This is a genomic window from Bacillus sp. es.036, assembly GCF_002563635.1.
Taxonomy (GTDB): domain Bacteria; phylum Bacillota; class Bacilli; order Bacillales; family Guptibacillaceae; genus Guptibacillus.
The window spans coordinates 3,568,787-3,626,457 of record NZ_PDIZ01000001.1; the positions used below are offsets into that span (position 1 = coordinate 3,568,787).

A 57,671-nucleotide genomic window follows, 5' to 3' on the forward strand; every position below is an offset into this window, starting at 1 on the left:
GATTAATCGATGCATCTGTTTGAATAACATCTGCATTCCAATCAATCGTCCCGTTTTGATCTGTATCTACTGGAAAGGATCGCTCCGGATTACTGATTATCCCCTGCGTTACCGTTCCTTCTAAGAAGCCTAAAGGGTTACCGATCGCAATAGCTGGCTCACCTGGCTTTAACGTATCAGAATCGCCGAACTCTGCAACCATTGTAACCGCCTCAGAAGGGATTTTAAGCACCGCCAGGTCCATTAGAGGGTCAGTGCCTATAAGCTCTGCTGAAACGCGCTTCTCGGCGTTTAAACTCACCTCAAGCTGACCCGCACCTTCTACCACGTGATTATTCGTTACAACAAAAGCATCTTTACCCTCTTTTTTGTATATAACACCTGATCCCGCTCCAGCTTCTCCGTAATCTTCTGCCCAAAAATCGGTTTTCTGCAGATTAATAACACCTACTACCGCTTCCCCTACATTCTGTACCGCTGACGTAATATCATTTGTTACATCAATGCTAAGGTTCTTCGTAATCGGTTGCTGTTCAACTTGTGATTCCGCTTCTTCTTCTTGAGGAGGAGCGATATCAGGTAGCACCCCTACGTCTGATAGAGCAGGAACCGTAAATAGAATGAGCAGTGCACCGAGGATCGCACCAACTAATCCCGCCATAAATGCTCCGCCGCGGTTCCCTTTCTGCCGCATTGGTCGGTTGTTTTCATCGCCATCATAATAGCCCAAAGTATTCACCAATCCTTTCAATTAAAAAAGGAGACCTTTAAGACCAATTTCGTTCACCAAAACTCTTCTCTACGAATTTATAATTTTGTTAGAACGGTAGGGGAAGCAGGATCTGTATCATATAACGCAACCTGCTCTCCTACTGCAAAACCATTTTGTTCAAGAGTTTGTTGGACAGAAAGTCTTGCCAGGTCTTTCATGTTATTATCTTTACTTAAATGGGCTAAATAAATACGCTTTGTTTGATCACCAATAATGTCCGATAAGGCTACCGCAGCATCTTCATTTGAAACGTGTCCCATATCGCCTAGAATACGTCTCTTCACGTTCCATGGATAGCGCCCCATCATTAACATGTTAATGTCATGATTTGACTCAAACACAAGCATATCTGAATTACGAATCGTTCCTTTAATCCGATCACTTACGTATCCAAGATCAGTTGCGATACTCAACTTCTTGCCTTCGTGATGAAAGGCATAAAACATTGGCTCAGCTGCATCATGCGACACACCAAATGATTCAACATCCAGATCATCGAAAGTTTTGATTGTATCCATATCAAAATGAAACTTTTGCTCCACGGGTATTTCACCAATTAATCCTGACATTGCATCCCACGTTTTTGCATTGGCATAAATGGGAAGCTTGTAGCGTCTAGCAAAAATACCAAGTCCTTTAATATGATCACTATGCTCGTGCGTCACAAGCAACCCATCCAGATCCTTTGGATCGAGATGGGCTTTCGCGAAAAGTTCTTCAAGTTTTTTTCCACTTAATCCGGCATCGACTAGAAGCTTGTGCTTCTCTGTACCAACATAAATGGCATTACCTGTGCTTCCACTTGCAAGCACACTAAATTCAAGAGACATACAACGTTCCTCTCCTACTCATCGCTTGTAACCGTCTTCGGCTTTGAAGGATCAGGCTGATCGCTCGATTCCTTCTCCTCCTGTTCACTTTCAATACTTTCTTCCGTATCACTAAACACTGTTTTTTCAATCGCATTAACGTAATAATTTTTTTCTGGATCATCGTTCTTTTTATTCGAAACAACAACTTGCCACGTTGGAACAAAAACAAATGTATCTCGCTCATCTTCGTTTGCGACAGTTGTATAATAACCAATCGACATATTTTCAACTTCATCATTTAAACCAATATCTTGTTGGTTTAGTAAAAGCCCAATCGTTTCAGAAGCAGGATCAATTTTACGTTCTTTGCCTATTTTCTGAAGGCTTAAATAGGTTTGTGTATAAGAAACAACTTTATCGTCCTCAAGTGTTACAATCAACATGCCTGATTCTTGACTATATATCGGGCGATCCTCAAACGTTTCTACGAAATACTTAATGTTTGGGTTGTTTTCAGCAGGACCGTAATATTGATACTTGCCACCTTCGTAAACATACGTTTCTAGAAAGATCGAAAAAGCAGAAGGCTCTTTTGGATCACTTATAGGAAAAGGCTTCTTAAGCGTTGAAACTAGTTTTTCTCCATCAAGTGTAATATCCTGACTCGTTCCTTCTTCTAGCGTTTTCTCTTCTTCCTCTGTAAATTCATGAACATCTCCGCTAATAAAAGACATTTTCTCTGATTGCACAGGAAGGTTGTTTTCATAAGTTACGTTTAGATTTTTTAGCTGATCTTCAATCGTAACCTGTTTCTGTTGTTCAATTTCACTTAATTCCGTTTGCTTTTTAAATAAATCACTTGCCAGAAAGATATTAAACACTAGGAAGGTTAAGATTAATATCGTTTTCGTTCTATTCCAATCCAACTTCTTCCCCTCCCAGTGCATTGCTAGTAGATTGCAGCGGTGTCCAGGTACCATTCAATTTCACAAACCATTGGGGTATGAGCGAAAAGTCATATGGCTGATTTGCTGAACGATCAATTGTATAACCAACTGTCATGTTTTGTATCTCACTTGTTTTAAAGCTTCCTTCTTCAAGTAGGGCTTCAACATCTTCATAACCTGGCAGCTGACGTTCACTAATTTCCTTTGTGTATTGAATAATTTTCAACATCCGCTTGTACGTACTAACGTCATTATTTTCTAATGTCACGTTAACCTCATCTAAATCTTCTGTAGAAGAACTATAAACGGGATAACCTTCTGTATAAAGACGGAAAGTGATTTGATCTGTATTTTCCTGAGAAGATGTAACCCATTCGCTCAGTACATACTTATCATCATTTAAATCAGTTACACGAAAGCCAAAATGCTTGTTAATAAAGCCATACGCATCAAGAATAGGTGATTCATTTGCGTCAAATTGACTTGACGTTGATGGTGGATTTTTAAAGACCATGTATTCATTGTCGTAATTAAACGTTAAATCTCGGCTTCCATCTGTATAAAGATCTGAAATGTTATTAAAGGTGTTCTTTTCAACCGTATCTTGTTCAGGGAAAAGCGCTTCTTTAAAATCTTCTTCATTTGCTAGTTCGTCTGTACTTCCTCCAAATGAAGCAATCGACTGACCTTGAATCGGTAAATAAAAAACGGGAGATTTATCAGAAACTTGAAGTTCTTTAGCTCGAGCCATCTCCATTTCTTCTGCTTCATTACTAGTAATATCGAAGGAAGAGAAGACATTTGCATACCATTCTTTCATTTTACTAGAAGCCTCAATCGTGGCACGCATGCCAACTTGACTCGATGTGTTGAGAAGAATGATCTCATTGTTTTTACCAGACGCAATCGAAGGAATAATAATACGATCAAACGTCGAAAGAGGAATATCGTCTTTTGATATGCTCACTAATTTTTTTAACACATCATTTGAAAGCAATGTAGGGAAAATAAGCTCAACGCTATCCCCTCTTCCCTCTAAATCTTCCATATCATTTTCCACCGTAAAAGATTTAATTTTAATTCCAGAAATAAATTCATTGTAAAATTCATTAATGGCGTTGAAATTAAAGGAAGTAAAGTGCTGATTATCAATATGATAAACGAGCTGATTTGGCTTTACTACATCACTAATATTCACTTCCTGAATACCAACAGGACTCGCTTCTGTTGGCGCTGCTTCTTTCTCATACTCAGGTTCGAACGTCCAGATCTGCCAGGTGAGAAATAAACTTGTTAGAACAAGGACGTTCAATAAGATTGTTTTAAAATTCTCAAACTGCTTCTTTGTCATTCTCACTTGTCCTCAACCTCCCTTATTCGTTTATAAGGGAGAGTAAAGTAGATCGTTGTTCCTTGTCCCCACTTACTCTCTGCCCAGATGTCCCCATGGTGTGCATGGATCATTTCCTTGGCAATAGCCAAACCAAGCCCAGTTCCCCCGATCTGCCTAGAACGGGCTTTATCGACGCGGTAGAACCGATCAAAAATTTTCGAAAGATTATTCTTTGGAATACCTACACCTTCATCACTAATGCTAATCCGAATCTTCTTACCAATCGTCCAGCATCGCGCCGTGATCGTACCGCCGTCAGGTGAATACTTAATCGCATTGGATAGGATGTTATCCAACACTTGTGTCATTTTATCTTGATCGACTTTTGTATAAATTGCGACGCGAGGAAGCTGTCTGACGATGTTAATATTATCTCGCTTTGACATTTCAAATCGGTCAAGGACATGATCAAACATTTCGACAAAATCAACTTCCGTGAACTCTAGACGATATTCCTTTTTATCCATTTTAGATAGTTGCAGAAGATCATTCACTAATCGAATCATTCGTTCCGTTTCATTTTGCGTCACACTTAAAAAGCGAGGTGCAATTTCAGGATCCTGGAGCGCCCCTTCTTGAAGAGCTTCGAGATAACTTCTCATCGTAGTAAGTGGCGTGCGTAGCTCATGTGACACATTGACAACGAACTCACGTCGCTCCTGTTCAAGCTGCTCTTGTTCAGTAATATCATGGAGAACCGCAATCAACCCGTTAATAGGGCCATCTTCTTTATGGATAATTGAAAAATTAACACGTAAGATAAACGTTTGATGGTCATCACTTAAATCAAGTATCATTGAATCTGGTCCGTTATAGACATCATCCCACGTTTTCTCTTCTGAAAACTGGAGAATTTTATTCAACGATGTTCCAAGGACCGTTTCACGTGAAACGCTCATCATTTCTTCTGCACGATCATTCATTAAAATAATCATACCTTCTCGATCTGTAGCAATAACGCCATCTGTCATATAAGCAAGAACAGATGTAAGCTTCCGACGCTCACCCTCCGTTATGGCATTAGCCTCTTGAAGTCTACGTGTTAAATCATTGAAAGCCAGAGCAAGTTGTCCGATCTCATCTTCGCCATATACTTTTACTTTTCGGGTAAAATCTCCACGTGCCATGACAAGCGCTTGTCTTCGCATATCCGAAATTGGCCTTGTAATTGTACGAGAAATAATAATGCCAAGTAGCCCAGTTAACACTAACGCGATGAGAGCGGATTGAGCCAATAAGCTATTCACTTCATCTGCCTGTTCAAAGACTTGATTCATATTTGCTTGAATATAGACTGCGCCGACAGTTGTATTGGTTTCGCCCTTTATAGGATAACTATAAGCAAAAAAACGTTCTCCTTCACTGTCGATCAAAATGTTTTCCTTTGAGACGCCATTTAAAGCACTAGTCACATAATCGTTCGTTGCGCGTGTTCCTTCAAGACCGTCATCATTAAGCGTCCCGACTACCTGCCCTAATGAATTAACAACGAGAATTTGGCGAATTTCATTTTGCCTAAAATTTCTTATCAAGCTAGTGATCGTATTTTCTTCTTCATCACTCTTACTATTCACCTGATCAGACACATTATCAGCCAGGAGCTCAGCACGGTCTCGAATTGAACTCATATAGTTCTGCTGAAACTGATCTTCTAATTTGTCATTAAAATAAACAGAGATAAACTGAATCGCAACTAAAATGAGGAGAACATATACAATTGCAAACTTAAAATGGATGGACTTAAAAAAACCGACCTTTCCCATCTAAAGTTTACTGCTCCTGTTCCGGTTCACGCATATAGTACCCCACACCACGTCTTGTAATAATCCATGTCGGGTGGCTTGGATTATCTTCTACTTTCTCACGCAAACGACGTACCGTTACGTCTACTGTTCTTACATCACCAAAATAATCATAACCCCATACGGTCTGTAATAAGTGTTCACGCGTCATCACTTGTCCGATATGCTTCGATAAATAATGCAGCAGTTCAAACTCTCGGTGCGTCAGTTCAATCGATTCCTCGCGCTTTGTGACAAGATAAGCATCTGGATGAATCGTTAGCGCCCCTACTTTAATAAGAGAATTTGGAGAAGACTCTTTCTCAGGCTCCTGCTGACGACGACGCAAATTCGCCTTCACTCGAGCAATCAGTTCTCTTGTGCTAAAAGGCTTCGTCACATAGTCATCCGCGCCTAGTTCAAGTCCTAACACCTTATCAATTTCGGAATCCTTTGCTGTTAGCATAATAATCGGCATTTCATATTTTTTACGAACTTCTCGGCAAACTTCCATGCCGTCACGCTGAGGCAACATAATATCCAAAAGAATCATATCAGGATTCTCTTCCTCAACTTTAGCAATGGCCTCATCACCATCGTAAGCGCAAACAACTGTAAAGCCTTCCTTCTCAAGGTTAAATTGCAGAATATCCGCAATTGGTTTTTCATCATCTACAACAAGAATTTTCTTGTCCATTATGAACGCTCCTTCTTTGATATGACACTATCAATTTACCGTTGATATGAAACATGCATACTTTCGTCTATTTTATCATATTATGTAGGTTTTATTACGATCTTCCCTACAGCTCTTCCCTTAACTTCTTTCAGAGAAACGCTTCGCCTTTTATAGATCGCTCAAAAACACTAGCTTACCTATAAAAAAGAAACCTCCAGCTCTCACTGAAGGCTCATCTTTTTATTTTTTTAAGTAATTCATTGGATTTTCTAACTCACCATTTTTATAAACTTCAAAATGAAGATGGATTCCGGTCGATTTCCCCGTTGTCCCCATTACACCAATTTTATCACCTTTTTGAACCGTATCACCTTTTGAGACAGAGATTGATGCTAAATGAGAATAGGTTGTCTTCATTCCGTTATTATGACTAACCGTTACCTGATTTCCATAACCACTTCTCGTACCTGCGGCTGTAACCTTTCCATTATCAACGGTTCGAATGGTTTTATCTGTAACACCAGCAATATCGATTCCTTTATGATAAGAACCCCAGCGTTCTCCCTGTTTACTAGTAATTGTACCTCCGACAGCTGGCCACCCAAATGTACCGGTTCCTTTAGAGGAAATTTCTTTCGTTCCAATCACTATTTCTTTAGAAATAGGTTCTTTCGTTACATCCTCTTTCACAACATCTTTGTCGACTACCTGTCCATTCTCATATTCCTTGGAATATGTAACAAGCTTCTTTCCTTTTTCTCCATCTTGCTTTACTTTCTCTTCACCTTTAAGAAGTTTACTACTTTTTTGCTTAATCACTTCAAAATCGATTTCTTCTGATTTTTCGACTTCGATCGTTTCCAAAACAGTCGCAAACTCTTTTTCCTGAAGAACCTTCAGTTGATCACCTTTCTTAATTTCATCATTATTCGAAAGATTATTTCGATCCATCAGTTCTTCTTTCTTCATTTTAAACTCTTCCGCAATTTCGTTAAGAGATTGATTTTTTTCTACTTTGTATTCCGTCTCTTCCTTATAGCCATTAGCCAAGAGCGAAACACCTTTTTCTTTAGACACAATGTCATTCGGATGAATTTCTACCTTTTCAATTTCAAAAGGACTAGAGAAGTCTACCGCTTCAACAGGATGAAACCCTTCATCTGAATCTTCCATGCTTTTAACCGTCTTCTCAATTTGTTTTACTTTTTCTTCAGAAAGAAAAGATTTAGCATAGCTCCAAAGAGCATCCATGGCTTCTTTTTCACTCGAAAAGCTTCCAACCTGTTCGTCATTAAACGAAAGGGAGTAGCCTTCACCAATAAACGTGATTTCCTCTTCTAGTTGTTCAAGAGCTTCCTTGTTATCATAAGGCGGTTTAAAAAGTCGTTCGGTTACGACTTCAACATCATTCTCAACTGAAAGCTCAATACCATCGATATCTTTTTCATCCTTCAGTTCTTCTATGTTTTTGTCTAATACCGCTCGACTATCAACCGTTCCGATATTTTCTCCATCTATATAAACATGATAAACGGGTTTCATTAAATTATGAACAGACGCTCCGACTGGTTCGATCCAAAGAAGCGAACTGAAACTTGTAACAATAATGGAAAGTTGTAAGAAACGACGTACATTCATTCTTTTCATGCGACTTCCTCCTGCAATAGCTGAAACTATCTTTTTTACTCACGTTTCGCACTTTATCATAATTAGGAAGTCACATGGGTACAAGTACTCAACTTGTAATCAAAATGTAGTCTTTTCGTCACGATCGTGGCAAGTGATGGTAAGAATCTGGAAGGTTCTTCATGAGTTACCACCCGAATTGATCAAGAGAGCACACTACAAAATTTCCTCAACAAAAAACGCATACCCCTCAAAGAGAGATATGCGATATATGTACGTTGTTAATTGAGAACTATGGTGGCTCCGGACGGAATCGAACCGCCGACACGTGGATTTTCAGTCCACTGCTCTACCGACTGAGCTACAGAGCCATTTAAATGATGTCTAGTAACGTTTACTATTTCCATTTAATAGATTAAATGGCGGTCTCGACGGGAATCGAACCCGCGATCTCCTGCGTGACAGGCAGGCATGTTAACCGCTACACCACGAGACCAAGTTATGATTGTGTTTAGCTCACTTATGTTAGAAAGAAGTTATATCTAGCTGTGAGTTTAGGATGTCCCAAAAACGTAGAAGTAAATTCGACGTAGTCAGAATTTAGTATTGGTTGCGGGGGCAGGATTTGAACCTGCGACCTTTGGGTTATGAGCCCAACGAGCTACCGAACTGCTCCACCCCGCGACGGTATGAGTGTAAATATGCTGCACATGCTTCATTATGCTGTGCACTGTTTCTTCCTCTATATGGATCAATTCCATCTAAAGAAAGAAAATGGTGAGCCATGAAGGACTCGAACCTTCGACCCTCTGATTAAAAGTCAGATGCTCTACCAACTGAGCTAATGGCTCGTCATAAATATCTTGTAACGACGACAAGATTTATCATATCATTGGAATTCATAAAAAGCAAGCGATCTTCGAAAGAAAATAAAAAAACAGTCATGGAGTAAGTTGATTTCATCTTACTTTACCCCTTTGCCTGTTTATTTAATCGCTCTTTCATCATTTCACGGATTTCTTGTTTGCGACGATGACGTTTAATCGCAAAACGATTAACCTCTTGGAAAATCAAAGATGACTCCTTTTCCGTTTTGAGATAAAATTTCACACCGAAGAAGTTACTTGCTCTCGTATTAGGGTCATTAGGGTCGTTAGGTTTCCCCCATACAACTTCACCTCTAATTCGGAATGGTTCATCGTTTAATTTGATGGAGAACTCCATATCCGTATGCATTGGTACTTCCAGATCTACTGAAAAACCAATACCTTCGAGTCCAATATCATGGATATAAATTTTATGATTAAATTCTGGAGTGACAGGTGATTCTTTTTCAATAACTCTCATTCTTGCGGCAAATGGAACGTCAAGTTGCTGACGAAAAACCTGCCTTTTATTACGACTCATATGCACACCTCATCAAAGCTCACCGATTTTAATAGTTTAAGTTTACCATAAAATTTGTTTTTCTGCAGAATTTTCCAACATCTAAACCCTATTAAAAAAAGCTGACAGTTTTAAGCTGTCAGCTCTGTTCATTAAGCAAAAACGCCACGAATCATATTTGTTTGATTGCGATCAGGTCCAACGGAGAAGATCGACAATGGAATGCCAGTAAGTTGTGATACGCGCTCAATATAATGACGTGCATTAGGAGGTAGCTCTCCTAAGTTTTTAACACCCGTAATATCTTCTGTCCAGCCAGGCATTTCTTCATAAACTGGCTCGCATTCAGCCAATACTTTAAGGCTGGCAGGAAATTCTTCAATAATTTCGCCTTTGTACTTATAAGCTGTACAAATTTTAAGCGTATCAATTCCAGTTAATACGTCAATTGAGTTCAGAGAAAGGTCCGTAATGCCACTCACGCGACGCGCATGACGAACAACAACGCTATCGAACCAACCAACACGACGAGGACGTCCCGTTGTTGTTCCATATTCATTTCCTACTTCACGAATTTGATCGCCAACTTCGTCATGAAGCTCAGTAGGGAAAGGGCCATCTCCAACTCTTGTTGTATAGGCTTTTGAAACACCTACAACATGATTGATTTTGCTCGGTCCTACTCCAGATCCAATCGTAACGCCACCAGCAATTGGGTTAGATGATGTAACAAACGGATAAGTACCCTGATCAATATCGAGCATAACGCCCTGAGCGCCTTCGAAAAGAACACGACGTCCTTCATCAATTGCATCATTAAGAACGACTGAAGTATCTACAACATATTTTGCGATCTGTTGACCATACTCATAGTATTCTTCTAGAATATCCTCTTTTTTGAAACCTTCTACTTCATACATTTTTTCAAGAAGGCGGTTTTTATCTGTAAGGTTACGTTCTAATTTTTCTTCAAAAACTTCACGATCAAGTAAATCACAAATACGGATACCAACTCTTGCTGCTTTATCCATATATGCTGGACCGATTCCTTTTTTCGTCGTTCCTATTTTATTAGCACCTTTGTATTCTTCCTCAACGACATCAAGTTTTAAGTGATAAGGAAGAATAACATGTGCGCGATTGCTTATACGCAAATTATCTGTATTGATATTACGTTCATGTAAGTATGAGAGTTCTTCTAGAACGGCTTTTGGATCTACAACCATTCCATTTCCAATAACACAAATCTTATCATCATAAAAAATTCCTGATGGAATCAAGTGAAGTTTGTACTTCGTATCATTAAATACAATGGTATGTCCAGCATTGTTTCCACCCTGATAGCGAGCGACAACCTCTGCATTTTCCGAAAGGTAATCCGTAATCTTTCCTTTACCTTCATCGCCCCACTGTGTACCTACCACAACTACTGATGGCATTTGAGCACCTCCAGATGCTTCCTAGAATTATTTGTCAGAAGCATACTACTTTTTTAAAAAACCCAGGCTAAGTGTATCAATTTGATCCTGATAAGTCAACAAACCCGAACAATTATATAAACAAAACTAAATACGTTCGTTATTCAGTTTTACTTCCCATTATCATAAACCAATCACGCCCCCTATTATTATGCACAAGATTGGTCATCGAATAAAAGGTCGCCGCGCTAACACAATCTTCCAATAAATAAAAAAGCCTCAAAAATGAGGCTTTTTTAAGCACCTGGTGGCATGTCACCTTCATCGTGACGCCTCTCCAGATTAACGAACTTATTATATTCTTTCACAAATGCTAGCTCGACTGTTCCAACAGGACCATTTCGCTGCTTTGCAATAATAATTTCAATGATGTTTTTATTCTCTGATTCCTTATCATAATAATCATCTCGATAAAGGAAGGCAACGATATCCGCATCCTGCTCAATACTTCCAGATTCACGAATATCCGACATCATCGGTCTTTTATCCTGTCTCGATTCAACGCCACGTGAAAGCTGTGACAGCGAAATGAGAGGGACTTCAAGCTCACGTGCAATACCTTTTAGAGATCGCGATATTTCAGAAACTTCCTGCTGTCTGTTTTCACCAGACCCATTTCCACGTATCAGCTGCATATAGTCAATCAGAATCATACCCAGACCTTTTTCTTGCTTCAATCGCCTGCATTTGGCACGAATGTCACCAACACGAATACCTGGTGTATCATCGATATAGATTCCCGCATTCGAAAGACTTCCCATTGCCATCGTGAGCTTTTGCCAGTCATCACCTGTTAACCCACCTGTACGAAGACGCTGAGCATCTATATTACCTTCCGCACAAAGCATACGCATCACAAGCTGTTCCGCACCCATCTCAAGGCTAAAGATCGCGACATTCTCATCGGTTTTCGTTGCAACGTTTTGAGCAATGTTAAGCGCGAATGCTGTTTTACCTACAGAAGGACGTGCAGCTACAATGATTAAATCGTTTCGCTGGAAACCTGCCGTCATACGATCAAGCTCAGAGAACCCTGTAGGGATCCCTGTGATGTCTTCTGTATTGTTCTGAAGGGTTTCAATATTATCATAAGCAGTGACAAGAACATCTTTAATCGAGATAAAGGCTCCTGTATTCTTACGCTGAGAAACTTCCATAATTGACTTCTCAGCTTCCGAAAGAAGGTTTTCAATTTCATTCTCTTTCGCATATCCATCAGATGCTATATCTGTTGCTGCGCGAATTAATCTTCTTAAGATCGACTTCTCTTCAACAATTTTTGAATAATACTCAACGTTTGCAGCAGTTGGAACTGAATTAGCTAGATCACTTAAATAAGAGACTCCGCCAATTTCCTCAAGAATCTTAAGATCCTGAAGCTCCGAAGTTACCGTGACAAGATCGACAGGCTCTCCTTTTTCAGAGAGATCGATCATCACAGAGAAAATCTTCTGATGTGCCGCTCGGTAAAAATCTTCCGGCTGCAGTACCTCTGTTGCTGTTGTGAGTGCATCGATTTCCAAGAAAACAGCACCGATTACCGCTTGTTCAGCTTCAATATTTTGAGGTGGCGTACGATCAGCAAATAAATCACTCATGTTGTTTTCCCCCTGAGCAGTTCGCTATTTTCCACCCGTAATCACCTACTATTGCTCTACCACATGTACTTTAACAGTTGCTGTTACATCATGGTGCAATTTAAGGGGTACATTCGTGTAACCCAGGGAACGGATTGGTTCATCTAGTTCAATTTTGCGCTTATCAACTTTAATGTTGTGCTTTTTCAGTTCTTCAGCAATATTTTTGCTTGTAATGGAACCGAACAAACGGCCACCTTCACCAGATTTTGTTTCTACTTCAACCTCAAGGCTTTCGATCTTTTCCTTCAACGCTTTCGCTTCATCAAGCTCTTCTTGCGCTTTCTTATCGTCGCTACGTTGTTTCGCCTTTAGGGTTTTCATATTTGCATTATTCGCTTCTAGAGCAAGATTATTCTTAAGCAGATGGTTACGAGCATATCCATCTGCTACGTTTTTAACTTCACCTTTTTTACCTTTACCTTTTACATCTTCTAAGAAAATCACTTTCATGATTCATCTTCGCTCCCTTCCAAATAGTTATCGATTGTTTCCTTAAGCATTTCCTCTGCTTCTTCAATTGACCCTGAGTCAATCTGCGTCGCAGCGTTCGTTAAATGTCCACCGCCATTAAGGCCTTCCATAATAATCTGGACATTCACTTCCCCTAGCGATCTAGCACTAATGCTAATTTTACCATCATTTCGTTTTGAAATAACGAAAGAAGCAATCACGCCGCTCATTGATAAAAGCGTATCTGCCGCTTGAGCAATTAATACTTGATCATAGGTCTGATCCTTTTCACCTAGTGCGATCGCAATCCCACTCCGATAAATGTGTGACTTCTCTATGATTTTGGCTCTTCTAATATACTGCGCAATGTCTTCACGAAGGAACTCTTGAACAAGCACAGTATCAGCACCATGCGCCCTCAAATAAGAAGCAGCGTCAAATGTTCTAGAACCGGTCCTAAGCGTAAAGCTTTTCGTATCCACAATAATACCGGCTAGAAGTGCAGTTGCCTCCATGATGTCCATTTTAAGCCGTTTTGGCTGGTATTCAAAGAGTTCCGTAACAAGCTCCGCTGTGGAAGAAGCATAGGGCTCCATGTAGACAAGAACGGGATCTTCAATAAACTCTTCTCCACGTCTATGGTGATCAATAACAACGACATGATCGAGCTTTTGCAAAAGACGCTCTTCCATAACAAGTGAAGGTTTATGCGTATCGACGACAACTAAAAGCGTGTTAGGCGTACAATTCTCAAGCGCATCTTCAGGATCGATAAAACGTGCCCAAAGTTGCTCATTCCCTTCAATCTCTTCGATTAATCTTGAGACACCGCTAGTCCGTTGATTTTGATCAAAAACGATTGAACCTTCTTTTCCATTTGCCTGGGCTACTTTAAGAATACCAATGGAAGCACCAATGGAATCCATATCAGGGTTTTTATGCCCCATGATAATCACTTGGTCACTATCAAGGACAAGCTCCCGTAATGCATGGGAAATGACTCGTGCTCTTACCCTCGTTCGCTTTTCAATAGGGTTTGTCTTTCCACCATAAAATTTCACTTTTCCTGTCGTCTGCTTAATAGCAACTTGATCACCACCGCGTCCAAGCGCAAGATCAAGGCTAGATTGAGCCAACTGACCAAGTTCGGTAAGCGTACTATGTCCGCTACCAACTCCAATACTTAATGTAATCGAAACATTTTCCTTAGAAGTCGCTTCACGAACTTCATCAAGAATCGAAAACTTATTTTTTTCTAAGTCTTGAAGAATTTTTTGATTTAAAACAGCAAAGAATTTCTCAGAAGAACTTCGCTTCAAGAAGATTCCCTGTTCATCTGCCCAGTTATTTAGAATCGATGTGACGGAGCTATTTAAGTTACTGCGCACTTGGTCACCAAGACCCTGGGTGACCTCTTCATAGTTATCAAGATAAATAATCCCAACAACTGTTTTTTCTTCATTATAAAGACGCTGAATTTCTACTTTTTCACTCACATCAAAGAAATAGAGCAATCTTTCTTCTTGCTTAAAATACGTTTTGTATTTTCGATCATGAATCGTTAAAATCTCTTCATTCGCCTCTGATTTTAGAAAGGGAATAATTTGTTCGGAAATATCATTCAAAGAAAGTCCTATCAATTGCTCTTTCTCCATCATGATAGGCAAATAAGGATTCGTCCATTCGATGTGATATTCCTCATCATACAGCAAGATTCCAAATGGCATTTCCATTAGAGCCTCGTCTCCTACCTTCTTCACGCGGTGAGACAGAGTCGAAACGTAGTCTCTGAGAGCAGCTTGGAATAAAGACTCAGCTCGAATCGCTGTATAAACAAGAAGCGTCATTACGATTACGCTCCCAATTCCTAATATCCAGTTGTAATAGGTGATGATGCCGATAAACAGGATGGAAATGACGAACAAGGCTACCACATGATAACCATGCCACCGTTTCGTTAAAAACTTTGGCATACTTTCAGCTCCTACCTATGATTTCATTCTCCTTCGCAATTCGAAACCAAGATCAATGATTCCAATAATAACAACAAATGATGTTAGTGCGAAGCCAAGAAACGTTAACAGAATTGGCACGACGATGGGCCATCCCTTTCGATGGCTAAAAAAGTAAATGACAGCAAGACCCTGAACAAATATCAGAGCATTGAGTATAGAGTACACATTAATGGCTGCCACAAATACAGCCGATCCTTCTTCTAATCCTACCATCATAACAATAGTAACAACTAAATAATACCATAAAAAACTCTTCGGAAATGCCCATTCTCTGATTGGCTGAAAGACGGGTGGCTGAAAGTTGCCTACCCTCCTTAAAATTGGAATGGAAAGTAGCTGTGAAATCAGTGCAATCACAACACCCATGAGCACTAAACCTGTCGGAATTAAATAGCGCAATAAACTAATTTGCTCTTTAAGTTGATTAAACTGGCTAGTGTCCAAACCTAACGAATCATATATCGATTCTGCTTGTTGAAAGGATTGATTCATCATTTCCACAACAAGATCAGCTGGATTTTGACCGATCACTAGAATACTCGATACAAAAGCAAGCACAAGGCCGACTACATACGCTAACCCGCTTCCTACCAATACAGCAAGTGCAGACTTACGAATTGCGTATAAATACCCAGCAGTTATCCCTCCAAGCCCTACCGTAAACGTCATAACGAGAGAAGGAAGACCTGCCGTTAACACCCCAAGCACTATCGTCACAGCCCACATCACTAGCCCACTCTTCATACCATTGCGCACAACCATCAGTATAAACGGGATAGGAAGAGCCCAGAGCGTAAGAGAGCCTAAAAGTGGTACATAAATCGTAATCAGAAACAATACAGCAAACACGGCCGCAAGTGCAGCCCCTTCAACTAACTGCCTAACACCTTGATTCTTCAATAGTCTTCTCCTTTTCAGTAAAGCGGAAGTGACCGTTTAGGCTCGACAAGCACTGGAACCTTTACATTTGAACACGGTCTTTGTGTTCAGAGGTAAAGGTGAAGTGATCGAGAGACTGGTCACTGCAGCTAGATCATGTAAAGCGGAAGTGGGCGGTAAGGTCCGACAAGCGCTGGAAGCCTTTCATCTGAACACGTCCTTTGTGTTCAGATGAAAGGGTGAAGCGATGCGAGGACCTGCCCACTGCAGCTGGATCGTGTAAAGCGGAAGTGACCGTTAAAACACAATAATCAACCGAAGCCTTTCAGTCACTTAAATCCTATCCATACAGTATATTTATTCATTTTATCAACCCGCTTAGTTGAAATACAAAAAACGGGTCGAAATCCCCTTACTACATTGTAAGAATTTCTGCCCGTTTCAGCAAATGTTTCATTAATTTGAATAGTGAGCATTAAGAAAAGGCTGTATCGTTAACAGCCTTTTGTGTACTACATAAGAGATAGTGTCTCTTCCTTCGCACCATCCATCTCTTTTTGAAGCCACTCGACTAATTGCACAGATGCTGTTTGCGCATCTTCGCCGTCAGCAATAAGTAGAATCGAATCGCTTTCTTTCACGGAGAGATTAAACGTAATAACGCTCGTTAAATTCTTTCCGTTAATGCTATGCCCATTTCGATAGAGAGATACGTGACTATCAAACGTTTTCGCTTTTTTGACGAATGCCATAAGAGAATTCATACTAAGCGGTGCGGTAAGTGTTACTGTTGAAGTTTCAACGTTCATTATTGTGGTTCCTCCTTACAGGATTCTTGTAAGGGTTGTATTCCCTCATCTTGCAGGAGTGTAAACCACTTATTCCAAAATCGCGTTATCATCTTAGAATAACGTTGTATAGAAAAAAGCAGTAGGACATCATCCTACTGCTTTTCATCCTTACTCACCAAGTACGTATGGTAGTAAAGCCATTTGACGAGCACGTTTAACTGCGCGAGTCAATTGACGTTGGTATTTAGCGCTAGTACCTGTTACACGACGTGGAAGAATTTTTCCACGCTCAGATACGAAGCGTTTAAGAAGATCTACATCTTTATAGTCGATGTAAGTGATTTTGTTTACTGTGAAGAAACAAACCTTTTTACGACGACCTCTGCGTCCACCTGGTCTTGCCATGGGTAGTTACCTCCTTTGCATTTAAAATTCGTTCTCTGTTTTCACCGCTCGAAACAAAGAGTATTAGAACGGCAAGTCATCATCTGAAATGTCGATCGGCTTGCCATCGCTCGCAAACGGGTCATCTCCAAAATTGGAGTGATCACGGTTGTTATCACGATTTTGGTTCTGATTCCCGTAACCGCCGGTTTCTCTGTTTTGGTTGCCGCCACCGTAGTTACTACTGTTGCCGCTTCCGCCACCGCCTTGGTTAGAACCTTTAGGCTCGAGAAATTGGACGCTTTCAGCCATCACTTCTGTCACAAACACACGCTGTCCCTGGCTATTATCATAAGAGCGAGTCTGAACTCGTCCATCTACACCAGCAAGGCTGCCTTTTTTCAAGAAATTGGCTGCATTTTCTGCCTGTCTGCGCCATACAACAATGTTGATAAAATCAGCTTCGCGGTCTCCCTGCTGATTCGTAAACGGGCGATTCACAGCAAGTGTGAAGTTCGCAACCGCTACGCCACTAGGGGTATAACGCAATTCAGGGTCTTTTGTTAAACGTCCAACTAATACGACGCGATTCAGCATCAGAACCCCTCCTATTTATAAAACAATTACTTTTTAGCTTCTTCTAGGTTGATCGTCATGAAACGAAGAACATCGTCGTTGATTTTCATCAAACGGCTGAATTCATCAATCGCTTCAGTGTTACTGTTAATGTTAAGAAGCATGTAGATCCCGCTGTTGAAATTCTCGATTTCATAAGCAAGACGCTTCTTACCCATTTCTTTAGTTTCATTAATTTCCGCACCATTGTCAGTAAGGATTCCGTTGAAACGCTCGACAAGAGCTTTCTGTGCATCCTCTTCAATGTTTGGACGGATAATGTACATAATTTCGTAGTTACGCATTCCGTTCACCTCCTTTTGGTCTAACGGCTCTTAACTGGAATTAAGAGCAAGGAGTAAGTATACAAAGATAATTACTCACAGCTTTAGATTATACCAAATTAATTCTTTATTAGCAAGTCCCGTAGAAATTGAATCTATAGGCTGGTTGATTTCCGCTCCAGGATGCTCGCTTTCCGCGGGGCGGGCGGTGAGCCTCCTTCCGCTCCAATCAGCTAAATGTGGACTTTTTTAAGAAAATCCGTTCAAATACAAAAATCTATTACAAAAGATCCTATCTTATACGTTAAAACGGAAATGGATCACGTCTCCGTCTTTTACAATGTACTCTTTTCCTTCAAGACGAACTTTTCCTTTTTCTTTCGCGATCGCCATTGTCCCAGCTTCAACCAAGTCATCATAAGCGACAATTTCAGCGCGAATAAAGCCACGTTCAAAGTCGGTATGGATAATACCTGCTGCCTGAGGAGCTTTCATACCAAGACGGAATGTCCACGCACGAACTTCTTGCTCACCCGCAGTGAAATACGTTGCTAATCCAAGAAGGTCGTAAGAAGCGCGAATTAATTTGTTCAAACCAGGCTCAGAAATACCAATATCTTCAAGGAAAGCATCTTTCTCTTCCCCATCAAGCTCAGCAAGTTCAGACTCGATTTTCGCACAAACAACAATAACTTCAGCGCCTTCTTTTGAAGCATATTCACGAACTTTAGCAACATATTCGTTATCTGAAGGATCTAGAAGATCATCTTCATCAACGTTTGCTACATAAAGAACAGGCTTTTTCGTTAGTAGGTGATAACCATATACGATTTTCTCTTCTTCTTCTGTTAGTTCTACACTTCGAGCAGGCTGCTCTTCTTCAAACGCTTCTTTCAACTTTGTAAGAACGTTAAACTCAGCCAATGCTTCTTTGTCTTTTTGTTTCGCCATTTTTTGAACGCGCGCAATCCGCTTATCAACTGATTCAAGATCGGCAAGAATAAGCTCAAGGTTAATCGTTTCAATATCTGAAATTGGATCTACTTTACCAGACACATGCGTAATGTTCTCATCATCAAAACAACGAACAACCTGAGAGATTGCGTCTACTTGGCGAATATGAGAAAGAAACTTGTTTCCTAGTCCTTCTCCTTTACTTGCCCCTTTTACAATTCCTGCAATGTCGGTAAATTCAAATGCTGTTGGGATGGTTTTCTTTGGCTTTACTAGTTCAGTAAGCTTTTGAAGGCGCTCATCAGGAACCTCTACAATCCCAACGTTCGGATCGATTGTACAGAACGGATAGTTCGCTGACTCTGCTCCAGCCTGTGTAATTGCATTAAATAACGTTGACTTCCCAACATTCGGAAGCCCTACTATACCGGTGGTTAATGCCATCTCGGTCACTCCTTTAAAGTATCTGCCTAAACAGGCGATTTTTATAAAATAAAGATGGCTAAACAAGCCATTTCTAGACTATTTCTTCAATTTGGTACACAAACGACATACCTTACTAATTATAGAGATGAGAACGTAAAAAAACAAGCGTCCTCCATTTCTGTGTAAGTAAAATGACCGCCCAAAATGGACGGTCAAGATTCTGCATGCTCGAGGACTTTCTTCAGCTTTTTAGAAAACTCTTTTCTTGGAAGCATTACACTGTGGTCACAACCAAGACATTTAATTCGAATATCCGCTCCCATTCGAATCACTTTCCATCGGTTCTCCCCACACGGATGAGCTTTCTTCATTTCAACAACGTCATTTAAGCCAAATTCTTTATCGGACATAAGGATTCCCCCTTTATGCTTTTTCCTTCACTTCACCCTGTTCATCACGTTGATACATCACAACACGCGGAAGAGCAATTTCAATTCCTATTTCATCAAAACGTTGCTTAACCGCTTTTCTAATTTCTCGACCAATGACCCAGTGCTCCATTGGTTGCACTTCCGAGATGATTCTGAGAACCACTTCTGAAGGCCCTAAATTCTGCACGCCAAGATATTCTGGTTTTACAATCATAGCATCGAACTGTTCATATAGCTCGTCCAATAAGTGAATGATCACTTTTTCAGCTTCTAGTATATGTTCTTCATACGCAATGTTCACATCCACTACAGCAATACTATTATGAATGGAGTAATTCGTCACTTGATTTATGTTACCATTCGGCAGAATATGAAGCTCACCTGTCCAACTTTTAATTTTTGTAACACGTAATCCTATTTCTTCGACAAAACCTTCCACTCCAGAAATTCGTACATAATCTCCGACGGAAAACTGTTTCTCAAAAATAATAAAAAAGCCTGTAATGACGTCGCGAACGAGGTTCTGAGCACCGAAACCAACTGCCAAACCAACGACACCAGCTCCGGCGATAAGCGTTCGTACATCGATCTCAAACTCGCTCAAGATCATGACAAGCGCAATAAAATAGGTGACGTAGGTTAAAATATTTTCAATTAAGCGGATAAGCGTCGCTTCTCTTCGTTCTGATAATCGAAGCGGGCTTTTCAATCGGATCGCGAAAATTTGCGCTAGGGCCGATTTTGCGATCCGAAGAAAAATCCACGTTCCAATGATAATTGCAAGAATCGTAAACCCTCTTTTGACTAAATTTCCCCAAAGATCACGATTGGATAAATAATCGTACGCAGAATTCCACATTGGCTCGAACCAATCCAAGCATCATCCCTCCCAGTTTTTTGTACTATGATAACAAATCATACCGTTTTAGAACTGGGAAAATCAAGATAGATGCCAAAATATAGAGATTGAGCACACCATAGAGAGGGTATAAAAAAGCAACTAGTGTGGAAAAACCAAACGAAGTAAAAGGAATCATCGTCAACACAATGAGAAAGGCAACGAACCATAAAGGAAGTCCTAATACACCGCGGAATCGTGACGTAAGACCAAACACACCGCTAACTGCAGTCGTGTAAATGGCTAACCATAGTAAGACAGACATAATCAAGATCATATAGTATGGGTAACTTTTCAAAATCGCAAACAGTGGGATTTCATATACAAGTAAGTCATGAGCAACTTGGATTAACGATTGATTGTATAGAAATGAAACACCACCCAAAATAACCCCGCTTCCAACGCTCGCAATCCAAATCTCTCCCCGATGCTTAATTTGATGGCCAACAGCCGAAAGAACAGCAACGAGCGGTAAAATATTAAGTGCAGTAAAGGTGAATGCGGCGGGCCAATTTGACTGCTTTGTCCAATTAAACAACATTGTTGATGGATTAGCATTAATAAACAATGTAAGAACAGAAAGTAGTAGAATAATAAGAAGAGGAAGAATAATAGCATTCATCGATAACATGCCATTAATATCCCAAAAGAATAAAATAACAACGAGCACTGCGAGAATACCAATACCTAACGCATAAGGAAGATGAACAACTTCCATCGTTGCCCCGCCACCTGCCAACATCACAATCGTCGTCGTAAACAAATACAGGATAATTAACAAATCATAAATACCTGTCAACTTTTTCCCAACAAGTCGCTCTAAAATAGGAATATAGTGCGTTGATTTCGTTTCATAACTAATTTTCATAACCACATAACAACAAATTGAGAACATGATCGTAAACAACACAATGGCAAGTACACTTTCATGACCAAAAAACTGCCACAGTTCACGGCCAGAAGCGTAACCAGCGCCAATCATCGTACCTAATATAAGAAACAGCCATTTCAATCCACCGCTTAACATGGCATTCCCTCCTTAGACTTCTCGTTATACGATCGAAGTGAAATACATTGTAAAAATCATCTTATATGTATAGATCACGTCAGATTTCCGTATACTGTTACTACTATTACAAAGGAGAGAATCCTATGAATCTTCGAGACAAGTTTTTTCAAAAAAAGCCTGCTGCGTATCGAATCCATCATGAGGATACTCTTGCTAGTAAAACGCTTAGTGAGAGGCTTGCCTTACTTTTACCAGCACGAAGAACGGATTCAATCGTAATTGTTTGTATTGGCACTGACCGCTCAACAGGAGATGCACTCGGTCCGCTTGTTGGCACCAAACTGCAACAATTAAAGCCTAAAGCTACAATATACGGAACACTTGAATCACCTGTGCATGCTGTCAATTTAAATGAGGTTATGGAATCAATCGCAGAGCGGCATCCTCGTCCATTTATTATTGGAATTGATGCTTGTCTTGGTCGACTTCACTCAGTCGGTATTATTACTGCTGGAGAAGGACCAGTTAAGCCAGGAGCAGGCGTGAAAAAGGAGCTTCCCGAAGTAGGAGATATTCACTTAACTGGTATTGTAAATGTAAGTGGGTTTATGGAATACTTTGTCTTGCAAAATACGAGGTTAAATCTTGTGATGAAAATGGCTGATGTGATGGCAATCAGTCTTCACGAATCGATTGAAGCATATGGAAGAGACGTTCCAATTGAAAAACACAAAGCAAATTGGGGAGATGACCTGATTCAACTTCCATAGCAAAAAGCTCATGCTTCGGCTACAAAGCCAAAACATGAGCTTTTTTAAATCTACTTAATTAAAAAAAAGCGGGAAAAGATACAAGGACGTTACAAGAATCGCAGCAACTAATAAAGCAGGAAGAAAATTAGCCACACGAATTTTTATGATACCAAGCAAGTTTAGGCCAATCGCCATTATCATTATGCCTCCAGCTGATGTCACTTCTGCAATAAAAGCATCAAGGAGGAACTGAGGGACGACTTGATTAATTTGAGAAGCAAACAAAGCGATTAATCCTTGATAAATCATAACCGGAATAGCTGAAAATAACACCCCATAACCAAGCGTGGCGGTAAACATAATTGCGGTAAAACCATCAATTAGTGACTTCGTAAATAAAATCGAATGATCATTTCGCAGTCCGCTATCAAGGGCCCCAAGAATCGCCATCGCACCAACTACATAAACGAGAGTAGCTGTGACAAAAGCCTGGGCAACGCTACCCTCAGAAGTAGCGCCTGTTTTCTTTTCAATCCAGTTACCCAATGTTGCAAGTTTCCCTTCAAGATCCCAGTACTCTCCTAGCATCCCACCAATAACAAGACTGCCAATCACAATGAGGAATTGCTCGCTTTTCATAGCCATTTGAAGGCCAATCACCGTAATAACGAGAGCAAGCCCTTGCATGATGGTCGTTTTCATTCTGTCTGGAATTCGACTGCTAACTGTTCCGATTAAAGCACCAACCATAATGGCTAATCCGTTTACAACCGTACCTAAAAACACCATTCCCTACATCTCCTCAGCCGAAGTACCCCTCAACAATTTCTTCTACTGCTTCAATTACTTTATAAACCTCATCTTCCGTATTATAAGGCCCTACACTTAAACGAACAGTTCCCGTTCTGCTCGTACCAATCGTCTCATGACCGAGCGGAGTACAATGCAACCCAGCTCTCACCGCTATTTCATAATGCTGATCTAGGATAATTGCAATCTCCTGGGCATCTATTCCTTCAATTGTAAATGGAATAACGGCAAGTCGTTGTTCTGGTCCGTAAACGTGAACGTAATCGATTTGATTCAACCGATTAACGAGAATCTCTGTTAGCTTCTGTTCATGCTTTCTTATTTCAGGAAGACCCATCTTTTTTACCGCGTTTAATCCAGCTAGTAACCCTGCAATTCCAGGCGTATTTAGTGTACCGCTCTCAAGACGCTCCGGCAGTTGATTGGGTTGATCAATTAATTCTGAGCTACCACCTGTTCCCCCGTGATAAAGAGGATTTAGTTCGATTCCTTCACTAACCATGAGCACACCAGTCCCTTGAGGGCCTAACAAGCCTTTATGACCAGGAAAGGCTAATAGATCAATACTCATATCACTCATATGGATAGGGACGATACCAGCGGTTTGAGAGGCATCTACTAAAAAGGTGATTTCTTTTTCTCTTGCAATCTCACCTACAACATCAATTGGAACAATGTTACCGGTTAAATTCGATCCATGTGAAACGATAATCATTTTTGTATTTGGTTGAATCGCTTGGCGAAATGCATCGCTATCAAATTCATTGAATTCCCCTATGTTAACGTAATCGACTTCAATTCCAACAGTTTTTTTCATGTATTCAAGAGGACGGCGAACAGAGTTATGCTCATATGAGGTCGTTAGAACATGGTCTCCTTCAAGAAAATGAAAACCTTTAATCGCTTGATTTAGAGCCGCAGTTGCATTAGCTGTAAAACAAACGCGTTCCGAATGGTTAAAACCAAAAAAATCCGCCAGTTGTTCACGTGCACGAATAACCGTATCATTAGCACGTCTAGATAAGGCGTGTCCACCTCGGCCTGGATTTGCTGCATACTCTGTCATCACCTCTGTCATAGCTTGGACAACTTCCGGCGGTTTAGGAAAAGATGTAGCCGCTTGATCGAAATATATCACGTTACCACCTCATCATTTTCGTTAGAATAAGAGCATGAACTAAGCTCATGCTCTTATTCGGTACCTTCTTCTAAAACTTCTAAAATACGATTAAGATCTTCCTCTGAAAAGAATTCAATTTCTATTTTACCTTTTTTCTTTGACCGTTTAATTGAAACAGATGTTCCGAACTTCTCACGAAGGGAACTTTCTTTTTCCTTCAAAAACGGGTCAGACTTCTCACCTTTCTTTGTTTCACGTGAAACGCTCTGATTCAATTGCGTAATTAACTTTTCAAGCTGCCGAACGTTTAATTTTTCTTCCAATGCTCGATCAGCTAACGTTTTTCGAGCTTCTTTCTTCTTTAATCCAAGTATCGCTCTTCCGTGTCCCATTGAAAGTTTCCCATCAGAAATATACTCCTGTACCTCAGGTGGTAATTGCAGTAAACGTAAAAAGTTAGCCAAATGCGGCCTGCTTTTTCCCAGGCGCTTTGACAACTCTTCTTGGGTAACGTCTGTTTCTTTCATCAACTTCTGATAAGCAAGAGCTTCTTCAATTGGATTTAAATTTTCGCGCTGTAGATTTTCAATTAATGCGATTTCCATCATTTTTCGATCCGTTAACTTTTTCACAACAGCAGGAATTGTTGTAAGACCTGCTTCTTTTGAAGCGCGATATCTTCGTTCCCCTACAACAATTTCATAACCCTTAATACTTTGTCGAACGATTAATGGTTGAAGAACACCGAAAGATTCGATCGAAGCGCGCAATTCTTCAATTGCTTCATCACTAAACTTCTTTCTTGGTTGATAGGGGTTAGGACGCAGTTCATTGAGCGGTATTTCTTTCACAACCTCGTCCTCTTTTTGAGAAGGAAATAAAGCGTTGATTCCCTTTCCCAAACCACGATTAGCCATTGTCTAACACTTCCTTCGCAAGTTCTAAATAAGTTTCAGCTCCTCGAGATTTTGGATCATATACAATGACTGGCTTACCATGACTTGGCGCTTCACTCAAACGTACATTCCTTGGAATAATTACTCGATACACTTTTTCTTGAAAATATTTCTTCACCTCTTCAATGACTTGAATACCAAGATTTGTTCTGGCATCGAGCATTGTTAAGAGCACTCCTTCAATTTCTAATTCTGTATTTAAATGCTTTTGAACAAGTCGCACTGTGTTCAATAACTGACTTAACCCTTCTAATGCATAGTACTCACACTGCACAGGGATAAGCACTGCATTCGCAGCGGTTAGAGCGTTTATTGTTAATAATCCTAATGATGGAGGACAATCTATTATAATATAATCATACTTTTTTTCAACTTTATTGAGAGCCCTTTTCAATCTTACTTCCCGGGAAATGGTTGGAACTAGTTCAATTTCTGCACCTGCAAGCTGAATAGTCGAAGGAATCACATCCAAGTTCTCGACGATTGTCTGCTGGATAACCTCTTCCGCTTCCACATCATCGACAAGAACATTATACACACAAGTTTCGATATCCCCTTTTTCAATTCCCACACCGCTGGTTGCGTTGCCTTGAGGATCAATATCTACAAGTAGAACTTTCTTTCCAAGATAAGCAAGACATGCACTCATGTTAACTGAAGTCGTCGTCTTTCCAACTCCACCTTTTTGATTTGTAATCGCTACAATATTCGCCAAGATGCCACCCCACTCCCATTCCCAACTTTACTGTCTTTAGTTTATCATGTTTCCAATTTTCCGGACCTCTTTTTCATTTCCTATCAAGTTCCCACCTTCACATGGGCAGGGATTTTTGATAAGAAAAAAACTCATCCGCCTGGATGAGTTTACTTCTTTTTTGGTATTCGAATGGTAAATTGATAGTATTCGTCGTGGTCTTCTTCATCTGTGTCAATCATTAAACCAGTCTCTGTAACCATATCAAGCGATTGGCGGATGGTATTTACTGCCAATCTCATATCCTTACTAACCGATTTTTTCCTCGGCTTCGGTTTTTGGATCGTGCCTTCTAACATACGAGCCACACGTTCTTCCGTCTGCTTTACATTCCACTGTCGTTCAAGAACTTCACTCAGAACTTTCACCTGATTCTCAGGATTCTTAAGTGGAATTAACGCTCGGGCGTGCCTCTCCGTAATTTTCTTCTGTAAAAGAGCTTGTTGAACAGGTTCAGGCAACTTCAATAACCTTAGTTTATTCGCTATGGTAGATTGCCCTTTGCCAAGCCGCTGAGCAAGACTCTCCTGTGTTAAATCATGTAGCTCGATTAATTGAGCGTAAGCCATTGCTTCTTCGACAGCAGTTAATTCTTCACGCTGCAAATTTTCAATAAGAGCTATTGAGGCTGTTTGAGAATCATTAAATTCCTTAACAATCGCAGGAATTCGTTCCCAACCAAGCTTCTTTACTGCTCTCCATCGTCTTTCCCCGGCAATAATTTCATACTTGCCTTCACGTTCTCTAACCACGATCGGCTGAATAACTCCATGAGTCTTTATCGTTTGAGATAGTTCAGTAATTCTCTCATCTATAAAAATTGTTCGAGGCTGGAAGCGGTTCGGAATAATATCCTCAACAAGAAGTTGCTTCACTTCCTCTTGTTCTACTTCCATCGTCTCGCTTTTTTCATCGTTCAAACCGAAAAGACGTGAAAACGTATGCTTCATCGCCTAACACCACCTTTAATCGACTCCTTAACTGATTCGCTGCCTAAAAACAAATTCCTTCCATAGGAGCAGCGTTCCATGTGAAACACTTAACCGTTCATATGCAGTCTATCTTCATTATAAAGGATTTTTATTTGGCGTGCCTGGCTTTCTTGGATATTTTTTAGGAGTCGTTTTGATTTTTTTAATCGTTACGATATTTCGCTCACTTTTTTCAGCTGGTAGTGTTAGCGTATCTCGCTTAACGACTTCCCCACCAAGAAGCTTAATTGCTTGCTTTCCTGTATCCAGCTCATCCTCTACATTTGGACCTTTCAACGCCACAAAGTAACCGTTAGTTTTAACGAGAGGTAGACATAATTCACCAAGAACAGACAGTCGCGCAACAGCTCTTGCCGTAACAACATCATACTTTTCGCGATGATCTTTGTTTTTACCAAATAGTTCTGCCCGATCATGATAAAAAGAGACATTTTCTAATTGAAGTTTAGAAGAAAGATGCTCCAGGAAACCAATTCGTTTGTTAAGTGAATCGACAATCGTGATGTTTAAATGAGGAAAACAAATTTTAATAGGCAAACTTGGAAAGCCAGCTCCTGCTCCCACATCACAAATATGGTAGTCAGAAGAAAAGTCAAATGAGAATGCGGCCATGATTGAATCAAAGAAGTGCTTTTCGTACACCTCTTCCTTATCAGTAATAGCCGTCAGATTCATTTTCTCATTCCATTCAACAAGAACCTCATAGTAGGTTTGAAATTGTTGAAGTTGCTTAGAAGAAAGAGTAATTCCTTTCTCCTCTAACAACTCCTGAAACTGTTGCTCGTTCATAGCCCCTCCACTTGTACGTTATTTTGCAATTTTAGCGATTTTACCTTGTTCAATATACACAAGTAAGATCGATACATCAGCTGGATTAACTCCTGAAACGCGGGAAGCTTGACCAATTGATAGAGGACGAACTTCGTCAAGTTTCTGCTTCGCTTCCGTCGCAAGGCCACCAATCGCATAATAATCAATACCATCAGGAATTTTCTTCTCATCCATCTTCTTCATGCGCTCAACCTGTTGCAGACTTTTATTAATATAACCGCTGTATTTCACTTGGATTTCAACTTGTTCTGCAACATCCTCGGGAATATCATAATCAGCTGGAGCAAGTTGATGAATCTCTTGATACGTTACTTCTGGTCGCTTCAATAGATTAGCGGCATGCATGGCTTCTTTTAATTCCGTACTTTTCTCTGGAAGCACTGCATTCACTTGTTCGCTCGGCTTAATGACAACTTTCTCAAGACGCTTCATTTCTTGCTCAATCATTTCTTTCTTAGCCATAAACCGGTCATAGCGTTCTTTCGGAATCATACCAATCTCATATCCAAGCTCTGTTAATCTTAAGTCAGCATTATCATGACGAAGAAGAAGTCGATATTCCGCACGTGAAGTTAACAGGCGATACGGCTCGTTCGTTCCTTTTGTCACAAGATCATCGATCATAACCCCAATGTATCCTTGTGAGCGATCCAAAATCACCGCTTCACGCTCCTGTGCATTCCTTGCAGCATTAATACCAGACATAATCCCTTGCCCTGCAGCCTCTTCATAACCTGAAGTTCCGTTTAACTGTCCTGCAGTAAAGAGATTTTTAACTGTCTTCGTTTCAAGTGAAGGCCATAATTGTGTTGGAACAACTACATCATATTCAATAGCATAGCCTGCACGCATCATTTCAACATTCTCGAGTCCAGGTACGGTTTTAAGAATTTTCTGCTGCAAGTCTTCTGGAAGACTTGTGGATAGACCCTGCACATAAACTTCTTTTGTGTTGCGTCCTTCTGGTTCAAGGAAGATCTGGTGTCGCGGTTTATCATTAAAGCGAACAATTTTATCTTCAATCGATGGACAGTAGCGTGGTCCTGTTCCTTCAATCATACCTGAGTACATTGGAGAACGATGAAGGTTATCGTTGATCAGCTTATGCGTCTCTTCTCCTGTATACGTTAACCAACACGGTAGCTGGTCTGTAATAAATTCAGTCGTTTCATATGAAAAAGCACGAGGTTTTTCATCTCCAGGCTGAATTTCAGTTTTACTATAATCAATTGATTTATTATTAACACGCGGCGGAGTTCCTGTCTTAAAACGAACCATTTCAAAGCCTAACTCTTCTAAATGGTGAGACAAGTTAACGGATGGCTGCATGTTATTTGGCCCACTTTCATAAGAAAGATCACCAATAATGACGCGACCACGCATGAACGTACCTGTTGTTAACACAACAGATTTCGCTTCATACTCTGCACCCGTTTTCGTAATAACGCCTTTACAGATCCCATCTTCCACGATCAGTTTCTCAACCATTCCTTGCAGAAGAGTGAGATTATCTTGCTCTTCAATTGTTCTTTTCATTTCACTTTGATAGAGCACTTTATCAGCCTGAGCACGCAGTGCGCGTACAGCAGGTCCTTTACCCGTGTTTAACATACGCATTTGTATATGCGTTTTATCAATATTACGGCCCATTTCTCCACCAAGTGCATCGATTTCCCTTACAACAATTCCTTTTGCAGGGCCTCCTACACTAGGATTACATGGCATGAAAGCGACAGAATCCAGGTTAAGTGTAAGCATGAGTGTTTTGGCACCCATTCTTGCTGAAGCAAGTCCTGCTTCCACACCTGCGTGGCCTGCGCCAACGACAATAACATCATAAGAATCGGCTTTGTAACCCATTGCCGTATTCCTCCTTTAATCTTCTTATTTCCCAAGACAAAACTGTGAAAATAACTGATCGATCAAACTATCAGAAACGGTATCACCAATAATTTCTCCAAGAATCTCCCAGGTACGCGTAATATCAATCTGCACCATATCAACGGGCATTCCTGCCTCAACTGCTTCTAACGCGTCTTCAAGCGTTCTTCGAGACTGCTCCAGTAAAGCGATGTGACGAGAATTTGATACATATGTTAAATCCTGCGACTCAACTTCACCTGCAAAAAACAGTTCTGAAATGGACTGTTCTAGTTCATCCACGCCCTGTTCATGTTTAAGAGAAGTTGTAATCATTGGATGTTCTTCTGCTAACTCTTTCACTTTGTCTAAATCAAGTTTCTTATCAAGATCTGTTTTATTAATAATAACGATGACATCCATACCTTTAACAGCTTCGAAAAGCTTCTCATCCTCATAGGTTAGTTCATCATTATAATTTAGCACAAGTAGAATAAGATCAGCTTGTTTCAAACGCTCCCTTGAACGCTCAACACCAATTCGTTCGACAAGATCTTCTGTTTCTCGAATCCCCGCTGTATCGACGAGTCGTAACGGCACGCCTCTTACATTAACATATTCTTCAATAACGTCCCGCGTCGTTCCGGGTACATCTGTTACGATCGCTTTATTTTCATGAACGAGACTATTTAACAAAGAAGACTTTCCAACATTCGGTCGTCCAACAATAACGGTTGAGAGACCTTCACGCAAAATCTTCCCCTGCCTTGCAGTTACGAGAATCCCTGCAATCTCCTTTTCTACTTCTTTTAATTGAGTCGAGAGAAGGTCCTTCGTCATTTCCTCTGCATCATATTCAGGATAGTCGATGTTTACCTCAACATGTGCAACCGTCTCGAGCAATTGCTGTCTTAAAGACGCAATTAATGTCGACAAACGTCCTTCCATCTGATTCAAAGCAACGTTCATCGCACGGTCAGTTTTCGCTCTTATCAAATCAATCACAGCTTCTGCTTGCGATAAATCGATACGACCGTTTAAAAAAGCTCTCTTAGTAAATTCACCTGGTTCTGCAAGACGAGCTCCACTTCGTAATACTAATTCAAGGACACGATTCACAGAAACGAGCCCTCCGTGACAGTTGATTTCAACAATATCTTCTTTCGTAAATGTACGAGGTCCTCGCATGACCGAAACCATTACTTCTTCGGCAACTTGTTTCGTATCTGGATCAATCAAATGCCCATAGTGAATCGTATGTGTATCAACAGACTCAAGCCGCTGCTTTCCTTTGTATAACCGATCAGCTATTTTTATGGCCTCTTCTCCGCTAAGTCGGACAATCGCAATTGCTCCTTCACCCATTGGAGTCGATATCGCAGCAATTGTTTCATATTCCACTTACATTCACCTCTCTATCCACACTTTGTCTTTTTATTTAACGTCTATTTCTATTAATAAGTACTATTAGTTTAACCAATTATCCACAGTGGATAACTATCAGCTCAAATGCGACAGACTAATCCACAATACCTTTTAGTGTAACCCATTTTTATAAAAAAAGAAATAACGATGCTTATCCTAACTACATCAGACAGAAGTACGAAAAACAGTCAATTAACAACATAACCCTTGTTCCTCAAAAAAACCTTCGGGCTACTTGCCCGAAGGTTTCATGTTACTTATTACGTGGAACAATGACCACACGGCGGTGCGGATCTTTTCCATCTGAGTGAGTTGTAATCCCTTTTTTATCTTTAAGATAAAGATGAATCACTTTTCGTTCAAGCGACGGCATCGGTTCTAGCTGTATATCCTTTTTCGTAACCATCGCTTTGTCTGCAAGACGATCCGCCAGTTTCTTTAGCGTATCTTCACGTCTTTCACGGTAGTTCTCAGCATCGAGAACCACCCGGACAAATCGGTCAGAAAATCGATTTGCGGCAAGATTTGTTAAATATTGTAGAGAATTAAGAGTTTGGCCACGTTTCCCTATCACAATCGCAATTTTTTCACCAGATAGCGTAAAGAAAAGATCGCGATCTTCTCTTCTACCTTCTATACTGGCTTCAACTCCCATGTTGCGGATGACTTTTTCTAAAAAAGCCCTTGTTTGCTCCATGATGTCAGGTTTCTCGCTAACTTTAATGCGGGCGGGCTTTCCTCCAAAGCCTAAAAATCCTTTTTTAGGCTCGTCTAACACTTCAACATCAACATTCTCTTGAACAGTCCCGATTTGATTCAGCGCATCTTTAATGGCTTCTTCAATCGTTTTCCCCGTTACCGTAACGCTTCTCACTTCTTCGCTCCCCCCGTATTCGTATCAGCGGTTTTAATGGTAGGTTTCGTAATAAAGTAAGTTTGCGCAATCATAAAGATGTTACCTACAACCCAGTATAATGCAAGTGCTGCAGGGAAGTTAATTGCAAAAACAATAATCATAATCGGCATAACGTATAGGAGCATTTTCATTTGAGGCTGCACCGTTCCGCCGCTACCCATCATGATTTTTTGTTGAATGAATGTCGTTATACCTGCAGTGAGTGCCAGGATGATATCTGGCTCTCCAAGGCTAAACCAGAGGAAAGTATGCGTTTCAATTGCTTGTGTACGCATAATCGCGTGATAAAAACCTAATAGAATCGGCATTTGTACTAAGATTGGTAAACAACCCGCAAGCGGGTTAACCCCATTCTGTTGGAATAGCTGCATCGTTTCTTGTTGAAGCTGCTGCTGCGTTTTCTGGTCTTTACTGCTATATTTCTCTTTTAGCTTTTGCATTTCTGGCTGCAGTTCCTGCATCGCTTTTGAACTTCTCGTTTGTTTGATCATTAATGGAAGCAAGAGAAGTCGAATTAAGATCGTTACAATAATAATTGAGAGACCGTAATTTCCTTCACCTGTTAAATCGGCGAAAAACGTTAAGGTCATGGATAGTGGATAAACGATATATTCCGTCCAAAATCCTGTGCTTTCTGCGTTAACTGGCTCGTTAATGTTACAGCCTGAAAGGACCGCAACGAGACCAATTAATAGAAATGCGAGGGTTAGTTTTTTCCTCACGCTTCATCCTCCTTGCAATCATATCTCGACAAAATTTATGTAGTTAAAGCATACCGTTATTTCTTCTTATCTGGAACGGGGTCAAAGCCGCCAGGATGAAATGGATGGCATTTCGAAATTCTTTTCACCGTCAACCAGGATCCTTTTATAAACCCATGCTTCTGAAAGGATTCGAAACTGTAATGAGAACAAGAAGGGTAGAAACGACAGGAAGGAGGAGTTAATGGAGAAATGAATTTCTGGTAGACGCGAATTAGCATCATAGCCAGCTTTTTCATTTAGCATCCCTTCCTTTACCAGTCTGTTTCACTCCTCTTAATACACGAGCTCGGTTCAGCACATGAATTAAGCTACTCTTTACTTCTTCAAAACTCATCTCTGAAGTAGGTTTTCGAGCAATAACGACAAAGTCATAAGGATATTTAATTTGATCGGACAATTGATGGAAGGATTCTTTTACGAGTCTCTTCACACGATTTCTTGTAACTGCATTGCCGATCCGCTTACTTACTGAAAGACCGAGTCGAAATTGAGGTTGATCATTTCGCTTTAATACGTACACAACAAATTGTCTGTTTGCAGTTGAGTTTCCATTCTTGAAAACGTTCTGGAACTCAGAATTCTTTTTAATCCGGTAGTTGCTGTTCAATCCGCACACTCCCAGTGTTACTTGGATAAGCATATTATAAACCTTATCTTAAAAAAAGACCACTGATGATCAGTGGTCTATGCAGACAATACTTTTCTACCTTTACGGCGACGACGAGCAAGAACTTTGCGTCCGTTAGCTGAGCTCATACGTGCACGAAAACCGTGAACTTTTTTACGTTTACGTGTGTTTGGTTGAAACGTTCTTTTCATTCTATTACACCTCCCTGAGGATAAACTGTATAAAGACAGTCCAAGTAATTATAAGAAAAGAGGAGGGTAATTGTCAAGTTTAATTAAAATTTCAACCTATCTCTTTCAAATCTCAATATCAAATCACCAGATAGATCCACCTCTTGAACTTGTCCTAAAATCATCAACGAAAGGTCTACAAATAGTTGTGTGGATAACTATATTCGACACTTTTCACTTATTCACATCAGTTATCGACAGCTTCTACACAAAATCTAGTGCTGTGGACAGTTTAAATCCACAAGATATGTCCTCTGTGGATAACCACTTGAAAAACATTGCAAACAAGCTATTCTTTTGTTATGATATTTGTGTTTTAACTCGTGAATAAGATTAGCGACCATAAAACTAATCCACAGTCTGTGGATAAAAGTGTGGACAGTTATTAAGAGCTGTTATTCATCGTATCCACAACGGTGTGAACACAGTCGATAATTCGACTTTCTTCTATATTATATGATCCACTTCGATACTGTGGACAGTATAATTATTCGTGAATATTCAAATGATTGTACAAAGGTTGTACGTTGGCACATTAGGCGACTATCGTCAGCGATTACAGCCTGTTTTTATTTGGGTGAAAATGCAGGCTACCTATTGAGCTAAGTATCATCAATAGAAGTAAACCGGTTTGCCCTAGTTAGATATTTTTGAACAAAAGGAGGGACTTCGTTGGATAACATCACGGATCTCTGGCAACAGGCTCTATCCGAAATCGAAAAAAAGTTAAGCAAGCCAAGCTTCGAAACCTGGCTCAAGTCTACTTCTGCAAACCGAATGGAAGGCGACACGATTATTATTACTGCCCCCAACGAGTTCGCTAGAGACTGGCTTGAGTCAAGATATTCAAGTTTAATAACGGAAACGTTGCTTGAGCTGACCGGAAGTGAATTACAAGCTAAGTTCATTATTCCCCAAAATCAGTCCGATGCTGATTTGGATCTAGAACAAGCTATGAAAAAAAAGCCTAAGGGAAATCCAGCTCAAGAAGAACACCCTCAAAGTGTGCTTAATTCAAAATACACGTTTGATACGTTTGTTATTGGATCTGGAAATCGATTTGCGCATGCTGCTTCTTTAGCCGTAGCGGAAGCACCAGCCAAAGCGTATAATCCGCTATTTATATATGGAGGAGTTGGGCTTGGAAAAACCCATTTAATGCATGCTATTGGTCATTATGTTATTGAGCATAATCCGAATGCAAAGGTGGTTTATTTATCATCGGAAAAGTTTACAAACGAATTTATTAATTCGATTCGAGATAATAAAACCGTTAATTTTCGAAACAAGTATCGTAATGTAGATGTACTACTGATTGATGATATTCAATTCCTGGCAGGAAAAGAACAAACGCAAGAGGAGTTTTTCCATACATTCAATGCTCTTCATGAAGAAAGTAAACAAATCGTTATTTCAAGTGATCGACCACCTAAGGAAATCCCTACACTAGAAGATCGACTTCGATCACGATTTGAGTGGGGACTGATTACTGATATTACGCCGCCTGACCTGGAAACAAGGATTGCTATTCTTAGAAAGAAAGCAAAAGCAGAAGGTCTTGATATTCCAAATGAAGTGATGCTCTATATAGCCAATCAAATTGACACCAACATTCGTGAACTTGAAGGTGCGCTCATACGCGTAGTGGCCTATTCTTCATTGATTAATCAAGATATGAATGCAGACCTTGCAGCTGAGGCGTTAAAAAACATTATTCCATCTTCAAAACCAAGGGTGATTACGATTCATGATATCCAAACTGTCATAGGAGATCATTTTTCTGTAAAACTCGAAGACTTTGCGGCGAAGAAAAGAACAAAATCTGTTGCATTTCCTCGTCAAATTGCCATGTACCTTTCGAGAGAGCTTACCGATTTCTCGCTTCCAAAAATCGGAGAAGAATTTGGTGGAAGAGATCATACAACCGTCATTCACGCACATGAGAAGATCTCGAAACTAGTGGATTCTGATCAAGCTTTTCAAAAGAAACTACAAGATATCGTCGAACAACTAAAAAACGGATAAGTCTCTTTTTGTGGATAGTAGTTAATAGAGTGTGTACAATTATGAACAGTTACTAACACACTATCCACAGGTGGATAACTTGTTCGTTATGGGTTTGTGAACACTTATCCACACATTCACAGCCCCTACTAGTAAGACTACGACTTTTTTTAAGTAATAATTATATAATCTGGGTCATTTATTTAGGAGGTAAATTATGCGTTTCAAGATCGAAAGAGATTATCTAGTATCAAGCGTATCTGATGTAATGAAAGCAGTGTCTTCAAGAACAACGATACCTATTCTTACGGGGATTAAAATTGTAGCAAGTGATGAAGGCGTAACGTTAACAGGTTCTGACTCAGATATTTCAATCGAATGTTTCATTCCCTCAGAAGAAAATGATAAACAAATTGTTGAAATCTCTCAGATGGGAAGTATCGTACTTCAAGCTCGATTCTTTTCTGATATCGTTAAAAAGCTACCAGGTGATCAAGTTGAGATCGAAGTACACGATAGTTTAACAACAAGAATCCGTTCAGGTTCTTCAGAATTTAACTTAAACGGTTTGGATCCTGAAGAATACCCTCGTTTACCTGAAGTGGAAGCACAAGAAGGTTTTCAGATCCAGGCAGACTTACTAAAAAACATTATTAGGCAAACTGTATTTGCTGTTTCTACATCAGAAACTAGACCGGTGTTAACAGGTGTAAACTGGAAGCTAGAAGGTGGCGAGCTTAACTGTACTGCTACAGATAGTCATAGACTTGCACTCCGTTCAGTTAAAGTTGAACCAAATGGTAATGACCTTTCGTTTTCAAATGTAGTGATTCCTGGGAAAAGTCTAAGTGAGCTTTCTAAAATCATCGATGATAACGAAGAACTTGTTGATATTACGGTTACTGAAAATCAAATATTGTTCAAATCAAATCACATTCTTTTCTTCTCAAGACTTCTTGATGGGAACTATCCAGATACAAGCCGATTGATCCCAAATGAAAGTAAAACAAACGTAACAGTTTCTGCAAAAGAATTGTTACAAGCAATCGATCGTGCATCCGTATTAGCACGAGAAGGAAGAAATAACGTAGTAAAACTCGCTAGCCTTGAAGAGTCAACACTAGAGATTTCTTCAAATTCGCCTGAAATTGGGAAAGTTATAGAACAAGTACAATCACATTCTTTTGATGGTGAGGAACTTAAGATTTCATTTAGTGCAAAATACATGATGGATGCTTTAAGATCAATGGACTCTAACGAAGTAAATATTAGCTTCACGGGGGCTATGAGGCCTTTCTTAATTAAACCAATCGAAGGTGCTGCGATTATGCAGTTAATCCTCCCTGTCCGAACTTATTAAAGTCTAGCAAGGTGTTACCTGTGGCCACTGAGAAGTTTTCCTTCCAGTGGCTTTCTTTTTTTTAGCTAATTATGAAATTTCCATGCGATTATTCATGCGTTATAATAAAAAAAGAGTTATAATAAACTATTGTCATCCTTCAGACTCTATATAGTAAGATGGAGCAGGAGGAAAATGAGGTGAACGAACGTGAATGAAATTAAACTAATTAAAGAATTCATCACTCTTGGACAACTTCTTCAAGAAGCAGGAGTGATCAATACAGGCGGAATGGCAAAGTGGTTCCTGTCAGAGTATGAGGTCTATGTAAACGGAGAATTAGAAGACCGACGTGGCAGAAAACTCTACAACAAGGATACCGTTATGATTCCTGGCGTAGGAGAGTTTGTTGTATCTAGCTGAATGGGGGTTTCCCGTTGCATCTAAACACATTAAAAGTAACGAATTATCGTAATTATCATAAGCAAGAACTTCAGTTCGAAAATAACGTAAATGTTTTTCTCGGCGAGAATGCGCAAGGAAAAACAAATATCATGGAAGCCATCTATGTCCTTGCTATGGCGAGGTCCCATCGTACACCAAGAGATAAAGAATTAATCAATTGGGACGAGGAATATGCTAAAATAGAAGGTAGAATTGAAAAACGAAATGGTCCCCTCTCCCTCCAACTGGTTATTTCCCAAAAAGGTAAAAAAGCCAAGCTAAATCAATTGGAACAGCAGAAGCTTAGCAACTATATTGGTGCCATGAATGTCGTCATGTTTGCACCAGAGGATCTCAATCTAGTTAAAGGTAATCCTGGCGTGCGCAGAAGGTTTATTGATATTGAGATTGGTCAGGTTCAACCCGTTTATCTTTATCATCTGGGACGATACCTTAAACTTCTTCAGCAGCGAAACAGCTTATTGAAGACGATGCGATATCAAAAGAAGCCTGATTATGTCATGCTTGATATTTTGACCGAACAATTAATAGAAGCAGCTGCGAATATCTATTTACGACGAGTAAGATTCGTTCAACTCCTGCAACAATGGGCTGAACCAATTCATTATGGGATTAGTAGAGGACTAGAAAAACTCGAAATCCATTATAATCCGACGGTTGAGGTATCAGAACCAACGGATTTGTCGAAAATAGTAGATGGATATAAGGAAAAGTTTGATAAAATTAAAGAGAGAGAAGTTGAGCGTGGCGTCACGCTCGCGGGACCGCACCGAGATGATTTGTCGTTTTTTGTAAATGGAAAGGACGTTCAAACGTATGGATCCCAGGGACAACAGCGAACAACTGCTTTATCCCTGAAACTCGCTGAAATTGAATTAATTCATAGTGAAGTAGGCGAATATCCTTTACTTCTACTCGATGACGTACTGTCAGAGTTAGATGACTTTAGACAGTCTCATCTTTTAAATACAATTCAAGGAAAAGTTCAAACGTTTGTGACCACAACGAGCGTTGAAGGCATCCATCATGAAACGCTTGAAAAAGCGACGACTTTTCAAGTTCAAGAAGGACTAATCGAAAAGGTGAAATGAGGTGAAGTGTTGTTTATACACTTAGGAGAGGACGTTGTCGTCCAATCGAGAGATGTTGTAGGAATCTTTGATTGGCAAGTTATGGAGGAAGCAGAGATCACGAGTGAATTTTTGCATCGCCATCAAAAAGACAGGCTAGTAGAAGACATCGGTGGTGATTTAACGAAATCCATCGTTATCACGACTGATACGGTCTATTTGTCTCCTTTATCTTCACTCACACTAAAAAGACGAGCATACACAATCTCAGACAGTGTGGAAGTTACATCAAATGGAGAATCATCTTAAAACCAGGTTGTCTGATCATCAGCAAGCTGAATTGAGTCTATCTTTGATAGAGAAATGTAGGTGAACAATATGACATTAGAGCAACAGTCTAATAAAGAAAGTTATGATGAAAGTCAGATTCAGGTCCTTGAAGGACTTGAGGCGGTTCGAAAACGCCCAGGTATGTACATCGGTTCAACTAGTAGCCGTGGACTGCATCATCTTGTATGGGAAATTGTCGATAACAGTATTGATGAAGCCCTTGCAGGATACTGTTCTCAAATTACTGTAAGTATTGAGAAGGACAACAGTATTACGGTTGAAGATAATGGACGAGGGATCCCGGTCGGAATTCAAGAAAAAATGGGACGTCCTGCAGTTGAAGTTATTATGACCGTACTGCATGCCGGCGGTAAGTTTGGTGGCGGCGGATATAAAGTATCTGGCGGTCTGCACGGTGTAGGAGCATCTGTAGTAAATGCTTTATCCTCTAAGCTTGAAATTACAGTAGAGCGTGAAGGAAAGGTTTATTATCAGAGCTATACGCGCGGTGTACCTGATGAAGACCTTAAGGTGATTGGGGAAAGTGATGTGACAGGTACAACGATTCACTTCATCCCAGATACCGAGATTTTCACTGAAACAATAGAGTATGAATTTGATATTCTTGCTCACCGCCTTAGAGAGCTTGCATTCCTAAATCGCGGAATAATGATTGTTGCACAGGACAAGCGTCCTGAAGAAACGAAGCGCAACGAATACCATTATGAGGGTGGTATTAAGTCTTACGTAGAACATTTGAATCGTTCTCGAGAAGCTCTACACGAAGAACCAATCTTTGTGGAAGGTGAACGTGAAGGGATTTCTGTGGAGATTGCCGTTCAATATAATGATGGATTTGCAAGTAACATTTATTCGTTTGCAAATAACATCAACACCCATGAAGGTGGAAGTCACGAGTATGGCTTTAAAACGGCTCTTACTCGCGTAATTAATGACTATGCACGTAAAAATAGCTTGTTCCGTGAAACGGATCCAAACCTGACAGGTGACGATGTTCGTGAAGGACTAACAGCAATCATTTCGATTAAACATCCTGATCCGCAGTTCGAAGGTCAGACGAAAACGAAGCTTGGAAATGCGGAAGCTCGTACAATTACCGAATCAATCTTTGGAGAGAAGTTCTCTACTTTCCTTTTTGAAAACCCCCTCGTTGCAAAGCAAATTGTTGAAAAAGGCCTTATGGCTTCAAGAGCACGTGCTGCAGCAAAGAAAGCAAGGGAGTTAACAAGAAGAAAGGGAGCACTTGAAGTAAGTGCACTTCCTGGTAAGTTAGCGGATTGCTCATCTAAAGATGCATCGATCTCAGAAATTTATATCGTTGAGGGTGATTCAGCCGGCGGATCTGCAAAGCAGGGGCGTGATCGTCACTTCCAGGCTATTCTGCCTTTGAAAGGTAAAATTCTTAATGTGGAAAAAGCGCGTCTAGATAAAATCCTTTCAAACAATGAGATTAGAGCCATTATCACGGCACTAGGAACAGGGATTGGAGAAGATTTTGATTTAGCAAAAGCCCGATATCATAAGCTGATCATCATGACTGATGCTGATGTTGATGGTGCGCATATTCGAACGCTCCTATTAACATTCTTCTATCGCTATATGCGTCCGCTAATTGAAAACGGCTATGTCTATATTGCTCAACCACCTTTGTATAAGATTTCTCAAGGAAAAAAAGTGACTTACGCTTATAATGACCGTGAGCTTGATGTCATCTTAAATGAGATTCCGAAAAACCCTAAGCCTGGTATTCAGCGGTACAAAGGTCTTGGAGAGATGAACCCAACGCAGCTATGGGAAACAACGATGGATCCTGAATCACGTACAGTGTTGCAGGTAGAATTGCAGGATGCTATTGAAGCGGATGAAGTGTTTGATATGCTCATGGGTGATCGTGTTGAACCGAGACGAAACTTTATTCAAGACAATGCTCATTACGTAAAGAATTTAGACGTTTAAGAGACAAAGGGGGATATCCCCCTTTTCTTCTGTTTCTATTAAGTGGTTACTTTAAAAGACGATATAGAGTATCGAAAAGATCTTTAGCTAAATGTTATGAGATGAACAAGAGTATAATTGGAGGTTTTCCGTATGTCTGATATGGAAAGATCGAGAGTTAAAGAAATAAATATTAGTCAGGAAATGCGCACCTCCTTCATGGATTATGCGATGAGCGTTATTGTAAGTCGTGCTCTTCCTGATGTGCGAGATGGTTTAAAACCAGTACATCGACGAATTTTATATGCGATGAACGACCTTGGTATGACTTCTGATAAGGCTTATAAAAAGTCTGCGCGTATTGTTGGAGAAGTTATTGGTAAGTATCACCCACACGGTGATTCAGCTGTATATGACACAATGGTGCGTATGGCTCAAGACTTCAGCTATCGTAATATGCTGATTGACGGACATGGAAACTTTGGTTCTATTGATGGTGATTCAGCAGCTGCAATGCGTTACACAGAAGCAAGAATGTCCAAGATAGCCATGGAAATGGTGCGAGATATTAATAAAGATACCATCGATTATCAGGACAACTATGATGGTTCTGAACGTGAACCAATCGTTCTTCCGGCAAGGTTTCCTAATCTACTTGTAAATGGTGCTTCAGGAATTGCCGTCGGAATGGCGACAAACATCCCACCACATAATCTGGGCGAAGTAATTGAAGGACTTTTAGAACTAAGTAAAAATCCTGAGATGACAATCCCTGAACTAATGGAATTTATTCCTGGACCAGACTTTCCAACAGCTGCTGAAATTCTTGGACGTGAGGGAATTCGCAAAGCTTATACAACTGGAAGAGGTTCAATTATTCAGCGTGCAAAAGCTGAAATTGAGGAATTCAGCAATGGTAAGAAAACAATCATTGTTTCTGAGCTTCCTTATCAGGTTAATAAAGCACGTCTTGTCGAGAAAATTGCAGAGCTCGTTCGTGATAAGAAGATTGAAGGAATCACCGATCTACGTGACGAATCTGACCGTACAGGTATGCGAGTCGTTATTGAAGTCCGTAAAGATGCAAATGCAAATGTTCTATTAAATAACTTATATAAACAAACGGCACTTCAAACTAGCTTTGGTATTAACACTCTTGCATTAGTAGATGGACAGCCTAAAGTGTTAACTTTGAAAGAATGTCTAGAACACTATCTTGAGCATCAGAAGGTCGTTATTAAAAGAAGAACGCAATTTGAGTTAAATAAAGCGGAAGCAAGAGCTCATATATTAGAAGGTTTGCGAATCGCACTTGATCACTTAGATGAAGTAATCAAGTTGATTCGTGCTTCTGAGACGACAGATATTGCTAGAGAAGGCCTGATGACTAAGTTCTCCTTAAGCTATGAGCAGTCTCAAGCCATTCTTGATATGAGACTTCAACGTCTTACTGGTTTAGAACGAGATAAAATCGAGTCTGAATATCAGGAGTTAATGAAGCGAATCGCAGAATTAAAAGCTATTCTTGCTGATGAAGAGAAAGTTCTAGAAATCATCCGCGAAGAGCTAACAGAGGTAAAAGAAAAATTTGCTGACAAACGTCGTACCGAAATCACAGTTGGTTTCGATATGATCGAAGATGAAGATCTTATTCCTAAACAGAATATCGTGATCACCTTAACTCATAAAGGGTATATTAAGAGATTGCCGATCGATACGTATCGAAGTCAAAAGCGTGGCGGTCGTGGAATTCAAGGGATGGGTACAAACGACGGAGATTTCGTCGAACACTTATTTACAACACTTACACATAACACCATTCTGTTCTTTACGAATAAAGGTAAAGTATACAGAATGAAGGGATATGAAGTACCTGAACTTAGTCGAACAGCAAAGGGTATCCCAATCATTAACCTGCTCCAGATCGAAAAGAATGAATATATCACTGCGATTATTCCTATAGAAGAATTCGTTGATGATTGGTTCGTGTTCTTTGCTACAAAGCAGGGTGTTGTCAAACGTTCGCCACTTTCTGCTTTTGCGAATATCCGAAAAGGTGGACTCATTGCCATCAACTTTAAAGAAGATGATGAGTTAATGGGCGTTCGACTAACAAATGGATCGAAAGAGCTAATCATGGGAACAAAACAAGGGATGGCGATTCGTTTCCATGAAGAAGACGTTAGATCTATGGGCCGAACAGCTACTGGTGTTAAGGGAATTACGCTACAAGAGAATGACCAGGTTGTTGGTATAGGTATTCTAGATGAAAACCAGGATGTCCTTATCGTCACAGATAAAGGATTTGGTAAGAGAACACCTTTCGAAGAATATCGCGTTCAAACAAGAGGCGGTAAAGGGATTAAGACGTGTAACCTTACGGAGCGTAATGGTGTGTTAACAGCCCTAAAAACTGTCACACTTGAAGAAGAATGTATGATCATTACTGAAAGTGGTGTCATTATTCGTATCGATGTACAGGATATTTCTCAAACTGGAAGAAACACTCAAGGTGTGAGATTGATTCGTATCTCTGAAGGAGACTCTGTCGCGACGGTCGCGAAAGTTGAGATCAATGAAGAAGGCATTGAAGGTGAAGACATCGAAGAGTCTGAAGCTAATGATGGAATTGCTGATGAAATCATTGATGTTGAAGCAGAGGAAGTCTCAGAAGATGACGAAAACAATGGTTCAACGACAGAAGAAGAGTAACTTTTTAAAGAAGAGGAGAAATCCTCTTCTTTTTTTATTGATTACTATTGCAATAATAGATAGCAGATGGTAAGATGTAATTCCGTCGCATTGACGGTGTCTCCAAAACCTTATTAATCGGTTTTAAAAACTTTTAAAAAAGTGTTGACGAGATAATGCATTACATGATATATTATTTAAGTCGCCGATAAGCAACGGCGAAAATGAAAGAAACAAATTGCTCTTTGAAAACTGAACGAAACGCCATGTAAGTAGTTGTTTCTACGGAAGCAAAAATTGTTTTAAAAGCTAGATTAAGCTTTCTATCGGAGAGTTTGATCCTGGCTCAGGACGAACGCTGGCGGCGTGCCTAATACATGCAAGTCGAGCGAAGAGATGGGAGCTTGCTCCCTGATCTTAGCGGCGGACGGGTGAGTAACACGTGGGCAACCTGCCCTGCAGACTGGGATAACTCCGGGAAACCGGAGCTAATACCGGGTAATACATCGCACCGCATGGTGCAATGTTGAAAGTTGGCTTTCTGAGCTAACACTGCAGGATGGGCCCGCGGCGCATTAGCTAGTTGGTAAGGTAATGGCTTACCAAGGCGACGATGCGTAGCCGACCTGAGAGGGTGATCGGCCACACTGGGACTGAGACACGGCCCAGACTCCTACGGGAGGCAGCAGTAGGGAATCTTCCGCAATGGACGAAAGTCTGACGGAGCAACGCCGCGTGAGTGACGAAGGCCTTCGGGTCGTAAAGCTCTGTTGTTAGGGAAGAACAAGTACCGTTCGAATAGGGCGGTACCTTGACGGTACCTAACCAGAAAGCCACGGCTAACTACGTGCCAGCAGCCGCGGTAATACGTAGGTGGCAAGCGTTGTCCGGAATTATTGGGCGTAAAGCGCGCGCAGGCGGTCTTTTAAGTCTGATGTGAAAGCCCACGGCTCAACCGTGGAGGGTCATTGGAAACTGGAGGACTTGAGTGCAGAAGAGGAGAGTGGAATTCCACGTGTAGCGGTGAAATGCGTAGATATGTGGAGGAACACCAGTGGCGAAGGCGGCTCTCTGGTCTGTAACTGACGCTGAGGCGCGAAAGCGTGGGGAGCAAACAGGATTAGATACCCTGGTAGTCCACGCCGTAAACGATGAGTGCTAGGTGTTGGGGGGTTCCACCCTCAGTGCTGAAGTTAACACATTAAGCACTCCGCCTGGGGAGTACGACCGCAAGGTTGAAACTCAAAGGAATTGACGGGGGCCCGCACAAGCAGTGGAGCATGTGGTTTAATTCGAAGCAACGCGAAGAACCTTACCAGGTCTTGACATCCTCTGACAATCCTGGAGACAGGACGTTCCCCTTCGGGGGACAGAGTGACAGGTGGTGCATGGTTGTCGTCAGCTCGTGTCGTGAGATGTTGGGTTAAGTCCCGCAACGAGCGCAACCCTTGATCTTAGTTGCCAGCATTTAGTTGGGCACTCTAAGGTGACTGCCGGTGACAAACCGGAGGAAGGTGGGGATGACGTCAAATCATCATGCCCCTTATGACCTGGGCTACACACGTGCTACAATGGACGGTACAAAGGGCAGCAACACCGCGAGGTGAAGCAAATCCCATAAAGCCGTTCTCAGTTCGGATTGCAGGCTGCAACTCGCCTGCATGAAGCCGGAATTGCTAGTAATCGCGGATCAGCATGCCGCGGTGAATACGTTCCCGGGCCTTGTACACACCGCCCGTCACACCACGAGAGTTTGTAACACCCGAAGTCGGTGGGGTAACCTTTATGGAGCCAGCCGCCGAAGGTGGGACAAATGATTGGGGTGAAGTCGTAACAAGGTAGCCGTATCGGAAGGTGCGGCTGGATCACCTCCTTTCTATGGAGAATTACGAAGGTAACTTACGTTACCAACCTTACATGAGCGTTTCGTTTAGTTTTGAAAGAATGATTGTATTCTTTCAAAATAGGTGAAGTGATGAAGCTTGCGCTGATTCAAGTAGTAGCCTTGTTCCTTGAAAACTAGATAGCATAAACAACGACATCCAATAATTATTTTTTATGCAATAACTTAGTAATAACTGATGCGTTATGGCAGCAATGCCTAACAAATCGAAGGTTAAGCTACTAAGGGCGCACGGTGGATGCCTTGGCACTAGAAGCCTAAGAAGGACGGGACGAACACCGATATGCTTCGGGGAGCTGTAAGTACGCTTTGATCCGGAGATTTCCGAATGGGGGAACCCACCATCTTTAATAGGATGGTATCCATTTCTGAATACATAGGGAATGGAAGGCAGACCCGGGGAACTGAAACATCTCATTACCCGGAGGAAGAGAAAGCAAATGCGATTTCCTGAGTAGCGGCGAGCGAAACGGAATCAGCCCAAACCAGAGGGCTTGCCCTCTGGGGTTGTAGGACGTCTCTTTGGAGTTACAAAGGCACGGATAGACGAAGCGACCTGGAAAGGTCCATCACAGAAGGTAACAATCCTGTAGTCAAAATCCGCTGCCCTCCGAGACGGATCCTGAGTACGGCGGGACACGTGAAACCCCGTCGGAATCTGGGAGGACCATCTCCCAAGGCTAAATACTCTCTAGTGACCGATAGTGAACCAGTACCGTGAGGGAAAGGTGAAAAGCACCCCGGAAGGGGAGTGAAAGAGAACCTGAAACCGTGTGCCTACAACTAGTTGGAGCCCGTTAATGGGTGACAGCGTGCCTTTTGTAGAATGAACCGGCGAGTTACGATCCCGTGCAAGGTTAAGCTGATAAGGCGGAGCCGCAGCGAAAGCGAGTCTGAATAGGGCGAAATAGTACGTGGTCGTAGACCCGAAACCAGGTGATCTACCCATGTCCAGGGTGAAGTTCAGGTAACACTGAATGGAGGCCCGAACCCACGCATGTTGAAAAATGCGGGGATGAGGTGTGGGTAGCGGTGAAATGCCAATCGAACCTGGAGATAGCTGGTTCTCTCCGAAATAGCTTTAGGGCTAGCCTCGCGGCAAGAATCTTGGAGGTAGAGCACTGATTGGACTAGGGGTCCTTACCGGATTACCGAATCCAGTCAAACTCCGAATGCCAACGATTTATCCGCGGGAGTCAGACTGCGAGTGATAAGATCCGTAGTCGAGAGGGAAACAGCCCAGACCACCAGCTAAGGTCCCAAAGTATACGTTAAGTGGAAAAGGATGTGGCGTTGCTTAGACAACCAGGATGTTGGCTTAGAAGCAGCCATCATTTAAAGAGTGCGTAATAGCTCACTGGTCGAGTGACGCTGCGCCGAAAATGTACCGGGGCTAAACGTATCACCGAAGCTGTGGATTGTCTTACGACAATGGTAGGAGAGCGTTCTAAGGGCTGTGAAGTCAGACCGAAAGGACTGGTGGAGCGCTTAGAAGTGAGAATGCCGGTATGAGTAGCGAAAGACAAGTGAGAATCTTGTCCGTCGAAAGCCCAAGGTTTCCTGAGGAAGGCTCGTCCGCTCAGGGTTAGTCGGGACCTAAGCCGAGGCCGAAAGGCGTAGGCGATGGATAACAGGTTGATATTCCTGTACCACCTCCTTTCCGTTTGAACGACGGGGGGACGCAGAAAGATAGGGAGAGCGCGCTGCTGGAAATGCGCGTCCAAGCGATTAGGCTGGTGAATAGGTAAATCCGTTCACCGTGAAGGCTGAGTCGTGATGGCGAGGGAAATTTAGTACCGAAGTCCTTGATTCTACGCTGCCAAGAAAAGCCTCTAGTGAGGAAAGAGGTGCCCGTACCGCAAACCGACACAGGTAGGCGAGGAGAGAATCCTAAGACGATCGGGAGAACTCTCGTTAAGGAACTCGGCAAAATGACCCCGTAACTTCGGGAGAAGGGGTGCTTCCTCGGGTTAATAGCCCAGGGGAGCCGCAGTGAAAAGATCCAAGCGACTGTTTAGCAAAAACACAGGTCTCTGCAAAGCCGTAAGGCGAAGTATAGGGGCTGACACCTGCCCGGTGCTGGAAGGTTAAGAGGAGGGGTTATCCCTTACGGGAGAAGCTCTGAATCGAAGCCCCAGTAAACGGCGGCCGTAACTATAACGGTCCTAAGGTAGCGAAATTCCTTGTCGGGTAAGTTCCGACCCGCACGAAAGGTGCAACGACTTGGATACTGTCTCAACGAGAGACCCGGTGAAATTATAGTACCTGTGAAGATGCAGGTTACCCGCGACAGGACGGAAAGACCCCATGGAGCTTTACTGTAGCCTGATATTGGATTTTGGTACAGCTTGTACAGGATAGGTAGGAGCCATAGAAGTCGGACCGCCAGGTTCGATGGAGGCGTCGGTGGGATACTACCCTGGCTGTACTGACATTCTAACCCAGCACCGTGATCCGGTGCGGAGACAGTGTCAGGTGGGCAGTTTGACTGGGGCGGTCGCCTCCTAAAGTGTAACGGAGGCGCCCAAAGGTTCCCTCAGAATGGTTGGAAATCATTCGCAGAGTGTAAAGGCACAAGGGAGCTTGACTGCGAGACCTACAAGTCGAGCAGGGACGAAAGTCGGGCTTAGTGATCCGGTGGTTCCGCATGGAAGGGCCATCGCTCAACGGATAAAAGCTACCCTGGGGATAACAGGCTTATCTCCCCCAAGAGTCCACATCGACGGGGAGGTTTGGCACCTCGATGTCGGCTCATCGCATCCTGGGGCTGAAGTAGGTCCCAAGGGTTGGGCTGTTCGCCCATTAAAGCGGTACGCGAGCTGGGTTCAGAACGTCGTGAGACAGTTCGGTCCCTATCCGTCGCGGGCGCAGGAAATTTGAGAGGAGCTGTCCTTAGTACGAGAGGACCGGGATGGACACACCGCTGGTGTACCAGTTGTTCCGCCAGGAGCATAGCTGGGTAGCTACGTGTGGAAGGGATAAGTGCTGAAAGCATCTAAGCATGAAGCCCCCCTCGAGATGAGATTTCCCACAGCATTAAGCTGGTAAGATCCCTTAGAGATGATGAGGTAGATAGGTTCGGGGTGGAAGCGTGGCAACACGTGGAGCTGACGAATACTAATCGATCGAGGGCTTAACCTAAAACAAAAGTGATGTGAGCATAGCTCACTAAACTTGATATTATTGGAATACGTTGTGCGTGCTATCTAGTTTTCAGGGAACACCTGAATTGTCTAGTGACGATGGCGAAGAGGTCACACCCGTTCCCATGCCGAACACGGAAGTTAAGCTCTTCAGCGCCGATGGTAGTTGGGGGATCTCCCCCTGCAAGAGTAGGACGTCGCTGGGCAAGAAGAAAGGCGAGAGACCAAGTGGTTTCTCGCTTTTTTGTATGGTTTTGTATCTTGATTTTTTATTTTATCTTTTTTTGATTGTTGTCAATCGACTTCTTCGAAAGCTACGTAGGGGTGGGAGAAGCAAGAAATTCGAGGAAGCAAGTGTTGTCAGACCGGAGTGGATATTTGAAGATCCATGAGGATCTGGCAGCGCGCAGCTGGCGATCGCAGCTTATCGCGCCCCGTATGAGAACATGGAAGTTAAGCTCTAGCGCCGATGGTAGTTGGGGGATCTCCCCCTGCAAGAGTAGGACGTCGCTGGACAAAGAAGAAAGGCGAGAGGCCAAATGGTTTCTCGCTTTTTTTGTATGGTTTAATGGGTGAGTTTTCACTAGCTCAAAGCCCTCATGCAGCACGTTCGCGGAATAAATCTCAATTTCGCGGGAATATCATGCGAAAGCGTGGAATAAATCCGATTTTCGCGGAAATATCTAAAAAAGCGCGGAAAAAGCATCGAAAGATACGGATTTCATTAACTGCCTTCTGCTTTATCATTATTTTCCTCTCTGATCTAGAAAGCCATAAAGCAATTTTGGCACCTTTTTAGAAGTTACCTCAAGAAATTGAAGAATAAAAGGTAGATCTGATGACTCCTGTGTATGAAACAAATCCCCCCACCATTCTGTCTCGTATCGACAAATCATGCTCAAATTATATAAAACCAGATAGTGTACCATTACTTCTGTAATAGAATTGTACTGGTTCCTTTCTGCAGGGAGATACACGCCGCCCCTACCATAGAGAAAAGGACGCTCCTGTAACTCTAGTTTGGGCTCTCTGTGAACTTGTAAAGTTATGAAGTCACGATGTTGTCCTAGGATTTTTACTGAACACAACCCCTGCTGCTGAAGATAAGATTCTAAACGTTCAACAGTCATGTTTAAAGAGTCAAGAATATTTGAATGAACTGTAAATGTGTTGGTAGAAATTGGAGTAATATGATAATTTGTTCGCTTCCCATTTAGTTTCTCAAATAGCGGACCAATCTCAGGTATAAGGGATAGAAGATCTTCCATTTTATACTTTTCCCCTTCGACCTGTTTCACATGAAACATTTTCCTTGAAAAGTATTCAAAGAGTCCGTTTTTTTGACCCTTCACTTCATCTTGCAAGAAAGCATATTGCCGCTTTTTTCGTTTTCGAGATGTTACTCCGTGGGCAAGTACATGGGTATCCCCGGGATAATTCGGATCAATCGTGATGAGACAAGCTTTTAACAGTTGAATCATCCCATAGAAAAGAAGGATCGGTTTTAACTCGGTATCAGCCAATTCAGCATGCCGATAGTAGCGATCTCCGTATTCAATAAAGTACATAAAACGATAGCAAGTATCATAGCTTTTTCGTTCTGCATCTGGAAGTTCAATTTTAGAATAACATTCCTTTAAATATTGCTGAACATATGAGGCAGAGTGATAAGCTAAATTGGCTGAGTGTTGATGTCCAGAATATCCCATAGGCAACCTCCATGTTTGATAATTCAAACTTATTCTATCTTTCTTGACAGTAGTTTAACCAATTGATAAGCTACTAATAAAATTTCGGACAATTCGATTAGAGGAGGATGAAAGGGATGTGGGAAACAAAATTTGCTAAAGAAGGGTTAACCTTCGATGATGTGTTATTAACGCCAGCTTTTTCAGATGTACTACCGAGGGAAGTATCGGTGAAAACTCAGTTAACAAAAGACCTTGAACTAAATGTACCAATTATTAGCGCAGGTATGGATACAGTTACAGAAGCACCGATGGCGATCTCAATGGCAAGACAAGGTGGTCTAGGAATTATCCATAAGAGCATGTCAATGGAAGAGCAAGCTGAGCATGTTGATCGTGTGAAACGATCTGAAAGTGGTGTTATTACTGATCCTTTCTTCCTTACACCAGAGCATCAAGTATTCGATGCTGAGCACCTCATGGGCAAGTATCGCATTTCAGGAGTTCCTATTGTGAATGATGAGCGCAAACTTGTTGGTATTCTTACTAATCGTGATCTTCGTTTTATTGAAGACTACTCTATTCAAATTAAAGACGTGATGACAAAAGAAAATCTTGTTACAGCTCCAGTCGGAACGACATTAAAAGAAGCTGAGCGCGTCCTACAAAAACACCGTATTGAAAAGCTTCCTCTAGTAGATGAAGACGGTACGCTAAGAGGTCTTATTACCATTAAAGATATTGAAAAGGTTATACAGTTTCCACAGTCTGCTAAAGATAGCAGAGGCCGCTTACTAGTAGGAGCTGCTGTAGGGAATACAACAGATGCACTGAAGCGAGTTGAAAAGCTTGTTGAAGCCGGTGTGGATGTAATTGTATTAGATTCTGCACATGGACACACTGAAGGCATAATGACAAAAGTAAGTGAAATTAAAAGTGCTTACCCTAACCTTCCAATTATTGCAGGTAACGTTGCTACTGCAGAAGGAACAAAAGCTCTAATTGAAGCAGGAGCAGATGTTGTAAAAGTAGGAATCGGACCTGGTTCTATTTGTACAACTCGTGTAATTGCTGGTGTTGGTGTACCTCAAATCACTGCAGTCTACGAATGTGCAACAGAGGCACGCAAGCATGGTGTTAGCATTATTGCAGATGGAGGCATTAAGTTCTCAGGAGATATCGTTAAGGCGATTGCAGCAGGTGGTCATGCCGTCATGCTTGGTAGCATCCTTGCAGGTGTAGATGAGAGCCCAGGCGAACGTGAAATTTATCAGGGGCGTCAATTTAAAGTCTATCGTGGAATGGGATCAATTGGAGCGATGGAAAAGGGAAGTAAAGATCGTTATTTCCAGGAAAATATGTCTAAGCTCGTTCCTGAAGGAATTGAAGGACGTGTTCCTTATAAAGGACCTCTTACTGATACAATCCATCAATTAATCGGTGGCTTACGATCGGGAATGGGATACTGTGGAACAAAAACACTAAACTCGCTACGTGAGGACAGTCAGTTTGTACGAATCACTGGAGCTGGCCTTCGTGAGAGCCACCCACACGATGTTCAAGTGACGAAAGAAGCACCAAACTACTCGGTCTAAATAGGGCTTTAGACGGAAGTTATAACAGCTGTGTGACAAAAACAACCGAATATATTCGAAAAGTAGATAGGGGACTTTCCTCTATCTATTTTTTTAATTTTAGGTGTGATAGAATAGCGGTTATGTGAGACTTATTTGGAGGTGTAGGGGTTGAAAAACCTTGGTTTGAAAGCCATGACCGTAGCCATGGCGATGGTATTATTACTAGCAGGAACATTTGGTGGAGGCAATACTGCAGAGGCTGCAGAGGCGCCTGACATCAAAGCGGAAGCATCAATCTTAATTGATGCAAGTTCAGGGAAAATTTTATATCAAAATAATCCTGAATTAACGCTCTCACCTGCAAGTATGACAAAGATGATGTCGGAGTATTTAGTACTTGAAGCGATTAGTAAAGGTGAAGTTAGTTGGGATGAGAAAGTTATTGTAAGTGATACGATTCAAAAGTTATCTCAGAACCGTTCTCTTTCAAACGTACCACTTCGTGTGGGTGAACAGTATACAGTTAAGGAATTATATGAAGCAATGGCAATTTATTCTGCAAATGCTGCCACAATGGCACTTGCTGAGCACGTTGCAGGAACAGAAACGAAGTTTGTCGAAATGATGAATGCCAAAGGAAAAGAAATGGGCATGAAAGAATACAAGTTCGTGAATAGCTCAGGACTAAATAACAGAGACCTTCTAGGAAATCATCCGGCTGGTGATGCGGATGAAGAAAATATGATGTCTGCACGTTCAACAGGGCTTCTTGCATATCATCTTCTAAAAGATTATCCAGAAGTGCTTGAAACAACGAGTACGCCTGTGAAAGAATTCCGTGAAGGTACAGATGATCAAATCACCATGAAGAACTGGAACTGGCTTCTTCCTTCTCTTATCTATTCAAATAAGTACAAAGTAGAAGGAATTGACGGGCTTAAAACAGGATCAACTGATTTAGCTGGCTTTGCCTTTACAGGAACAGCAAAACAAGGGGATATGCGATTAATTTCAGTTGTTATGAAAACCGACTCTTATGAAGCTCGCTTCGAAGAAACCTCAAAATTGCTGAATTATGGTTTTGATCAATTTGAACAAAAAACAATCGTTTCTAAAGGTGATAAAGCAGATGGAAAATCATCAGTTAACGTCGTAAAAGGAAAAGAAAAAGAAGTTGGCGTAGCTGCTGGGGAATCGTTTAATACTGTAACTGTAAAAAACACGGAAGAACCATTTGAACTTAGCTACGAATACGACAAGTCCCTCCTTAACGAAGATGGAGAACTAACTGCACCAATTAAAGAAGGCGACCAAGTTGGAACAGTTGTCTTAAAAGCAACAGGGGAAGATTTTGGTTACATAACAGGGGACAAGGGTTCTTCAGTACCTCTTGTAGCAACTGAATCAGTTGAAAAAGCAGGTTGGTTTACCCTTACTATGCGAGCAATTGGTGGTTTCTTCTCTGGTGTGTGGACGAGTGTAGCAGATGCAGTGACAGGACTGTTTTAACTTATAATAACAAGCATAATTGGTAAAAATACTCTTCGATTAGGTAATCGAAGAGTATTTTTCTAAATCTTTTACGAAATCACCGCACATGTGATAGGACAAGTCATAAAAAAATGTTACAATAAAAGCGTTTGATAGATGTCGTGTATAATAGACGTTTCTAAGTATAGATATGGGAGGAATATAGATGAATCAACAAACAGGTACAGATCGTGTAAAACGTGGTATGGCTGAAATGCAAAAAGGCGGCGTTATTATGGACGTTGTGAATGCAGAGCAGGCGAAGATTGCAGAAGAAGCTGGTGCAGTAGCAGTAATGGCACTAGAACGTGTACCATCTGATATTCGTGCAGCAGGCGGCGTAGCACGTATGGCTGATCCTACAATTGTAGAGGACGTTGTGAATGCCGTATCCATTCCAGTAATGGCAAAATGTCGTATTGGTCATATTGTAGAAGCACGCGTTCTTGAATCAATGGGCGTTGACTACATTGATGAAAGTGAAGTTCTTACGCCAGTTGACGAAGAATTCCACCTTGATAAACGTAAGTACACAGTTCCATTTGTATGTGGAGCGCGTAACCTTGGTGAAGCACTTCGCCGCGTAGGTGAAGGTGCAGCAATGCTTCGTACGAAAGGCGAACCTGGAACTGGTAACGTTGTTGAAGCTGTGCGTCATCAGCGTCTTATTCAATCCCAAATTCGTAAAATTTCAAGCATGTCTGAAGATGAATTGATGACTGAAGCGAAAAACCTTCAGGCTCCATTTGAGCTTCTTCTTCAAATTAAAGAGCTTGGACGTCTACCAGTTGTTAACTTTGCTGCTGGTGGTATTGCTACTCCTGCAGATGCAGCATTAATGATGGAACTCGGTTCTGACGGCGTATTTGTTGGTTCTGGAATTTTCAAATCAGATAATCCTGAGAAGTTCGCTAAAGCGATTGTTGAAGCAACAACTCACTATCAGGATTACGAATTGATCGCAAACATTTCTAAGAACCTAGGTATCGCAATGCCAGGAATTGAAATTTCTTCACTTAAGCCATCAGACCGTATGCAAGAGCGCGGCTGGTAAAATCATTGATCCCCCACCTGCGTAACGTAAGGTGGGGTTCTTACTTAGATAAAGAGAAGGAGTCGAGAGCAGTATGGTGAAAGTCGGGGTCCTTGGACTGCAAGGTGCGATCAGAGAACATGTGAAAGCACTAGAAACAAAAGAAGCAGAAATCATTGTCGTAAAACGTGTTGAACAGCTTGAGGATTTAGATGGACTCGTGCTGCCTGGTGGGGAAAGTACGACAATGCGTCGTTTAATTGATCAGTATGGATTTCTAGAGCCTCTTAAGGCTTTTGCAGCAGAGAAGCCTATTTTCGGCACATGTGCTGGATTAATCCTTCTTTCAAAGCATATTGAAGGTGTGGATGGATCTCATATTGGCGTCATGGATGTAAGGTCTAAAAGAAATGCCTTCGGACGACAGCGTGAAAGTTTTGAAGCACCGTTACCAATTAAAGGACTAGAAGAAGACTTTATTGGTGTCTTCATTCGTGCTCCATATATTGAAGAAGTTGGAGAAGATGTTGAAGTGCTTGCTACCTTTAATGAAAAAATTGTAGCCGCACGTCATGGACGTTTTCTCGCGTGTGCTTTTCACCCAGAACTAACGGACGATGATCGCATGCATCAGATGTTTATTGACATGGTTTTGGAGTTTAAGAAAGAAGGACTTGCAACGGAGTAACTTTTCGTGTAAATTATTACGTACCAAGAAGAAGAGAATTCTTTTTCTGCAAATGACGAATGATAAATGAAAACGTTGACGGGAAATAGTAATAGATGTTCAATGCCAAGAGAGTCGATGTGTGGTGTGAATCGATCATTGAACCCTGTGAATCCATCCCTGAGTAGGAAGCTGAATGAAGTAAGCTTTCTCGGAGCAGACCGTTATTCTGTTAAGAGGCAGACAATTGTCTGCAATCAGGGTGGCAACGCGGGTAGCTCTCGTCCCTTTATAGGGGATGAGGGCTTTTTTGTATTCAAAAACCTTACTTTCACTCTAAATAGGTTTCCTTAGCGCGTTTATCATTCATTAATAAAGGAGGAAAAAGCATGATCGATTTAAAGTATTTGCGTAAAAATTTTGAAGAAGTAAAAGTAAAGCTATCAAAGCGTGGGGAAGATCTAGTCGGTCTTGATCGTTTTGAGGAGCTTGATCAGCGCAGAAGAGAGCTTATCGCTGAAACAGAGCAGTTAAAAGGACAGCGTAATGAAGCTTCTAAAAACGTGGCGGTATTTAAACGCGAGAAGAAAGACGCCGATCACCTTATTAAAGAAATGCGTGAAGTTGGCGATAAGATTAAAACCATTGATGAAGAACTTCGCACTGTTGAGACAGAGCTTGAACAAATTCTTCTTCACATCCCAAACATCCCTCATGATAGCGTACCTGTAGGTGAGACGGAAGATGATAACATCGAAATCCGTACATGGGGAGAGAAAAATGATTTTGCTTTTGAAGCAAAGCCTCACTGGGATATTGCAACCGATCTTAATATCATTAACTTCGAACGTGCAGCAAAAGTAACCGGAAGCCGATTTGCTTTCTATAAAGGTGCTGGAGCGCGTCTAGAACGTTCTTTGATTAACTTTATGATGGATCTACATGAATCTGAGCATGGCTATGAAGAAATTCTTCCTCCATACCTTGTGAACCGTGAAAGCATGACTGGTACTGGTCAGCTTCCTAAATTTGAGGAGGATGCTTTTAAAATTCGTGAAGAAGATTACTTCTTAATTCCAACAGCTGAAGTACCGGTAACAAACTTCCATCGTGATGAAATTATGGACGGAGAAGATCTTCCACTTGCTTATACAGCATACAGTGCTTGCTTCCGTTCTGAAGCTGGCTCTGCAGGGCGCGATACTCGTGGACTGATTCGTCAGCACCAATTTAATAAAGTAGAGCTTGTCCGTTTTGTGAAGCCTGAAGATTCTTATGACGAGCTTGAAAAGCTTACTGGGCATGCAGAGAAAGTACTTCAACTATTAGGACTTCCGTATCGCGTTATGAGCATGTGTACCGCTGACCTTGGCTTTACTGCAGCGAAGAAATACGATATTGAAGTTTGGATCCCAAGCTATGGCACGTATCGAGAAATCTCTTCTTGTAGTAACTTTGAAGATTTCCAGGCGCGTCGTGCAGGCATTCGCTTCCGTCGTGAAAAGAATGGAAAGCCAGAATTCCTTCATACGTTAAACGGCTCTGGCCTTGCGATCGGGAGAACTGTTGCCGCAATCTTAGAGAATTACCAACAAGAAGATGGCTCAGTTATTGTCCCTGAAGTACTGCGTCCATATATGGGTGGGCGTGAAGTGATTAAATAAAAGTGATAAAGAGCAGAGTCATCTCTGCTCTTTATTTTTAGATAAGAATCGTGTATAGTATAAAGAAGCTAATTTTCGACGAAGTTCTTCATCAATCATCAATTTACATACCTGAAAAACTTTTTGAAAAAGTTTTGAGATATCGTTGACATTATTCTAAGACGATGATATTATATTACTTGTCGCAGTTAGTTAATAACTTCTTCACACGGAGGAATACCCAAGTCTGGCTGAAGGGATCGGTCTTGAAAACCGACAGGGGCTTAGTCGCCCGCGGGGGTTCGAATCCCTCTTCCTCCTCCATTTACTAATTAATAACCAACGCGCATATAATTTGGAGATTATATTTCGACCGCTGTCATCGCCGACAGCGGTTTTTCTATGTGAAATTATAGTAAGATAAGAAAAAAGCTATCCAATTGGATAGCTTTTTTAAAATTATCGATTTAGTGAAGGGATTTGCTGAAACTTCTGTTCAATACGTTTTAAAATCAGTTCAATAGAAGATGGATCATTTACCAGGTCATATTCATTGATATTCAAGCGAAGAATAGGACAGGCATTGAAGCTGTCGATCCAGTTCGTGTAGCGTTCGTACATTTCTTCCCAATAAGCAGTTGGCGTTTGTTGCTCCATCGGACGGCCTCGCTCTTTAATGCGATCCACGACGTCGTCAAAGGAACCTTCAAGGTAAATCATGAGATCTGGATGTGGGAAGAAAGGCGTCATCACCATTGATTGGAAAAGGTTTGTGTAGGTGTCATAGTCAACACTCGACATCGTCCCTTTTTCATAGTGCATTTTTGCGAAAATGCCTGTATCTTCATAAATAGAACGGTCTTGGACGAAGCCGCCACCATATTCAAACATTCTCTTCTGTTCTTTGAAGCGTTCTGCAAGGAAATAAATTTGCAAATGAAAGC

The 57,671-nt window shown here is 41.3% G+C and carries 49 protein-coding genes, 5 tRNA genes, 3 rRNA genes and 1 other annotated feature (2 of these 58 running past the window's edge); of the genes, 17 read left to right on the plus strand and 40 right to left on the minus strand.

Annotated elements, in window-relative coordinates; genetic code table 11:
• From ATG70_RS17890 to ATG70_RS18010, 25 genes are all read right to left on the minus strand, one after another.
• Positions 1-730: the 5' portion of a S1C family serine protease gene (locus ATG70_RS17890; protein WP_373560772.1), read on the minus strand. It extends 482 nt beyond the left edge of the window; the window shows 730 of its 1,212 coding nt (coding positions 1-730); the start codon lies at positions 728-730; the stop codon falls past the left edge of the window.
• Between the two features lie 77 nt (positions 731-807).
• A complete protein-coding gene (locus ATG70_RS17895; RefSeq protein ID WP_098445595.1) occupies positions 808-1,602 on the minus strand; it encodes an MBL fold metallo-hydrolase in 795 nt (264 codons plus the stop codon).
• Between the two features lie 14 nt (positions 1,603-1,616).
• Positions 1,617-2,510, minus strand: coding sequence for a two-component system regulatory protein YycI (locus ATG70_RS17900; RefSeq protein ID WP_179886320.1), 894 nt, complete (start codon positions 2,508-2,510; stop codon positions 1,617-1,619).
• On the minus strand, positions 2,497-3,882 hold the full coding sequence (locus ATG70_RS17905; RefSeq protein ID WP_257147787.1) for a YycH family regulatory protein: 1,386 nt from the start codon (positions 3,880-3,882) through the stop codon (positions 2,497-2,499). Before ATG70_RS17905 ends, ATG70_RS17900 begins: the two co-directional genes overlap by 14 nt.
• Positions 3,883-3,884: 2 nt before the next feature.
• Positions 3,885-5,687, minus strand: a complete 1,803-nt coding sequence (gene walK / locus ATG70_RS17910) for a cell wall metabolism sensor histidine kinase WalK (protein WP_098445598.1) — start codon at positions 5,685-5,687, stop codon at positions 3,885-3,887.
• 7 nt (positions 5,688-5,694) lie between these two features.
• Positions 5,695-6,402, minus strand: coding sequence for a response regulator YycF (yycF, locus tag ATG70_RS17915; RefSeq protein WP_098445599.1), 708 nt, complete (start codon positions 6,400-6,402; stop codon positions 5,695-5,697).
• A gap of 222 nt (positions 6,403-6,624) precedes the next feature.
• Complete coding sequence (locus tag ATG70_RS17920) at positions 6,625-8,031, minus strand: M23 family metallopeptidase (RefSeq protein WP_098445600.1); 1,407 nt, start codon at positions 8,029-8,031, stop codon at positions 6,625-6,627.
• A gap of 274 nt (positions 8,032-8,305) precedes the next feature.
• Positions 8,306-8,381: transfer RNA gene (locus ATG70_RS17925), tRNA-Phe, on the minus strand.
• A gap of 49 nt (positions 8,382-8,430) precedes the next feature.
• Positions 8,431-8,506: transfer RNA gene (locus ATG70_RS17930), tRNA-Asp, on the minus strand.
• A gap of 111 nt (positions 8,507-8,617) precedes the next feature.
• Positions 8,618-8,694 (minus strand) — tRNA-Met (locus ATG70_RS17935).
• 91 nt (positions 8,695-8,785) lie between these two features.
• A tRNA-Lys gene (locus tag ATG70_RS17940) sits at positions 8,786-8,861 on the minus strand.
• Between the two features lie 118 nt (positions 8,862-8,979).
• Positions 8,980-9,417 carry a PilZ domain-containing protein gene (locus ATG70_RS17945; RefSeq protein ID WP_098445601.1) on the minus strand — a complete coding sequence of 146 codons (438 nt, stop codon included), beginning with the start codon at positions 9,415-9,417 and terminating at the stop codon, positions 8,980-8,982.
• A 131-nt stretch (positions 9,418-9,548) separates the two neighbouring features.
• Positions 9,549-10,835 carry an adenylosuccinate synthase gene (locus ATG70_RS17950; protein ID WP_098445602.1) on the minus strand — a complete coding sequence of 429 codons (1,287 nt, stop codon included), beginning with the start codon at positions 10,833-10,835 and terminating at the stop codon, positions 9,549-9,551.
• Between the two features lie 275 nt (positions 10,836-11,110).
• Positions 11,111-12,472: a replicative DNA helicase gene (gene dnaB, locus ATG70_RS17955; protein ID WP_098445603.1), complete on the minus strand. Its 1,362-nt coding sequence runs from the start codon at positions 12,470-12,472 to the stop codon at positions 11,111-11,113.
• Between the two features lie 48 nt (positions 12,473-12,520).
• On the minus strand, positions 12,521-12,964 hold the full coding sequence (gene rplI, locus ATG70_RS17960) for a 50S ribosomal protein L9 (protein ID WP_098445604.1): 444 nt from the start codon (positions 12,962-12,964) through the stop codon (positions 12,521-12,523).
• Positions 12,961-14,937, minus strand: a complete 1,977-nt coding sequence (locus ATG70_RS17965) for a DHH family phosphoesterase (RefSeq protein WP_098445605.1) — start codon at positions 14,935-14,937, stop codon at positions 12,961-12,963. The genes rplI and ATG70_RS17965 overlap by 4 nt, the downstream gene beginning before the upstream one ends.
• 15 nt (positions 14,938-14,952) lie before the next feature.
• Positions 14,953-15,879 (minus strand): YybS family protein, encoded by a 927-nt coding sequence (locus ATG70_RS17970; protein WP_179886321.1) that lies wholly within the window; start codon positions 15,877-15,879, stop codon positions 14,953-14,955.
• 491 nt (positions 15,880-16,370) lie between these two features.
• Complete coding sequence (locus ATG70_RS17975; RefSeq protein WP_098445607.1) at positions 16,371-16,667, minus strand: HPr family phosphocarrier protein; 297 nt, start codon at positions 16,665-16,667, stop codon at positions 16,371-16,373.
• A gap of 150 nt (positions 16,668-16,817) precedes the next feature.
• Positions 16,818-17,054, minus strand: a complete 237-nt coding sequence (gene rpsR / locus ATG70_RS17980) for a 30S ribosomal protein S18 (protein ID WP_098445608.1) — start codon at positions 17,052-17,054, stop codon at positions 16,818-16,820.
• A 63-nt stretch (positions 17,055-17,117) separates the two neighbouring features.
• The gene (gene ssb, locus ATG70_RS17985) at positions 17,118-17,630 is read right to left on the minus strand and encodes a single-stranded DNA-binding protein (protein ID WP_098445609.1); all 513 of its coding nucleotides are present in this window, start codon (positions 17,628-17,630) and stop codon (positions 17,118-17,120) included.
• Positions 17,631-17,656: 26 nt separating this feature from the next.
• The gene (rpsF, locus tag ATG70_RS17990) at positions 17,657-17,953 is read right to left on the minus strand and encodes a 30S ribosomal protein S6 (RefSeq protein WP_048311133.1); all 297 of its coding nucleotides are present in this window, start codon (positions 17,951-17,953) and stop codon (positions 17,657-17,659) included.
• A 276-nt stretch (positions 17,954-18,229) separates the two neighbouring features.
• Complete coding sequence (ychF, locus tag ATG70_RS17995) at positions 18,230-19,330, minus strand: redox-regulated ATPase YchF (RefSeq protein ID WP_098445610.1); 1,101 nt, start codon at positions 19,328-19,330, stop codon at positions 18,230-18,232.
• Between the two features lie 194 nt (positions 19,331-19,524).
• Positions 19,525-19,722: a DUF951 domain-containing protein gene (locus ATG70_RS18000; protein ID WP_098445611.1), complete on the minus strand. Its 198-nt coding sequence runs from the start codon at positions 19,720-19,722 to the stop codon at positions 19,525-19,527.
• A 13-nt stretch (positions 19,723-19,735) separates the two neighbouring features.
• Positions 19,736-20,620, minus strand: a complete 885-nt coding sequence (locus tag ATG70_RS18005) for a mechanosensitive ion channel family protein (RefSeq protein ID WP_257147753.1) — start codon at positions 20,618-20,620, stop codon at positions 19,736-19,738.
• A 25-nt stretch (positions 20,621-20,645) separates the two neighbouring features.
• Positions 20,646-21,668 (minus strand): YkvI family membrane protein, encoded by a 1,023-nt coding sequence (locus tag ATG70_RS18010; protein WP_098445612.1) that lies wholly within the window; start codon positions 21,666-21,668, stop codon positions 20,646-20,648.
• Positions 21,669-21,793: 125 nt separating this feature from the next.
• Between ATG70_RS18010 and yyaC the strand changes: the two genes are divergently transcribed.
• Positions 21,794-22,420 carry a spore protease YyaC gene (gene yyaC, locus ATG70_RS18015; RefSeq protein ID WP_098445613.1) on the plus strand — a complete coding sequence of 209 codons (627 nt, stop codon included), beginning with the start codon at positions 21,794-21,796 and terminating at the stop codon, positions 22,418-22,420.
• 54 nt (positions 22,421-22,474) lie between these two features.
• Here the strand turns inward: yyaC and ATG70_RS18020 are convergent, their stop codons facing one another.
• The 13 genes from ATG70_RS18020 to rpmH all read right to left on the minus strand — a co-directional run bounded on the left by ATG70_RS18020 (position 22,475) and on the right by rpmH (position 33,649).
• Positions 22,475-23,191 carry a DUF554 domain-containing protein gene (locus ATG70_RS18020; protein ID WP_098445614.1) on the minus strand — a complete coding sequence of 239 codons (717 nt, stop codon included), beginning with the start codon at positions 23,189-23,191 and terminating at the stop codon, positions 22,475-22,477.
• Between the two features lie 13 nt (positions 23,192-23,204).
• A complete protein-coding gene (locus ATG70_RS18025) occupies positions 23,205-24,350 on the minus strand; it encodes an aminotransferase class V-fold PLP-dependent enzyme (protein ID WP_098445615.1) in 1,146 nt (381 codons plus the stop codon).
• Positions 24,351-24,403: 53 nt separating this feature from the next.
• Entirely contained in the window at positions 24,404-25,249 is an 846-nt protein-coding gene (locus ATG70_RS18030; RefSeq protein ID WP_098445616.1) for a ParB/RepB/Spo0J family partition protein, read from the minus strand.
• Positions 25,242-26,003, minus strand: coding sequence for a ParA family protein (locus ATG70_RS18035; RefSeq protein ID WP_098445617.1), 762 nt, complete (start codon positions 26,001-26,003; stop codon positions 25,242-25,244). Before ATG70_RS18035 ends, ATG70_RS18030 begins: the two co-directional genes overlap by 8 nt.
• A 149-nt stretch (positions 26,004-26,152) precedes the next feature.
• Positions 26,153-26,992, minus strand: coding sequence for a nucleoid occlusion protein (gene noc / locus ATG70_RS18040; protein ID WP_098445618.1), 840 nt, complete (start codon positions 26,990-26,992; stop codon positions 26,153-26,155).
• Positions 26,993-27,109: 117 nt separating this feature from the next.
• Positions 27,110-27,823 carry a 16S rRNA (guanine(527)-N(7))-methyltransferase RsmG gene (rsmG, locus tag ATG70_RS18045; RefSeq protein ID WP_098445619.1) on the minus strand — a complete coding sequence of 238 codons (714 nt, stop codon included), beginning with the start codon at positions 27,821-27,823 and terminating at the stop codon, positions 27,110-27,112.
• A gap of 18 nt (positions 27,824-27,841) precedes the next feature.
• Entirely contained in the window at positions 27,842-29,725 is a 1,884-nt protein-coding gene (gene mnmG / locus ATG70_RS18050; protein ID WP_098445620.1) for a tRNA uridine-5-carboxymethylaminomethyl(34) synthesis enzyme MnmG, read from the minus strand.
• 24 nt (positions 29,726-29,749) lie between these two features.
• Positions 29,750-31,126 (minus strand): tRNA uridine-5-carboxymethylaminomethyl(34) synthesis GTPase MnmE, encoded by a 1,377-nt coding sequence (gene mnmE / locus ATG70_RS18055; protein ID WP_098445621.1) that lies wholly within the window; start codon positions 31,124-31,126, stop codon positions 29,750-29,752.
• 277 nt (positions 31,127-31,403) lie between these two features.
• Positions 31,404-32,024: an RNA-binding cell elongation regulator Jag/EloR gene (gene jag / locus ATG70_RS18060; RefSeq protein ID WP_098445622.1), complete on the minus strand. Its 621-nt coding sequence runs from the start codon at positions 32,022-32,024 to the stop codon at positions 31,404-31,406.
• Positions 32,021-32,788 carry a YidC family membrane integrase SpoIIIJ gene (gene spoIIIJ, locus ATG70_RS18065; RefSeq protein WP_098445623.1) on the minus strand — a complete coding sequence of 256 codons (768 nt, stop codon included), beginning with the start codon at positions 32,786-32,788 and terminating at the stop codon, positions 32,021-32,023. The genes jag and spoIIIJ overlap by 4 nt, the downstream gene beginning before the upstream one ends.
• Before the next feature lie 56 nt (positions 32,789-32,844).
• Positions 32,845-33,066 carry a membrane protein insertion efficiency factor YidD gene (yidD, locus tag ATG70_RS18070; protein WP_098445624.1) on the minus strand — a complete coding sequence of 74 codons (222 nt, stop codon included), beginning with the start codon at positions 33,064-33,066 and terminating at the stop codon, positions 32,845-32,847.
• Complete coding sequence (rnpA, locus tag ATG70_RS18075) at positions 33,063-33,437, minus strand: ribonuclease P protein component (RefSeq protein ID WP_142329598.1); 375 nt, start codon at positions 33,435-33,437, stop codon at positions 33,063-33,065. The genes yidD and rnpA overlap by 4 nt, the downstream gene beginning before the upstream one ends.
• A gap of 77 nt (positions 33,438-33,514) precedes the next feature.
• On the minus strand, positions 33,515-33,649 hold the full coding sequence (gene rpmH, locus ATG70_RS18080) for a 50S ribosomal protein L34 (RefSeq protein ID WP_048311109.1): 135 nt from the start codon (positions 33,647-33,649) through the stop codon (positions 33,515-33,517).
• 711 nt (positions 33,650-34,360) lie between these two features.
• Here rpmH and dnaA point away from each other — a divergent pair.
• The 10 genes from dnaA to rrf all read left to right on the plus strand — a co-directional run bounded on the left by dnaA (position 34,361) and on the right by rrf (position 48,795).
• On the plus strand, positions 34,361-35,713 hold the full coding sequence (gene dnaA / locus ATG70_RS18090) for a chromosomal replication initiator protein DnaA (RefSeq protein ID WP_098445627.1): 1,353 nt from the start codon (positions 34,361-34,363) through the stop codon (positions 35,711-35,713).
• Positions 35,714-35,909: 196 nt separating this feature from the next.
• On the plus strand, positions 35,910-37,052 hold the full coding sequence (gene dnaN / locus ATG70_RS18095) for a DNA polymerase III subunit beta (protein ID WP_098445628.1): 1,143 nt from the start codon (positions 35,910-35,912) through the stop codon (positions 37,050-37,052).
• Between the two features lie 189 nt (positions 37,053-37,241).
• Positions 37,242-37,454, plus strand: a complete 213-nt coding sequence (gene yaaA, locus ATG70_RS18100; protein ID WP_098445629.1) for a S4 domain-containing protein YaaA — start codon at positions 37,242-37,244, stop codon at positions 37,452-37,454.
• A 14-nt stretch (positions 37,455-37,468) separates the two neighbouring features.
• A complete protein-coding gene (gene recF, locus ATG70_RS18105) occupies positions 37,469-38,587 on the plus strand; it encodes a DNA replication/repair protein RecF (protein ID WP_098445630.1) in 1,119 nt (372 codons plus the stop codon).
• Between the two features lie 9 nt (positions 38,588-38,596).
• Positions 38,597-38,875, plus strand: a complete 279-nt coding sequence (remB, locus tag ATG70_RS18110) for an extracellular matrix regulator RemB (RefSeq protein ID WP_098445631.1) — start codon at positions 38,597-38,599, stop codon at positions 38,873-38,875.
• Between the two features lie 69 nt (positions 38,876-38,944).
• Positions 38,945-40,873, plus strand: a complete 1,929-nt coding sequence (gene gyrB / locus ATG70_RS18115) for a DNA topoisomerase (ATP-hydrolyzing) subunit B (protein ID WP_098445632.1) — start codon at positions 38,945-38,947, stop codon at positions 40,871-40,873.
• Positions 40,874-41,005: 132 nt separating this feature from the next.
• Positions 41,006-43,564 (plus strand): DNA gyrase subunit A, encoded by a 2,559-nt coding sequence (gene gyrA / locus ATG70_RS18120; RefSeq protein WP_098445633.1) that lies wholly within the window; start codon positions 41,006-41,008, stop codon positions 43,562-43,564.
• Positions 43,565-43,866: 302 nt separating this feature from the next.
• Positions 43,867-45,419 (plus strand): 16S ribosomal RNA (locus ATG70_RS18125).
• A 238-nt stretch (positions 45,420-45,657) separates the two neighbouring features.
• Positions 45,658-48,587: ribosomal RNA gene (locus tag ATG70_RS18130) — 23S ribosomal RNA — on the plus strand.
• A 91-nt stretch (positions 48,588-48,678) separates the two neighbouring features.
• Positions 48,679-48,795: ribosomal RNA gene (gene rrf, locus ATG70_RS18135) — 5S ribosomal RNA — on the plus strand.
• The 16S, 23S and 5S rRNA genes sit together here, the layout of an rRNA operon.
• Positions 48,796-49,335: 540 nt before the next feature.
• On the opposite strand, the gene ATG70_RS18145 is transcribed toward rrf, so the two are convergent.
• Positions 49,336-50,298 (minus strand): YaaC family protein, encoded by a 963-nt coding sequence (locus tag ATG70_RS18145; protein ID WP_098445635.1) that lies wholly within the window; start codon positions 50,296-50,298, stop codon positions 49,336-49,338.
• 116 nt (positions 50,299-50,414) lie between these two features.
• On the opposite strand from ATG70_RS18145, the gene guaB reads away from it, so the two are divergent.
• The 6 genes from guaB to ATG70_RS18175 all read left to right on the plus strand — a co-directional run bounded on the left by guaB (position 50,415) and on the right by ATG70_RS18175 (position 57,051).
• Positions 50,415-51,872 carry an IMP dehydrogenase gene (guaB, locus tag ATG70_RS18150; RefSeq protein ID WP_098445636.1) on the plus strand — a complete coding sequence of 486 codons (1,458 nt, stop codon included), beginning with the start codon at positions 50,415-50,417 and terminating at the stop codon, positions 51,870-51,872.
• 150 nt (positions 51,873-52,022) lie between these two features.
• Positions 52,023-53,363 (plus strand): D-alanyl-D-alanine carboxypeptidase family protein, encoded by a 1,341-nt coding sequence (locus ATG70_RS18155; protein ID WP_257147755.1) that lies wholly within the window; start codon positions 52,023-52,025, stop codon positions 53,361-53,363.
• Between the two features lie 187 nt (positions 53,364-53,550).
• Positions 53,551-54,438 (plus strand): pyridoxal 5'-phosphate synthase lyase subunit PdxS, encoded by an 888-nt coding sequence (pdxS, locus tag ATG70_RS18160; RefSeq protein ID WP_098445637.1) that lies wholly within the window; start codon positions 53,551-53,553, stop codon positions 54,436-54,438.
• A 73-nt stretch (positions 54,439-54,511) separates the two neighbouring features.
• On the plus strand, positions 54,512-55,105 hold the full coding sequence (gene pdxT, locus ATG70_RS18165) for a pyridoxal 5'-phosphate synthase glutaminase subunit PdxT (RefSeq protein ID WP_098445638.1): 594 nt from the start codon (positions 54,512-54,514) through the stop codon (positions 55,103-55,105).
• A gap of 66 nt (positions 55,106-55,171) precedes the next feature.
• Positions 55,172-55,376: a binding site (T-box leader), on the plus strand.
• Between the two features lie 97 nt (positions 55,377-55,473).
• Positions 55,474-56,748 (plus strand): serine--tRNA ligase, encoded by a 1,275-nt coding sequence (serS, locus tag ATG70_RS18170; RefSeq protein WP_098445639.1) that lies wholly within the window; start codon positions 55,474-55,476, stop codon positions 56,746-56,748.
• A gap of 210 nt (positions 56,749-56,958) precedes the next feature.
• Positions 56,959-57,051 (plus strand) — tRNA-Ser (locus ATG70_RS18175).
• A gap of 135 nt (positions 57,052-57,186) precedes the next feature.
• Here ATG70_RS18175 and ATG70_RS18180 read toward each other — a convergent pair.
• Positions 57,187-57,671, minus strand: the 3' portion of a protein-coding gene (locus tag ATG70_RS18180; RefSeq protein ID WP_098445640.1) for a deoxynucleoside kinase. The gene runs 184 nt beyond the window's last position; the window shows 485 of its 669 coding nt (coding positions 185-669); the start codon falls outside the window, past its right edge; it ends in the stop codon at positions 57,187-57,189.

Coding starts and splice junctions, on each gene's coding strand:
- ychF (WP_098445610.1), bottom strand. CDS start 19,330: ATGGCATTAACCACCGGTATAGTAGGGCTTCCGAATGTTGGGAAGTCA.
- rpsR (WP_098445608.1), bottom strand. CDS start 17,054: ATGGCAAGACCAGGTGGACGCAGAGGTCGTCGTAAAAAGGTTTGTTTC.
- ATG70_RS18145 (WP_098445635.1), bottom strand. CDS start 50,298: ATGGGATATTCTGGACATCAACACTCAGCCAATTTAGCTTATCACTCT.
- ssb (WP_098445609.1), bottom strand. CDS start 17,630: ATGCTGAATCGCGTCGTATTAGTTGGACGTTTAACAAAAGACCCTGAA.
- ATG70_RS17920 (WP_098445600.1), bottom strand. CDS start 8,031: ATGAAAAGAATGAATGTACGTCGTTTCTTACAACTTTCCATTATTGTT.
- ATG70_RS17950 (WP_098445602.1), bottom strand. CDS start 10,835: ATGCCATCAGTAGTTGTGGTAGGTACACAGTGGGGCGATGAAGGTAAA.
- yyaC (WP_098445613.1), top strand. CDS start 21,794: ATGAATCTTCGAGACAAGTTTTTTCAAAAAAAGCCTGCTGCGTATCGA.
- noc (WP_098445618.1), bottom strand. CDS start 26,992: ATGAAGCATACGTTTTCACGTCTTTTCGGTTTGAACGATGAAAAAAGC.
- ATG70_RS18000 (WP_098445611.1), bottom strand. CDS start 19,722: ATGTCCGATAAAGAATTTGGCTTAAATGACGTTGTTGAAATGAAGAAA.
- serS (WP_098445639.1), top strand. CDS start 55,474: ATGATCGATTTAAAGTATTTGCGTAAAAATTTTGAAGAAGTAAAAGTA.
- rplI (WP_098445604.1), bottom strand. CDS start 12,964: ATGAAAGTGATTTTCTTAGAAGATGTAAAAGGTAAAGGTAAAAAAGGT.
- dnaN (WP_098445628.1), top strand. CDS start 35,910: ATGCGTTTCAAGATCGAAAGAGATTATCTAGTATCAAGCGTATCTGAT.
- mnmG (WP_098445620.1), bottom strand. CDS start 29,725: ATGGGTTACAAAGCCGATTCTTATGATGTTATTGTCGTTGGCGCAGGC.
- gyrA (WP_098445633.1), top strand. CDS start 41,006: ATGTCTGATATGGAAAGATCGAGAGTTAAAGAAATAAATATTAGTCAG.
- rsmG (WP_098445619.1), bottom strand. CDS start 27,823: ATGAACGAGCAACAGTTTCAGGAGTTGTTAGAGGAGAAAGGAATTACT.
- rpmH (WP_048311109.1), bottom strand. CDS start 33,649: ATGAAAAGAACGTTTCAACCAAACACACGTAAACGTAAAAAAGTTCAC.
- ATG70_RS17945 (WP_098445601.1), bottom strand. CDS start 9,417: ATGAGTCGTAATAAAAGGCAGGTTTTTCGTCAGCAACTTGACGTTCCA.
- ATG70_RS17905 (WP_257147787.1), bottom strand. CDS start 3,882: ATGACAAAGAAGCAGTTTGAGAATTTTAAAACAATCTTATTGAACGTC.
- ATG70_RS17965 (WP_098445605.1), bottom strand. CDS start 14,937: ATGCCAAAGTTTTTAACGAAACGGTGGCATGGTTATCATGTGGTAGCC.
- ATG70_RS18030 (WP_098445616.1), bottom strand. CDS start 25,249: ATGGCTAATCGTGGTTTGGGAAAGGGAATCAACGCTTTATTTCCTTCT.
- ATG70_RS17895 (WP_098445595.1), bottom strand. CDS start 1,602: ATGTCTCTTGAATTTAGTGTGCTTGCAAGTGGAAGCACAGGTAATGCC.
- yidD (WP_098445624.1), bottom strand. CDS start 33,066: ATGAAAAAGCTGGCTATGATGCTAATTCGCGTCTACCAGAAATTCATT.
- gyrB (WP_098445632.1), top strand. CDS start 38,945: ATGACATTAGAGCAACAGTCTAATAAAGAAAGTTATGATGAAAGTCAG.
- rpsF (WP_048311133.1), bottom strand. CDS start 17,953: ATGCGTAACTACGAAATTATGTACATTATCCGTCCAAACATTGAAGAG.
- yycF (WP_098445599.1), bottom strand. CDS start 6,402: ATGGACAAGAAAATTCTTGTTGTAGATGATGAAAAACCAATTGCGGAT.
- pdxS (WP_098445637.1), top strand. CDS start 53,551: ATGAATCAACAAACAGGTACAGATCGTGTAAAACGTGGTATGGCTGAA.
- walK (WP_098445598.1), bottom strand. CDS start 5,687: ATGGGAAAGGTCGGTTTTTTTAAGTCCATCCATTTTAAGTTTGCAATT.
- ATG70_RS17975 (WP_098445607.1), bottom strand. CDS start 16,667: ATGAACGTTGAAACTTCAACAGTAACACTTACCGCACCGCTTAGTATG.
- guaB (WP_098445636.1), top strand. CDS start 50,415: ATGTGGGAAACAAAATTTGCTAAAGAAGGGTTAACCTTCGATGATGTG.
- dnaB (WP_098445603.1), bottom strand. CDS start 12,472: ATGAGTGATTTATTTGCTGATCGTACGCCACCTCAAAATATTGAAGCT.
- ATG70_RS18020 (WP_098445614.1), bottom strand. CDS start 23,191: ATGGTGTTTTTAGGTACGGTTGTAAACGGATTAGCCATTATGGTTGGT.
- pdxT (WP_098445638.1), top strand. CDS start 54,512: ATGGTGAAAGTCGGGGTCCTTGGACTGCAAGGTGCGATCAGAGAACAT.
- ATG70_RS18010 (WP_098445612.1), bottom strand. CDS start 21,668: ATGTTAAGCGGTGGATTGAAATGGCTGTTTCTTATATTAGGTACGATG.